The following is a 55,448-nucleotide window of genomic DNA, read 5'->3' as shown; positions in this document are numbered from 1 at the left end:
CCAGCCGACATCCGCGATATCGTGGCCAAGCATCTGAATGCTGCGGGCATGGCTGAGCGCGCGGATGTGCTGAAACTCAACCAGGAGCTGCAGGCGCAGCTGACGCAGCACGGCCTGACCTTCAATACGCCCCAAGCTGGCCCGATCCGTGACGCACTGCGCAACGCCGGCTTCTATAAAGAGTGGAAGGAGAAGTACGGCGAGCAGGCTTGGAAGCTGCTGGAAGACGCTGCCGGAGCGCTTTCGTGAGCGTAATGGCAGCCCACGGAACCAATGCGAGCCCTGCACAATTGCAGGGTGTGCGCAAAGTTGCGCACTGCATAGAACGTGGCCTTGGCAAGCTGGTAGAGGTGGTGGCCGCCATTTTGGTGGTGGCCGAGATCTGCATTCTGTTTGCCGGGGTGCTGGCGCGCTATGTGTTGCACACCCCACTTTTGTGGTCTGACGAGCTCGCCTCCATTCTCTTTTTATGGTTGGCGATGCTGGGTGCTGTTGTGGCACTGTACCGTGGCGAGCATATGCGCATGGCGGCGCTGGTGAACCGGGCTTCGCCTGGAACGCGAGCGGCGCTGGACATGGTAGCCATCTGCGCTGCGCTGGCATTTTTGCTGCTGTTGCTGATGCCTGGCTACGAATACGCCTACGAAGAGCAATACGTCACCACCGCTGCCATGGAGATATCCAACATCTGGCGCGCCAGTGCGCTGCCGGTTTGTTCGGTCTTGATGGTGCTGGTGTTGTTGCTCAAGCTGGTGGTGCAAGCGAGCTGGCGCACCACGGGGACAGCTGTGTTGCTCGTAGGTGTTTGCATTGGGGTGCTGGTTTTGCTGCGCCCCTTGTATGCACAGTTGGGTAACTGGAATCTGCTGATCTTCTTCTTTGGTGTTGTGGCTGCAGCAGTTTTTGCTGGTGTGCCCATTGCCTTTGCGTTTGGATTGGCAACCTTTGGCTACCTCGCACTGACTACCGATGTGCCGACCATGGTGGTGGTGGGGCGCATGGACGAAGGCATGTCGCATCTGATTTTGCTGGCGGTACCGCTGTTTGTCTTCTTGGGCGTATTGATCGAGATGACGGGCATGGCAAAACGCATGGTGGCCTTTTTGGCCAGCTTGCTCGGGCATGTGCGCGGTGGCTTGTCCTATGTGCTAGTGGGCGCCATGTATGTGGTGTCTGGCATCTCGGGTGCCAAAGCGGCTGACATGGCTGCGGTTGCTCCGGTGCTGTTCCCGGAAATGCGCAAACGCGGCGTCAAGGATGGCGAGCTGGTTGCGCTGCTGTCTGCTACTGGTGCTCAAACCGAGACGGTGCCGCCCAGCCTGGTGCTGATCACGATCGGCTCGGTCACTGGTGTATCGATCACGGCTTTGTTCACCGGCGGCATGTTGCCTGCGGTAGTGCTGGGTTTGATGCTGTGTATTGTGGTGTGGTGGCGCTTTCGTGGCGAAGACCTCAGCCAGGTTAAGAAAGCCTCGGGCCGTGATATCGCAACCGCTTTCTGGGTAGCGTTGCCTGCACTGGCTCTGCCTTTCGTGATCCGGGCTGCGGTCGTGGAGGGTATTGCCACGGCTACGGAAGTCTCGACCATCGGCATCGTGTACTCGGTGATAGTCGGTCTGGTGATCTACCGTTGCTTTGACTACAAGCGTCTGCTGCCGATGCTGGTGGAAACCGCGAGCTTGTCGGGCGCCATCCTGCTCATCATTGGTACCGCCACCGGCATGGCTTGGGCGTTGACGCAGTCTGGCTTCTCCGGTCAATTGGCGGCTTTGATGGCTGGCTTGCCCGGTGGTAATGCCACTTTCCTGGCAGTTTCCATTGTGGTTTTCATCATTCTGGGAAGCGTTCTGGAAGGGATTCCTGCCATCGTGCTGTTTGGCCCCTTGCTGTTCCCGATTGCTCGTCAGCTGGGTGTGCACGAGGTGCATTACGCCATGGTGGTGGTGCTGTCGATGGGCTTGGGCCTGTTTGCGCCGCCATTTGGTGTGGGTTACTACGCTGCTTGCGCCATTGGCAAGGTGTCGCCCGACGAAGGTGTCCGCCCCATCATTGGTTACATGATTTCCCTGTTCATCGGCATCGTGATCGTGGCTGCATGGCCATGGTTGTCGATAGGGTTTTTAAAGTAGCCGCGGTGGTTGGGTGGCTTGTCAAGGGCTCTGCTGATATTGGCTTCGATAGCCAGATCGCAGGGCCCTTGCTTTTGAGGCAGTAAAAAAATTGAGGAGTACAAATGGCTTTGTATGGCAAGTTGTTGCAACGCGCAGCAAGCGCTAACCCCATTCGCGTTGGTTTGATTGGTGCGGGGAAATTGGGCTCGATGTACCTTTCGCAAGTGCTGAAAACGCCAGGGGTGCATCTGGTGGCGATTGCGGACCGTTCGGTGCCGGCGGCGCAGGTCAACTTGGCGCGTGTCGGTTGGCCGGCAGAGCGTTTGCAGGCTCGCTCTATCGATGATGCGATCGCCAATGGCACCACCTGGTTGGGCGAAGATTGGCAGGCTGTGGTGGCGCATGCGCGGATTGATGTAGTGGTGGAGTGCACCGGCAACCCGATCGCTGCGGTAGACCATATCTTGGCGGCGTTTGACAACGGCAAGCATGTCGTCAACGTTACCGTGGAAGCGGATGCCATGTGTGGCCCCTACCTGGCCAAGCAGGCAGCCAGCGCTGGCGTGGTGTACTCGCTGGCATTTGGCGACCAGCCTGCCTTGATTTGTGATCTGGTTGACTGGGCGCGGACCTGTGGCTTCGAGGTGGTTGCGGCTGGGCGTGGCCACAAGTGGCTGCCGCATTTCAACCAATCCACGCCTGAAACGGTGTGGGGGCACTATGGCCTGACTCCTGAGCAAGCGGCACGTGGCGGTTTGAATCCCAAGATGTTCAACAGTTTTCTGGATGGTACCAAGCCCTCCATCGAAAGTGCTGCTGTGGCCAACGCCACGGGTTTGCAAGTTCCCTCCGATGGCTTGCTGTATCCGCCCGCCAGCGTGGCGGACATACCCTTCGTCACGCGCCCGCGTGCCGAAGGCGGGGTGTTGGAGCGCAAGGGCATGGTCGAGGTGATCTCCAGCCTGGAGACCGATGGCCGTGTGATTCCGTACGACATTCGAATGGGTGTTTGGGTGACGGTGGAGGGTGATACCGAATACATCCGCAATTGCTTTGAGGAATACAACGCTCATACGGACCCGAGCGGGCGCTATTTCACTTTGTACAAGCGCTGGCATTTGATCGGGCTGGAGGTCGGGGTGTCGGTGGCGAGCGTAGCGCTGCGTGGTGAAGCGACTGGTGTGGCAAGCGGCTGGATCGGAGATGTCGTGTCCGTTGCCAAGCGGAACTTGCAGGCCGGTGAGGTGCTGGACGGCGAGGGTGGTTATACCGTTTGGGGCAAGTTGCTGCCAGCGCAAACCTCCTTGCACAAGAACGCCCTGCCTATTGCTTTGGCGCATGAAGTGGTGCTGAAGAATGCAGTGCCTCAGGGCCAGGTGGTTACCTGGGATGACGTGGTGCGCGTTGATGACAGTCGCGCAGCTCGCGCCCGACAGGAGATGCAGCGCCAGCCGCAGGCCTACGGGTTAAGCGAGGCTTGAGTTTGTTGACTACTGGCGCGGTTGCGGGTGCGCAAGCACGGTTCTGCAGGTTTTTGCGCCAGTAGGCGGCTGAGCTGGCGATAATGCCCGCATGGAAACCAAGTGGCTTGAAGATTTTGTGAGTCTGGCGGAAACGCGCAGTTTCAGCCGGTCGGCGCAGTTGCGCCATGTCACCCAGCCGGCGTTCTCGCGGCGCATTCAGGCGCTGGAGTCCTGGGCCGGGGCGGATCTGGTGGATCGCAGCTCCTACCCGACGCGGCTGACGCCGGCGGGCAAGACGCTCTACAACCAGGCGATCGAGATTTTGCAGGCGGTGCAAAGCACGCGCGCCATGCTGCGGGTGCACTCCACCTCGGGCAAGGACATCATCGATTTTGCAGTGCCCCACACGCTGGCATTCACTTTCTTCCCCACCTGGGTGTCGGGGCTGCGCAATGACTTTGGCCTGTTCAAAAGCCGACTGATCGCCTTGAATGTGCACGATGCGGTGATGCGTCTGGTCGAAGGCGGTTGCGATTTGCTGATCGCCTACCACCATGAGTCGCAGCCGATCCAGCTCGATCCGCAGCGCTATGAAATGGTCAGCCTGGGCCGCGAGGTGATGGCACCGTACTGCAAGCCGGGCCTCGATGGCTTGCCGCTGTTCCCCTTGCCAGGCACGGCCGACGTGCCGCTGCCTTTTCTGGGCTACGCGCCGGGCGCGTATCTGAGCCGCGTGACCGATTTGGCGCTCAAGCAGGCGCCCGAGCCGGCCTACCTGGATCGGGTCTACGAAACCGATATGGCCGAAGGCCTGAAAGCCATGGCGATCGAAGGCCATGGCATTGCCTTTTTGCCGCACAGCGCGGCCAAGAAAGAGCTCAAGGCCAAGAAGCTGATTCGGGCCGATCATCCGGTATTACCGCAGTGGGAGGTGGAGATGGACGTGCGTGCCTACCGCGAAAAACCGGTCTCCAAAGAAACGGTCAAGAGCGGCGCTGCCGCCCTGTGGGACTACCTGGTGGCCCGCCGGCCAGAGCCTGCTGCTGCGCGTAATTCGTAATTTTTATAGCGCCATTACTTTTGCTAATTTGCAGGGTAATTTCTAATACCAAGCAGTCAAAATTTGTGCAATGCTCGCCGATTGTCTGCTGTGCAACCACCGAGCCCTGCCATAGCGTTTGTGCGCATGCAAGGGTAAGACATCAGCCAATTTTCATTTTTTGAAGAATTTTTTGGCTGATTTCCGTGCATTATCTGGACTGGTTGCACAATGGGGTGCACAGGTTGTCGCCTAGGCGTCATGAGCGGCGTGGTGCGGCAGCAGTTTGATTTTTTTGGAGGTCTGAAGATGAAGAAACATTTGCTGGCAATGGCAGTGACCCTGATGGCGGCTGGTAGCGCGTTTGCGCAAGCTGGTGACACGCTGGCGAAGATCAAATCGTCCGGCAGCATCACCCTGGGTGTGCGTGAGTCGTCGGGCCTGGGCTACACGCTGGGCAATGGCAAGTACGTGGGCTTCCATACCGAAATGGCCGAGCGCATTGTGGACGACCTGCAAAAGAACCTGGGTCTGGCCAAGCTGAACATCAACTACCAGCCCGTGACCTCGCAAAACCGCGTGCCTCTGGTGCAAAACGGTACCGTGGATCTGGAGTGCGGCTCTACCACCAACAACCAGTCTCGCGCCAAGGATGCGGCTTTCGCCTTTACCACCTATGTGGAAGAAGTGCGCATTGCGGTGAAGGCCAACTCCGGCATCACCGGCATCAAGGACCTGAACGGCAAGACCCTGGTGACCACCACCGGCACCACCTCGGTGCAGACCCTGCGCAAGAACAAGCGCGCTGACGGCCTGACCTTCAAGGAAGTCATGGGCAAGGACCACGCTGACAGCTTCCTGATGCTGGAATCGGGCCGCGCTGACGCCTTCATCATGGACGGCTCCATCCTGGCCGCCAACATCTCCAAGTCCAAGGCACCGGCCGATTACAAGATCGTCGGCGAAGTGCTGTCGGTGGAGCCTATCGCTTGCATGCTGCGCAAGGACGACCCTGCTTTCAAGAAGGCCGTGGACGACTCCATCGTTCGCCAGATCAAGGACGGCTCGCTGGAGAAGCTGTACGACAAGTGGTTCATGCAACCCATTCCTCCCAACAACGTGAAGGTGGGTCTGCCGCTGTCTGCTGCTACCAAGGATGCGTGGGCGCACCCCAACGACAAGCCCATGGAAGCCTACGAAGTCAAGTAAGCAACACTGCATAGGTACCGCCCCTTCTAGCTAGCGGTTGGAAGGGGCTTTTTTGTTGGTGCTGGTTTTACACAGTTGCCAGCAGGTGCCGAGATTGCTACAACGACAAAAACAAGAGGTGGCCCTATGAATTGGGATTGGCAAGTATTTTGTGAAGACACGATTGAGCGTCAGGCGGTGCAAGGCTGTTTCGGCAAGAACGGCGATATCACCTACCTGGACTGGTTGATGTCTGCTTGGGGATGGACGATCTCCGTGTCTCTGTGCTCGCTGGTGATCGCACTGATCGTCGGCTCGCTCGTAGGTACCATGCGTACCCTGCCCGACAAGCCTTGGGCGGTGCGTTTGGGCAACGCCTGGGTGGAGTTGTTCCGCAACATTCCGCTGCTGGTGCAAATTTTCCTGTGGTACCACGTGGTGCCGCAGATCTTCCCTGTCTTCAAGCAGGTATCGCCATTTTTGCTGGTGGTGCTGGCGCTGGGCTTTTTCACCTCGGCGCGTATCGCTGAGCAGCTGCGCGCCGGTATCCAGGCTTTGCCACGCGGCCAGCGTTATGCGGGCATGGCGTTGGGCTTTACCACGTTCCAGTACTACCGCTATGTGCTGCTGCCCATGGCGTACCGCATCATCATTCCGCCGCTCACCAGCGAGGCGATGAACATCTTCAAGAACTCGTCGGTGGCGTTTGCCGTGTCGATCGCGGAACTCACCATGTTCGCCATGCAAGCGCAGGAAGAAACCTCGCGCGGCATCGAGGTGTACCTGGCGGTGACGGGTCTGTACATGATCTCGGCCTTCGTGATCAACCGCATCATGGCCTTCATTGAGAAGAAGAGCCGTATCCCTGGCTTCATTGCCGCAGGCGGCGCAGGAGGCCACTAAGATGAATCTGAATCTCGACTTCTCCTTCTACAACTGGGACCTGATCCAGAACTTCATCCTCAAGGGCCTGGGCTTCAGCATCATGCTGACAGTCATTGCCACCTTGGGCGGTATCTTCTTTGGCACGCTGCTGGCGCTGATGCGCCTGTCGGGCAAGAAGTTCCTCACGGTGCCTGCCACCATCTACGTCAACGGCATGCGCTCGATCCCGCTGGTGATGGTGATTCTGTGGTTCTTCCTGCTGGTGCCCTTGCTGATCGGCAAGCCCATCGGCGCTGAAATGTCGGCCATCATCACCTTCGTGGCTTTTGAGGCGGCGTACTTTTCCGAGATCATGCGTGCCGGTATCCAGTCGATCCCGCGCGGTCAGGTCTTTGCCGGCCAGGCGCTGGGCATGACCTACGGCCAGAACATGCGTCTGGTGGTGCTGCCCCAGGCCTTTCGCAACATGCTGCCGGTGCTGCTGACGCAGACCATCATTCTGTTCCAGGACACATCGCTGGTGTACGCGATCGGTGCTTACGACATGCTCAAGGGCTTTGAAGTGGCGGGCAAGAACTTTGGCCGTCCGGTCGAGGCTTACCTGGCAGCAGCCGTGCTGTACTTCATCATCTGCTTTGCGCTGTCGACGCTGGTCAAGCGCCTGCACAAAAAGATCGCCATCATCCGCTGATGCTGCAATAGACAAAGGGAATTCCTATGATTGAAATGAAGAACGTCTCCAAGTGGTACGGCAGCTTCCAGGTGCTCAACGACTGCTCCACCAACATCAAAAAAGGTGAAGTGGTGGTGGTGTGCGGCCCCTCGGGATCGGGCAAGTCCACCTTGATCAAAACCATCAACGCGCTCGAGCCTGTGCAAAAGGGCGAGATCTGGGTCAACGGCACGGCGGTGCACGACCCCAAGACCGATCTGCCCAAGCTGCGCAGCACCGTGGGCATGGTGTTCCAGCACTTTGAGCTGTTTCCCCACCTGTCGGTGACCGAGAACCTGACCATCGCCCAGATGAAGGTGCTCGGCCGCAGCGCCGACGAAGCCAAGCAGCGCGGCCTGAAGATGCTCGACCGCGTGGGCCTGATGGCGCACAAGGACAAGTTCCCCGGCCAGCTCTCGGGCGGTCAGCAGCAGCGTGTGGCCATTGCGCGCGCGCTGTCGATGGACCCGACCGTGATGCTGTTTGACGAACCCACCTCGGCGCTCGACCCGGAAATGGTCGGCGAAGTGCTGGACGTGATGATCGGCCTGGCCCACGAAGGCATGACCATGATGTGCGTGACGCACGAAATGGGCTTTGCCAAGAAGGTTGCCAGCCGCGTGATCTTCATGGACGTGGGCGGTAAGATTTTGGAAGACTGCTCGAAGGAAGAATTCTTCGGCAACCCCGACGCCCGCCAGCCGCGCACCAAGGACTTCCTGAGCAAGATCCTGCAGCACTGAGCAAGCAGCACCCCCCCAAAAAAATGGCCGCATTTGCGGCCATTTTTCATGCGCCATCCCGAGTCAGGACTGGCGAGGCTGCATCAATTGTCAAACTGGTCGCTCGGGTAGCGCAGCATGTCGGTGAGCAGGTAGGACATGGGCGTGTTCAGATTGAAGCCCTTGCCTGGCAGCGGTGATTCGAACCACTTCTTGTACAGCCTGGCAATCTCGTAGCTTTGCGCCATGGCGCGCATCTCGGTGTCGAACAGCTTCTTCATGCGCACATCGTTGGCGCGCATCATCAGCGACAGCGGCTCTATCGATTGCAGTTTGCCCACAATCTTGAACTGCTCGGGCTTGGGCGCCTGGGCGCGGTAAGCGGCCAGCAGCACGTCATCCATCAGCCAGGCGTCGGCGCTGCCGTTTTGCACGGCGGCAAAACAGGCTTCGTGGGTGGTGCATTCGGCGTGCTGCACTTTGAGGCCCGAGGCCATATGGCTGTTGAGCACTTTCAGCGAGGTAGTGCCCTTGGTGGTGATCACGCGCTTGCCGTGCAGGCTGTCAACGTCGCTGATGGGGCTGCTCGCCAGCGCCAGAATGCGCACGCCCGCCACGTAATAAGGCATGCTGAAGGCCACATGCTGGGTCTGACGCCGCTCCTTGGTGTTGGTGGTGTTGCTGCAATCGACGTCGATCTGGCCGTTGGCCAGATCGCTGAAACGGGTTTGGCCGTTGATGGCGCGGTAGCGAATATCGAGCTGCGCCAGGCCCATGCTCTGCTGCAGCTTGCCGATCAGGGCCTGGCAGATGTCTATGGCGTAGCCCACCGGTTTTTTGCTCTCGTCCGCCTCATAAGCGAAGGGCAGGCCATCGGGCCGGTAGCCGACGGTGATGACCCGGGCCGCCCGGATCTGCTCCCAGCTGTCGCCAGCGGGCGGCTGGGCCGCGTGGGAGGTTCCCAGCACTGCCAGCACGGCAGCACCTACAACAAGGTTCAAACGCATTCCACTCACACTTTCACAACAAAAAACAGCTTCTGCAGCGCGCCCCGGGCACGGGCTGCAGGGCGGCGGGCGGCGCTGGCCCCAAGCCATGCTTGCCCACTGGCATGACGGCCTCGTGACCAATGCGACAATGGCGGCCATGAGCACCGCACACCCCACCACTCTCAGCATCACCCGCCCGGACGACTGGCATATTCACCTGCGCGATGGCGCCGCTTTGGCCACCACCGTGCCGCACGCAGCACAACAATTTGCGCGCGCCATTGTCATGCCAAATTTGAAGCCGCCAGTCACCACCACTGAACTGGCGCAGGCATACCGGGAGCGCATTCTGGCGGCAGTGCCGCAAGGTCTGCAGTTCGAGCCGTTGATGACCCTGTACCTGACCGACAACCTGGCGCCCGAAGAGATCGTGCGCGCCAAGGCGGCCGGCGTGGTGGCTTGCAAGCTGTACCCGGCGGGCGCTACCACCAACAGCGACCACGGGGTGACCGATATTCGCAAGATCTATCCCACGCTCGAAGCCATGCAGCGCGAAGGCATGCTGCTGCTGGTGCACGGCGAAGTCACCAGCAGCGACATCGACCTGTTCGACCGCGAAGCCGCCTTTATCGAGGCCCACATGGTGCCGCTGCGCCGCGATTTTCCCGAGCTGAAAATCGTCTTCGAGCACATCACCACCAAGGAAGCGGCGCAGTACGTGACCGAGAGCGACCGTTTCACCGGCGCTACCATCACCGCGCAGCACCTGCTCTACAACCGCAACGCCATCTTCACCGGTGGCATTCGCCCGCACTACTACTGCCTGCCCGTGCTCAAGCGCGAAGAGCATCGCCTGGCGCTCGTCAAAGCGGCTACCAGCGGCAACAGCAAGTTCTTCCTGGGCACCGACAGCGCGCCGCACGCCGCGCAGCTCAAGGAGCACGCTACCGGTTGCGCGGGCTGCTACACCGCGCATGCGGCCATCGAGATGTATGCCGAGGTGTTTGACAACGCTGGCGCGCTCGACAAGTTGGAAGGCTTTGCCAGCTTCCATGGTCCTGATTTCTACAGTCTGCCGCGCAATACCGACCGCATCACCCTGGTGCGCGAAAGCTGGACGCCGGCCGAGAGCTTTGCCTTTGGCGAAGCCCAGCTCAAGCCGCTGCGCGCTGGCGAGGCACTGCCTTGGAAGCTGCAAGCTGCGCGCTGATTTTTGCTCGTGGTAGACGATAGAGCTGCTGGCGTTGGAGAAAATGCCAGCAGCTTTTTTATGCACAACACTGAACTGAACGCGGCCGCCGCAACGCCCTCGGTCTGGCAGGCCATCGAATGGCAAGCGCCATGGCTCCAGCCTTACCAGGCGCTGGGCGAGCAGCTGCGCCGCTTGCAAGCTGCGCAGCCGCAGCTCAGCGTGGCCGGCCTGCTCAACCAGCTGGCGCAGCACAGCGGGCTGGCCGCCAGTGCGCAGGCGCGCCGCTTTGTCCCGCAGACGGATTTGCCCGAGGGCGAGGCCTACGAAGCCTTTATCGCCCGCACCGCCTGCGTGCCCACGCGGGACAATCTGCACGACGCCTTGAACGGCCTGGTCTGGCACCGCCTGCCGCAAACCAAGGCGCGCTTCAACGCCTTGCAGGCCCAAGCCATTGCGCAATTGGGTGTTGGCGCTAAACGAGGCGCGCTGCGCGACGCGCTGACTTTGTTCGACGAAAACGGCGCGGTGCTGTTTGCGCCCGAGCCGCTGTGGCAAGCGCTGCAGGCGCGCCAGTGGCAGCGCTTGTTTGTGGAGCTGCGGCCGCTGTGGGGCGATGCGCAGTTGCTGCTGATAGGCCATGCGCTATTGGAGAAGCTGACCCAGCCGAGAAAACCAATCACGGCGCATGTTTTTTGCCACCCATTGTCCGGACGCTTGGAGCAAAATAGCGACACCGCCATCGCACAATCCCTGGACGCTGCGCGCCTTGCAAGCAAACCATTTACACCTCTGCCAGTGCTGGGTGTTCCAGGGTGGAGCCAGGAAAACGAGAACTTTTCCTTCTACGACGATGTCAGCGTATTTCGCGCGGCCCGATTGCCAGAACCACGATAAGCAATGCAATCGGATCTGTAGGTCTGCTTCCATTTTTTGCAGCTGAAGCCTTGAATTGGCAGCACTTTGCCCACAATTGGCGATCTATGCGCGTTCCCCTGTTTGGAGAAACCTCTTAAATGAAACGAATTTTTCTGTTTTTGCTCACCAACGTTGCCGTGGTGGTGGTGCTGGGCATTGTCGCCAGCCTGCTGGGCGTCAACCGCTTTCTCACCGCCAACGGCCTGAACCTGGGCGCCTTGCTCGGGTTCGCCTTCATCATGGGCTTTGGTGGCGCCATCATCTCGCTCTTGATGAGCAAGCCCATCGCCAAGATGAGCATGGGCGTGCGCATCATCAACCAGCCCCAGAGCGCTGACGAAGCCTGGATTGTCGAGACCGTGCGCCGCTTTGCCGACGCCGCTGGCATCAACATGCCCGAGGTCGGCATCTACGAGGGCGAGCCCAATGCCTTCGCGACCGGCGCGTTCAAAAACTCGTCGCTGGTGGCCGTGTCCACCGGCTTGCTGCAAGGCATGACACGCGAAGAAGTGGAAGCCGTGATCGGCCACGAAGTGGCCCACGTCGCCAATGGCGACATGGTCACCATGGCGCTGATCCAGGGCGTGATGAACACCTTTGTGGTTTTCCTCTCGCGGGTGATCGGCTACGCGGTCGACTCCTTCTTGCGCCGTAATGACGAGAACAGCTCCGGCCCCGGCATCGGCTACATGATCACCACGATCGTGCTCGACATCGTGTTCGGCTTCCTGGCCGCCATCATCGTGGCCTGGTTCTCGCGTCAGCGCGAATTCCGCGCTGACGCTGGTGCCGCGCAACTGATGGGCCGCAAGCAGCCGATGATCAACGCTCTGCACCGCCTGGGCGGCATGCAACCCGGCGCGCTGCCACAAAGCATGCAGGCCATGGGCATTACCGGCAGCCTGGGCAAGCTGTTCAGCTCGCACCCACCCATCGAAGAGCGCGTAGCCGCACTGCAAAACAGCCAGGCGCAATAAGCCCGGACAGGAATGACAAAGGCGCTGCCATTGCGGGCAGCGCCTTTTTTAATTCCCAAAAGCTATGCGGTAGCTTTTAGCGCATGCTGTAGTTCAGCTGGAACATCAGGGCTGAGGTGCCTCGCAGGTTGAGCTGGCCGCCCCAGTTCTCGTTCAGGTTCCAGCCTACGGCGGGAATGGCGGTGATGCCCCAGCCGTTCTTGTTGTTGAGCGGAATCTTCTTGTGGTAGGGGAACTTGTAGCCGTGGATCACGCCGCCGGTGAGCTTGAAAAACAGCTGCGGTGTGCTGGCAAACGGGCGCACCTGCCAGCCGTAATAAGCGTACTGGCTGGGCTGGCCGAAGGAGTTGCTGAAGTAGGCAAAGCCGGCAACCTGGTGTTCGTCGAACTGCTTTTCCGCATTGATCAGCCAGACGTAGCTGTGCTTTTCGTCGTCGGGCTCGTAGTCGTGCTTTTTCTTGGCTTCGGAGAAATGGTAGGTATACGGCGCGTAGCCGAATGTCCAGCCGGCCAGTGCCGAACCTGTATCCGCAGCGGCGGCCATGCCTGGCAGACAGCCCATGGCTGCGCCCAGGCTGGAAGCCGCCAACACGCGCACTATGGTTGCAAACATCGTTCTCCCTCGTGGCTATCAACAGAGCAACGGTGATTGTAGGTCGGGCCTGACATGGAGCAGGTTCGCAAGGCGGCACTCAGACCGCATGCGAGGTTTTTTTGCCATGTTAAGCAATGCTTAAGCCATTGCCATGTAGTGCGGCGGGCAAAAGCGGTGGCGTGTCTCGGCCACACAACGCTGGCCGGGCGGTGGCAAAGGCTGGGCTCAGCCTTGGTGCAGGTTTTGGCTCTGGCGCCACAGCAGCAGCCGAAATGGCAGCAGCATGCAAACGCCCATCAACAGCTTGACGCCCAGATCGCCTAGCGCCCAGCTGACCCAGGGCAGCGGCTCGCCAGCAAAAGCAATGCTCCAGAACACGGCGGTGTCCAGGCAGGCAGCCAGCACCGTGGCCACCAGCGGCGCACGCCACCAATTGCCGTGGCGCAGGCGGTTGAATACGGTGATGTCGAGCAACTGCGAAACGATGAACGCCGTGCCCGATGCGGCCGCAATGCGCGCCGGTGCCAGCAGCGCCGACACGGCCACCGCCACGGCGAAACCGGCCCAGGCAATGCGCCGAGCCATGGCCGGGCCATGCTGGCGGTTGGTCCATTCGCTCACCAGGAACGCAAACGGGTAGGTGAAAGCGCCCCAGGTCAGCCAGTCGTTGATGGCGTACTGCACCAGGATGTTGGATGACAGCACTACCACCACCATCGCGGCGGTGGCCGCCACTAGCTGACTACGCGAAGGAGGGAGTGCGGCATGGTTCATGTCCATGTTCGGTTTCCTTAAATACTGGCACGGCCTGTCTAAGTGACACCAAGGAAGGGCCGCCCCGCACCGTAGGTGTCGTCCTCCTGGGGGGAAGGCGCAACGCGCCTCAGGGGGTTATAAGGCTCCGCCGGAGCCGCGTGAACCCGAAGAGGGCACGGGCAGATCCAAAATGGCGCAAGCCACGGCCTCGCCTACCTTGATGCCGTCCACACCGGCCGAGAGAATGCCGCCGGCGTAGCTGGCGCCTTCGCCAGCCGGGTAAAGGCCGCGGGTGTTGTCGCTTTGGAAATCGGCGCCACGGCCAATTTTGACGGGCGACGAGGTGCGCGTTTCCACACCGGTCAGCACGGCGTCTTGCATGTCGTAGCCACGGATCTTCTTGCCAAAGGCGGGCAACGCCTCGCGCATGGCTTCAATGGCGTAAGCCGGCAAAGCCTGGTGCAAATCGCCCAGCTGGATTCCGGGCTTGTACGAGGGCTGCACGTTGCCGAACTCGGCCGATGGCTTGCCGGCGACAAAATCGCCCACCAATTGGCCGGGCGCGCTGTAGTTCTTGCCGCCGAGCACGTAGGCGCGCGACTCCAGCTGGCGCTGCAACACCACGCCAGAGAGCGGATGGAACGTGCCTGGGGCCTGCTTTTCCACTCCCAGCGTCTTGCCGTCAAACGCCCAGGCAAAGCTCTCGGCATCTTGCGGATAGTCCTCGGGGCTGATGGCGCAGACCATGCCGGCATTGGCATTGCGCTCGGCACGCGAATACTGGCTCATGCCATTGGTGACCACGCGCTCTGGCTCGCTCGTCGCGGCCACCACCGTGCCGCCAGGGCACATGCAAAAGCTGTAGACGGCGCGGCCATTTTTGGCATGGTGCACCAGCTTGTAATCGGCCGCGCCCAGCAGTGGGTGGCCGGCATCTTTGCCCCAGCGGGCGCGGTCGATCACGCTTTGCGGGTGCTCAATGCGGAAGCCCACCGAGAAAGGCTTGGCCTCCATGGCCACGCCACGCTCATAAAACATGGTGAAAGTGTCGCGTGCGCTGTGGCCCAGCGCCATTACTGCGTGCTGCGTGGGCAAGGCATAGCTCTCGCCCGTGGCCTGGTTCAGCACCTGCAGGCCCACCAGTTGGCGTTGGCCGTTGCTCTCTTCAACCTGCACATCGGTCACGCGCTGCTCAAAGCGGATCTCGCCGCCCAGGCGCACGATCTCTTCGCGAATGCCTTCGACCAGCTTCACCAGCTTGAAGGTGCCGATGTGCGGGTGGGCGGCAAACAGAATCTCGGGCGGCGCGCCGTGCTGCACAAACTCGTCCAGCACCTTGCGGCCCAGATGGCGCGGGTCTTTGATCTGGCTGTAGAGCTTGCCGTCGGAGAAAGTGCCGGCGCCGCCTTCGCCAAACTGCACGTTCGACTCGGGCGTCAGCTCGCGCTTGCGCCACAGGCGCCAGGTGTCCTTGGTGCGCTCGCGCACGGTCTTGCCGCGCTCCAGCACGATGGGCTTGAAACCCATTTGCGCCAGCACCAGGCCGGCGAACATGCCGCAAGGCCCAAAGCCCACGACGACCGGGCGCTCTGCCAGGCCGGCAGGTGCCTGGCCCACGGGCTTCCACGCCATGTCGGGCGTGGGCTGTACGTGGGAGTCGTTGGCAAAATGTGCCAGCAGCGCGGCTTCCTGGCTGGCATCGGCGAGCGTGATGTCGACGATATAGACCGCCAGCAGCGCTGCCTTGCGCGCATCAAAACTGCGCTTGTGCACATGCAAGTGCGCAATGGCCGTGCTGGCAATGCCCAGGCGCTCGGCCGCCAGTGCGGTCAGCTTCTCCAGTGGCTGGAATTCGGTGTGGTTCTCGGGGTGGTAGGGCACCGCCGCGAGGGGGAGTTTCAGTTCTGCGATCCGGATCATGGCTTGTACCTATCAAGCAAGGGCGTGATGGTAGCCTGAGTCCAGCGCATTGGCTTAATCCTGGGCCAGCGCCCATGCGAGGCAATAAGGTATGTGCGCGTTTGACGGCAGCGCCTGCGGGCGAGTTGCTCAGCGACAATGGCAGCCATGACACGCTCTTCGACTCTTCAAGTCCTTGCGGGTACGGCTCAGGCACTGAGCCCGCAACAGAAAAAATTCAACTCCCTGATGCAGCGAATTGCCAAAAAACGCGATTTATTGCGTGATTGGGAGGCTGCGATCTTGCTGTTCCATCAGCGCTATAGCGCTGAAGTGCTGCCATTGGAGCAGCAAGAGCAGCAGGTGAAGCTGGACTTGCTGCGCCTGTTTGATCGCCTGTCCGAGCAAAAACTGGCCAAGACCGACCGCGCTTACCTGCAAGAGAAGATTTGCCACTATGTGGACGTGGTCCTGCCCGCTGTGGAAGACGAGGCGGAGCGGGACGAAATCAAGGCCATCTTCAACCGCCATTCCCCGATGGACTACGACACCGAGCAGGCCGAGCTGGAGCGTGAGCGCGATGCTGTTGCGCGTCTCATGATGGAAGACCTGTTTGGCGTGGAACCGGACGAAGGCGAGCCAGTGACACCGGATGTGATGGCGCGTAAACTGCAAGAGCACCTGGAGCAGCAAGCGCAGCAAAGGCAGCAAGCACGAGAGGATGCAGCAAGCAAAAAGCGCAACAAAAAACCTTCAGCGCGTGAATTGCGCCAGCAGGAGGCGCAGCAGCAGATCAGCCAGTCCTTGCGCGAAATCTACCGCAAGCTGGTCAGCGGCCTGCACCCGGACCGCGAAACCGACCCGGCCGAGCGCGAGCGCAAAACAGCATTGATGCAGCGCGTCAACCAGGCTTATGACGCGGGCCAACTCTTGCAGCTGCTGGAGCTGCAGCTGGAGATTGAGCAAATCGACGCCGAACATATCGCAGGCTTGGGTGAGGAACGACTCAAACACTACAACCAGGTCTTGGCGGAGCAAGAGGCAGATCTGACGCACCAGGTGGAAGTGCTCAAACACTCGTTCCTGGAGCAGTACCAGATGTCCCCTTTTGAGAACTACACGCCCAAGAAAATCGGCGCCATGATGAGCGAGGATTTGGCGGGCTTGCAGAAAATGATTGTGGCCCAGCGTGATCTGCTGGAGCTGCTGACGGCGTACCCGGACATGTTCAAGCGCTGGCTCAAGGACGACCGTGCCATGCTGAGCCAGTACGAAAGAGAAATGCGAGAGAGAGACCCCTTCGACTTCTGAGTCGGCAGCCATAGCACGGCGCGAACATCGATCCGGTTTGGCTGCAGCCCAAGAGCGTGTTGACGATCTCTGCTCGGCACGAGGAGATCGTCAACAGGTTCAAGACAAGACCCGCAGCCGCGAAAAGCCCACGCCTGCGCCTTTCTCTACCCGGATTTGCGCGGGGATGCGCTCTTTGAGTGCTTCAACGTGGCTGATGATGCCGATCATCTTGCCGCTGGCGTTGAGCGCGTCGAGGGCGGCGAGCGCCACTTCGAGCGTGTCGCCGTCCAGCGTGCCAAAGCCCTCGTCGAGGAAGAGCGAGTCGATCGAGGTTTTGCTGCTGACCAGATCGGACAGCGCCAGCGCCAGTGCCAGGCTCACCAAAAAGGCCTCGCCGCCCGAAAGCGTGCGCGTGTCGCGTGCCACATCGCCTTGCCAGCTGTCCACAATGTCCAGCTCCAACTCGCCCGTGGTTTTGCGCTGCAGCAGGTAGCGGCCGTGCAGGCGCGTGAGGTGCTGGTTGGCCAGTTGCAGCAAATGGTCCAGCGTCAACCCTTGGGCGAATTTGCGGAATTTGTCGCCCTTGGCGGAGCCGATCAGGCTGTCGAGGTGCTGCCACAAATCGCTGTCGCGGGCCTGTTCGGCGATCTGTTGCAGCAAGGCTTGCTGGCTGCTGCGGCGCTGAGCGTCATCGTCCAGGCGGGCGCGTTGCGCGCCCAGGCTTTCGGCCAGGGTGCTGCGCTCGCTGTCCAGCGTTTGCAGTTGCTCGGCGATGGCGGTAGGCGGCTCTTCGGTCAGCGCTTGTTCTGCGAGTTGCTGGTGGCGCTGTTGGGCTTCGCTGAGCAGCGTGTTGCTGCGCTGTACGGCTTGTTCGAGCTGGGTTTGCAGTTGTGCGATGCGCTGCTGCTCGGCCGCTGGCAACAAGGCTTGCTCATAGGCGGCCACGCTGGCAAACGGGCTGGCTTGCAGGGCGGCTTCCCAGGCGGTTTGCGCTTGGTGGCTCGCATGTTGCAAAGCGGCCAGGCTGCTTTGCGTTTGTTCGAGCTGGCCTTGCAAATGGGCCAGTTGCTGGCTGCTGTGCTCGATTTCTTTGGCGCATTCGGCCAAGCTGACAGCTGCAGTCGCTGCCTTGCTTGGCGCGTCTGCCAAATGCTCCAGCTGTGCAGCCCGTTGTTGCCATAGTTTGCTGTCTTGCGCGGCCTGTTCCACTTGGAGCGCTTGCAAGGCTGCTTGCTGCGAAAGGCTTTGCTGCCGGGTGCTGTGCTGCTGCCATTGCTGCCAGTCTTGCTGGCGCGCTTGCAGCCAAGCTGGCGCAGCGGCCAGCTCGGGCAGGGCAAAGCCGGCTGCGACTACCGCGGTGTGCAGCGCGTGGCTGATGCTGGCGGTGTTGGCTTGTTCTTCTGCCAAGCTGGCGGCCAGGCGCTGTGCTTGCGCTTGCAGGTTGAGCTGGTCTTGCTGCAGACGCTCTTGCTGGTGCTGGGCATTTTTCAGCGCCTGCTGCGCGGCCTGGGCCTGGTCTTTGGCGCTTTGTGCGGAGCGCTCGCCGGCTTCGGCCGTTTGCAGTGCCTGGCCCAGCATTTGGGCTTGTTGTGCGGCGGTTTGCTGGGCTTGTTCCAGCGTTTCTGGGTGCTGCCAAGCGTCGTCGGCGAGCGCGGCATCTGCGGCCTGGCGCAAGCTGCTCCAGCGCGTTTGCCATTGCGAGAGTTGGGCTTGGACGCTTTGCAGCTGGCTTTGCTGGCTGCTGTGTTCACTCTGCCGGGCCGCGTGCTCGGCGCCCAGTTGTTCGCCTTGGCGTTGCAGCTCTTCCAGTTGCATTTGCGCGGTTTGCACGGCGGCTTCGGTGGTCGATACATCGAGCGCCGCGTAAGCCGCAATGGCCGGGTGTTCGTGCGATCCGCACAGCGGGCAGGCTTCACCCGGCTGCAAGGCGTGGCGCTGTTTTTCCAGGCTTTGGATGCGCTGCTCCTGCGCGAGCAACTGGCGCTTGTCGGCCAGCTTTTCTTTCTGCGCCTTGAATTGGCTGCGCAGCGTTACCAGATCGGCTTCTTGCTGCTGCAGGCGTGTGGCGAGGGTTTGCAAACTGGTTTGCAACTGCTGGGCTTGTTGCGCCATAGGCTGGCGCTGCTGCACATGGTCTTGCAGCTGTTGCCAGCTGTGCAGGTGTTGCTGAGCAGCTTGCCAGTGTGAGCGCAATTGCGCCAAGCTGCCGCCGTGCGTGGCTAACAAACTTTGCTGGGCTTGCGCTGCTTGCTGCGCAGCGCTGTCGGCCTGTTGCCAGGTGGTGTTGGCGCTTTGCAGCTTGCTTGCTTGCTCCGCCATTTGTGTCTGCAATTGCTCGCAGTGCCGCTTTGTATTTTGCAACTCGGTTTGCACGCGCTGCAGTTGCTGCTCAGCATGCTGGCGCTGCTCCAGTTGCTCGCGCCAGCCGCTCAATTGCTCGCCCAGCAAGGCGTGGCTGGCATGCGTTTGCAACCACTGCGCCACGTCAGCCAATTGCTGTTGCTGGGCTTGCAGCAGTTGTTCAGCATCTTCTTGTGCGTGCCGTGCCAATTGCACGGCTTGCTGGTGGCTGTGCCAGTGCGCGGCGCGGTTTGCTTGCAACGCTGTTTGCAGTTGCAGCAGTTGCTCTTGGCCCTTGTTATATGCGGCCACGGCTTGGAGCCAGCGCTCGTGCAGCGGTTGCAGCGCTTGGGCCGGGCCATGTGCTTGCAGGCGCTGCAACTCGGGCTCGGCGGCTTGCAGCGCTTGCTGCGCCTGCATTTGTGCTGTGGCCGCGTGCGCTTGCTGTTGGGCGGCTTGCGCGGTGTTGTCTTGCCAGCGTTGCAGGGTTTGCAGTTGGCCTTGGCGTTGCTGCAGTTCGCTGAGCGTGGTTTGCAGTTGTGCGGCTTCGGCTTGCAGTTGTTCGCGCGCTTCTTCTGTGAGCAATTGCATGCCGGCGGCGCGGGCCTGGTTTTGCTCCAACGCCTGGCGGGCATCGCGGGCGCGCTCAAACACGGTTTGCGAAATCTGGCCGTAGATGTCGGTGCCGGTCAGCTCTTCGAGCAGTTCGGCGCGGCTGTTGGCACTGGCTTCCAGAAAAGCCGCAAAGCCGCCTTGGGCGAGCAGCATGGATTTGGTGAAGCGCTCAAAGTCCAGGCCAGTGATCTGCGCCATTTGCTTGAGCTTGTCGCTGCTGTGGTTGCTCAGAATCTGGCCATCGGCCACGCGCGCCAGCTCCACCTTGGGCGCTTGCAGCGCGCCGTCGGCCTTGTTGCGGGCGCGGCGCTGGCTCCAGAAGGCGCGGTAGGCGGTGCCTTTGACCTCGAACTCCACCTCGGCCATGCAGTCGGCGCTGTGGCGCGTCATCAGGTCGTTGGTGCTGGTGCTGATGCTGGCCAGGCGCGGCGTGCGGTGGTAGAGCGCCAGGCAGATGGCGTCGAGCAGGGTGGATTTGCCCGCGCCGGTAGGCCCGGTGATGGCGAACAGGCTGTTGTCGGCGAAGGGCGCGGCCGTGAAGTCCAGCTCCCAATCGCCTTGCAGCGAGTTGAGGTTGCGCAGGCGCAGCTTGAGGATTTTCATGTGGCGTCTCCGTTGGGGGCGGTCAGCGCATCGACCACGCTGCGGTAGCGCTCGGTCAGCGCTTGTTGCAGTGGCGGCTCCAGCGCTTCTTGCGCCAAGCGGCGCGCAAAGACCTCGTGCGGCGTCAGCGTGTCGAGCGATTCCAGGGTTTCGCTGAACAGCTGCGGCGCCGCATTGCCGCGCTGGCGCTTGATGCGCAGCACTTGTACGGGCAAGCCCTCGGCCAGCGCTTGTACGCGCGCAGGCAGATCGGCCAGGTAGTCGTCTTCTTCGATGGTGATGTCGAGCCAGACGGGCAGCGCTGCGGAGCCTTTGGCGGCGCTGGTTTTGAGCGCTTCCGGCAAGCTGGCCAGTGTGCTGCGAATGGCTTCCATCGGCTGGAACACGGGCACGGGCAGCGCGGTGAGCTTTTGCAAGCCGCTGGCATCCAGGTCCACCAGCAGCACTTGTTTGGACTGGCGCGCTTCGTCAAAGCCCAGCGCAATCGGTGAGCCGCTGTAGCGGATGTGCTCGAATCCGCCCACCGTCTGCGGCTGGTGGATGTGGCCGAGCGCGATGTAATCGACCGGTGGGAAAGCGTTGGTGGGAAAGGCTTCGAGCGAGCCCACATAGATTTCGCGGACCGATTCGTTGCTGCTGGCGCCCACCGTGGTGAGGTGGCCGGTGGCGATGATGGGCAAGCGGCGACCCAGCGTTTGCTGCAGGGCAGATTGCTGGGCCAGCGCGGCTTCGTAGACCTGCTGGTAGGTGGACTGGATGGCGGTTTGCAGCGCCAGCTGTTTGTCTTGCGCAGTTTGCCCGGCCTGGCTTTGCTGTACATCGCGGGCACGGATAAAGGGCAACGCACAGACGATGCAGCCGGGCTCGCCATTGGCGCGCAGCGGCAAGCTGATGGCGTGCTGTGGCGCTGCGCCGGTAGAGGCGATCACCTGCGTGCCCAGGTGGCGCAGCAGCTCGCGGCTTTCGTCGAGCACGCTGACCGAATCGTGGTTGCCGCCCAGAATGAGCAATGCCACGCCGGCCTGGTGCAGTTGGGCGATCAGCTGGTTGTAGAGCTCGCGGGCGTAGCTGGGCGGCGCGCCGGTGTCAAAGATGTCGCCGGCAATCAGCACGGCATCTACCTCGTGGTGGCGCACCTGGTCCAGCAGCCAGGCGATCAGCGCCCGGTGTTCGGCCTGGCGGCTTTGGCCCATGAAATGCTGGCCCAGGTGCCAGTCCGAGGTGTGAAGAATGCGCATGCGGTGGGGCGGTGGAGAAGATCGACAAACCCCTCGATGGTAGTGGCTGGCGCAGGGCTGGCAGGGCCAGATGGCGCAAGGGGCTGAGAAATGTTACTTGTGTAATCGATGCATTGTTTTCAATTGCGTTTGCCTATAATTCGCCGCAACCGGATTGTTGCTCGTGGGGAGTGGCAGCGTGGTCAATGCAGCAGGCCTGTGCGAGTGCCCGCTGCCTAATGGAGGGATAACATGGCAAAGTTTGCAAGCTGGGTGGCAATGGCTGCCGTGGTGGCGGGGGCCGGTCTGGTCGGTTGTGGCAAGAAGGACGAGGCGCCCAAGCCTGCCGCCGGTGCGCCTGCGGCGGCTCCGGCAGCCGCTCCTGCAGCGCCCGCCGCCAAGGTGCAGGCCGGCAAGTGGAGCGCCACGACCGAAATGGGTGGCCCCATGGGCGCCCAGGCTCTGGCCGGCATGGAGCAGGCGATCAAGTCCATGACGCCCGAGCAGAAAAAGGCCGCCAACCTGGAGAACGCCCGCTTTGAAGGTGGCAAGCTGATCCAGGAGATGTGCATCACCCCCGAGATGGCCAGCAAGACTTTGCAGGCCGTGGCTGATTCGCAGCTCAAGAACGTGCCGGGCTGCAAGGCGCCCGAGCTCAAGACCGACGGCAACAAGGAAACCATGAGCTTCAGCTGCAGCGAAGGCAAGATGAGCATGGTGCTGGAAGCCGTTTACACCTCGCCCACCGAGAACACGGTGACCAGCAAGCTCGACATGGGCGGCCAGGGCATGCAGACGACGGTGACGAGCAAGCGCATCGGCGACTGCTGATCGACTGTCACAGGCATTGCGAGCCGGAGCGCAGCCACCCTTGGCGGGGGCTGCGCTTTTTTATCGCCGCTTGTTGCCCGTCGAGCCTTGTTTTTGCCAGTAAGTGAACTCGTCCTCGTGCACCTCGTAGTCCAGCTCCAGCAAGCGGGCCTGCATGCGCTCCTGGGCGTCGGCCACGCCCTGGTTGTAGATGCTGGGGCCGATCTCTTGCAGGAAGAAGCCGAGCAAGGCTCCGGCGGTGATGTTGCCGATGGGCTCGTCCATGTTTTCGGCAAAGTATTTTTCGATGGACGCAATGGCTTGTTGGCGGGTGGCGGCGGAGAGTTCGATGGGCATGGTGCTGTAGCAGCAGGTGTTGACCCTGCAGCATAGCGAGCACGGAAGGTGCTTAAGCTTTATCTGGGAATCGCAGGTTTGTTGCGTGCAGCTTCTCGCAGGCAATTTTTCTAACTGGCGTTGCTTGGCTTTTGTGTGCCACAGTTGGCCGGGTCTCGCCCCGGCGGGCGACTGACTTTCTTGCTGCACGGCAAGAAAGTCAGCAAAGAAACGTGCCCTACATCCATCGACCCTGAAAGCTTCGCGAGGCGAATCTTTCAGGGCAACCTGCGCTCGAAGCAAACGACGGCGTGCGGCATAACTTACTGCGCGCCAAGGCGCTCCGTTCGAACAGATGCCGCAAGTCAGTTCACGAATTTTGGCTGTCCTGCGGCAGCCAAACCGCCGCCGTTTACTCCGATCGCAGGCGCTGGCTGAAGGGGTGAAGAAACAGCCAACAGCCTGCAAGAGCTGCGCTCATTATTGCCAGCTTGTGCAGACTTATAGCCGCTGGTGTTACCACTCCCGCAGGAGAAGGAGAAAAACCGCCACTCATCGTCAACGACACTCGTTCATCCACGAAGCTATCCCGCACCCACCCCTTTTGCATGCGCCGAGGAGCGCAGGGCGTGGGCTGGCAGTTGCACCGCAGAGTGCAACTGCTTCGTGCTCTGGCTCACCGTGTCTGTTTGAACGGAGAGCCTTTGGCTCGAAGTGAGTTACACGGTGCAGCACACACCCGAGCACTCGCAGGTTGCCCTCTTGAATTTCGCCAAAGCGAAATTCAAAGGGACGCAGGCAGCAGGGGCCGCCTTGCTTTGGTTACTTTCATTGGCGGCGCAATGAAAGTAACTGCGCCGCCGGGCGCACATCCCGGCATCTGCGCGAAGCGCAGAAGTCCTTATCAATGGACGCAACTGCTCGCCACTCTGCGTCCACCACATCCCCAGCCACAGCAATCATTGCCCGCCACGCCCAAGTGGCAAACGCCCCTCACCTGTCACCCGCGCCACGCGCAATCACTCCCTCCGCTGCTAAGCTGCAACGCAATTAACAGACCCAAGGAGACACTTGTATGAGCGCTGCCAGCCAAGAGATGCTGCACATCCCCGAAGCCGAACTGCACAGCTTGGCGCTGCGTGTGCTGCAGCACCTGGGTTTGTCGCAGCGCCATGCGGCGGCGATTGCGCGCATTGTGGTGGCTGGCCAGCGCGATGCCTGCCAATCGCATGGCATCTACCGCATTTTGAGCGTGGCGCAGACCATTCGTACCGGCCTCGTCGATCTGCAGGCCGAGCCGGTGGTGCAGGCCACGCAAGGCGCGATCACGCGGGTAGATGCACGCCAGGCTTTTTCGCCCTTGGCTTTGGAGGCCGGCTTGCCGCAGCTGGTGGCGGCTACGCGCCAGCTCGGCCTGGGGGCTCTGGTGATCAACCACTGTTTTCACTTCAGCGCGCTCTGGCCCGAAGTGGAGATGCTCACCGAGCAAGGCCTGGCGGCTTTGGTGATGACGCCCAGCCACGCCTGGGTGGCACCGGCTGGCGGCAAGCAAGGCGTGTTCGGCACCAACCCGATTGCGTTTGGCTGGCCGCGGCCCGGCCCTTATCCGTATGTTTTTGACTTTGCCACCAGCGCCATTGCGCGCGGCGATCTGGAGCTGCACCGCCGCGCCGGCCTGCCGCTGCCAGCCGGCGCAGGCGTGGATGCTGATGGCCAGCCGTCAACCGATCCGGTCGCGGTGGCCAAGGGCGCGATGCTGACTTTTGGTGGCCACAAGGGATCGGCTTTGTCGACCATGGTGGAGCTGATGGCTGGTGCCCTGGTGGGCGATTTGACGAGCCAGGGCTCAATGGCTTTTGACGCAGGCAAAGGCGGCATGCCCTACCACGGCCATTTGCTGCTGGCGTTTGACCCGGTGCGTTTTTCGGGCGGCGATGCGCAAGCCGGCGAGCAACGCGCCGAGGCCCTATTCGCCGCCATTACCGAGCAAGGCGCGCGCCTGCCTTCGGAGCGCCGTTTTGCCGCCCGCGCCGAAAGTGCCAAGCACGGCATCAGCGTTCCGCGTGCCTTGCTGCAAGATGTGGAAGCGCTGCTGCGCACTTGAGCACCGCGCCTGCCGCTGTCAGAGCGTGTTTACGATCTCAGACCCCCAGCGGCAAATCCGCGTGCTTGAGCGTGCGCAGCACAAAGCTCGACTGGCTGTGGCGTATGCCTTTGATCTTGTAGAGTTTTTCACGCAGCAGGCGCTCGTAATCGCGCGTGTCCTTGACGACGATGCGCAGCAGATAGTCGTACTCGCCTGATACCAGGTGCGCCTCTACCACCTCGGGGATGGTGGCCAGCACCTCGCCAAATTTTTCCAGCGTGTTGTCACTGTGGCTGTCCAGCGTCACCATCACCAGCACGGTATCGGCCAAGCCCAGCGCTTGCGGTGACAGGCGCACCGAGTAACCCTGGATCACGCCCGCTTCTTCGAGCTTTTTGATACGGCCCCAGCATGGCGAAGCACTCAGCCCGACAGCCTGCCCTATCTCTTGCAGGCTGGCGCGGCTGTTGCGCTGCAGCTGGGCGAGGATTTTGCGGTCTAGCGCATCCAAAAGCATATTTTTCTTTCAATCGAACTTGTGCAGAATATTTTTCCATTATCAAGCGCATTAAGCGGTAAATCAAAATAATTTTTGGCGCATCTATCCGCATAATTTCTGCATCGAAACACTTTTACCGAAGCCGATTTCCAGCAGAGCCTGTTTACCGACAGCCCCTCTCGCCACCAGCCCCCAGGCGGTTACCGCTGCCATGGGGGCTGGTTGTTGTTGCTTGTGCTCCACGCCCACTGCGGGCGACAGGCGCCTGCCACGGCTGCGGCAAGCAGTCTGTTGCAATCACGCGCCGCGGCTCTCTGTCCTACAGCGTGCGCTCGTGGCATAGTGGCGCCAAACCACTGCACAACAAGCGAGCTATGTTCAAGCGACTCAATGATTTGTCCGAAAGCCACGGCGCCTTGCAGCCGGGCAAAGGCATGGTGGCCGGCGTGATTGCGCTGATTTTGGCGGCCCTGTGTTTTCTGGGCGTCATGGCCTTCCACTTTCCACAATACCTGACCACGCCCGAGCTGCGCCGCAGCTACAACGTGGACATGCTGCGCCAGCTGCTTTTCTGGTGCATGGTGATCGCTGGTGGCCTGTCGGTGGCGCTGATCGTGCTGGGCCGCGTGCGCTGGCTCGCTGCCTCGGCATTCGGGCTGGTGGCGCTGGCGGCACTGCTGGGCGGGCACAAGGTGCCGGTGGGCGAGTTCAGCACAGACACGCCTTATATCGGGCTGGATTGGTTCATTCTCGATCTGCTGGGCAGCTCGCTGATCTTCATCTTTGTCGAAAAGCTGTTTGCGCTGCGCAAGGACCAGCCAGTTTTTCGCCCCGAGTGGCAAACCGATTTTCACCACTTTCTGGTCAACCACATGGTGGTCGGCTTTATCTTGCTGGCCACCAATTTGCTGGTGCACAAGCTGTTTGGCTGGGCCGCGAACGACGGCATCCGCGGCTGGATTGCGCACCTGAACTTCTGGGTGGCGTTGTTCCTGATCATCCTGGTGGCCGACATGGTGCAGTACTGGACGCACCGCGCCTACCACGAAGTGCCGCTGCTGTGGCGCATTCACGCGGTGCACCACAGCGTCAAAAGCATGGACTGGCTGGCCGGCTCGCGCCAGCACATTCTGGAGCTGCTAATCACCCGCACCCTGGTGCTGGCCCCGATTTATGTGCTGGGCTTCAGCAAGGAAGTGATCGACGCCTACATCATCATCGTCGGCTTCCAGGCCGTGTTCAACCACGCCAACGTCAGCGTGCGCCTGGGGCCGCTGCGCTACCTGATCGTCACGCCCAATTTCCACCACTGGCACCACAGCCAGGACGACGAAGCCATCGACAAAAACTACGCCGCGCACTTTGCATTTTTGGACTACCTGTTTGGCACCGCCGTCAAAAGCGACAAGCTCTGGCCCAAGGACTACGGCGTGGTGGGCGACTATGTGCCCAACGGCTTTTTCAAACAGCTGAAGTTTCCGTTTACCTGGAAAGGTTGAAAGCTGACCGATCACCAGCAACCAAGAGCCTCCATAGCGGAGGCTCTATAATTTTTATAGCTACCAGCGCCAATTAAGCGGTCATTCCCGCGCGCTTTTCTGCCCCAGACCATGACATCCACCACCGAATCCCCCGCTGATTTTTGCGCCACTGCCATGGTGCTGGCCGCTGGCCGCGGCGAGCGCATGCGCCCACTGACCGACCACACGCCCAAGCCGCTGCTGCCCGTACACGGCCAGCCGCTGATGCAGTACAGCATGGAGCAATTGGCGGCGGCTGGTGTAGAGCGCCTGGTGATCAACACCGGCTGGCTGGGCCAGCAAGTGGCGGATGCCTGGCCGGCCGCGCCAGCACGGGCGCAAATCGGCGCGCAGCAAGTGCAGATTCGCTACTCGCGCGAAGACCTGGATTTTGGCGGCGGCATCGAGACCACGGGAGGCATCAGCCGTGCGCTGCCGCTGTTGGATGAGGCGTTCTGGCTGGTATCCGGTGATGTTTTCATCCCCGGTTTTCCGTTTGCCGAGGCGCTACGCCAGCAGTTCGCCGCGTCGAAAGACCTGGCCCATCTGTGGCTGGTGCCGAACGCGCCGCACCACCCCAAGGGCGATTTTGTACTGACGGAAACCGGCCGTGCCGAGAACCCGGCTGCGGACGACACGCGCCCGCGCCTCACTTACTGCTCAGTGGCGCTGCTCAAGACCGAGCTGTTCCGCCAGCCTTATTGCGATATTGCGCCGGGCAACCCGCAAGGCACCAAGATGCCGCTGGTGCAGCAACTGCGCGCCGCCATGCAGGCTGGCCGTTGCGGCGCTACGCGCTACGACGGCACTTGGGTGGATGTGGGCACGCCGGAGCGGCTGGCCGCCATCAACGCCTAAGAACGCTCTACAAATCCTTGACCATGGAGATGTGGGCAATGCCTGCTTCTTCGTAAGGCTCGCCCACCACGGTAAAGCCAGCGCGGCGGTAGAAATTTTCAGCCGTGCGCTGCGCATGCAGCTCTACCTGGCGTTTGCCGTGGCGTTGCGCGGCATCGACCAAAGCATCCAACACCTGGCGCCCCAGTTGCGTACCGCGCAAGGGCCGCGCCACGGCCATGCGGCCAATGCGCATCACGTCGGAGCGCGTGGCTTCGTTGGCGCTGGGCAGCATGCGGCCGGTGGCCACGCACATGCCCAGCCCGTTGATGGCCACGGCGTGCAGCGAGGTCACATCGAACTCGTCAGCCTCTATCTCCACCGGAATGCCCTGCTCGCGCACAAACACCTGCATGCGTAAACGCATGGCATCTTGGCCCAGCACGTTCCAGCTGCCAGTCTTGACTTCGACCATGGGCTCGCCCGCTTCGTAGCGCTGCGCCATCTGGCGGTAAGCATCGGGCAGGCGCTGTGGCTTTTGCGCGCTGTCGGCAAACACATAGACCATGGTGGCGCTGACCAGCAGCTTGTCGGCACAGAAAATGCCCGCCTCGAACTGCACCGAGGTGTTGCCGAGCTTGGCGCAGCGGATACCTATGTCGAGCACATCATCCAGCCGCGCCGAGGCATGGTATTCCAGCTGCGTGGCTTTCAGGAACAGCTCGCCGCCCAGGCGCTGCACGCCCTCTTCATACGGCACGGCCAGTTGGCGCCAGTATTCGGACATGCCGATATCGACATAGTTCAAATAGTGGGCGTTGAAGACCACCTTCTGCAGATCGACCTCGGACCAGCGCACACGCTGGCGGCTGCGGCAGCGGAAATCGGCGAGCGAGGTGGCGGGTTGCGGGTGGAGAGTGAGGGGTTCAAGCGACATGGGCAAGAGAAAATCAGTTTCGCGGGAGATGGCGCGTCCACTAAAAGCATATATTTTTCAGCGTCACGCTCTGAGAACAACGCTGCAGGGGCGACGCCTCAGCAATGCAATAAAAGCCGAGGCGAGTTTAGCGCATGGGCGCTTGCTGCTACAGCCTTGGCTGGGCCGACAGCGCACACAATGCGCCGGGCCCCGCAAGCAGCAGCGGCATCAAACCCAGTTTTCCAACCTCAAGCCGCCGACACGTTCAAACTCTTTGAGATTGTTGGTTACCAGGACGGAGGCAAGACTGCGTGCATGACCGGCAATTTGGACATCAAAGGGGCCGATGGGTTTTCCCGCTTGCTCCAGCTCAGCGCGAATTTGTGCTGCATGATCCGCCGCTGTTGTGTTGAAAGGCAGCACCTCGAGCATGGCGAAAAAGCTCTGCAACGCGATCAGCGTTTTGTGCATGGACTTCGATTTGTAGGCGCCATACAGCAGCTCAAAGCGGGTCACTTCGGAGATACACATCAGCGATGCGTGGGCGTTGAACTTGGGCAGAACATGCGCAGGCCGCTCGTTGATAACGTAAATGCACATGTTCGTGTCGAGCATGTAGCGGCTCATTTGAGAGCCACCCGCTTTTGCATGCCGGGTTGCTCGCGTTGCGGCAACTGGGCATCTGCGTCGGTGGTTTGGGCAAACCAAGCGTCCCAGGTTCGCTCGACAGGCGCAATGATCCGGGTATGGCCAATGCTCACGATGGAAACCTCCTGAACATCCTGCCCATACTCAGCCGCTTTGGGCAAGCGAAGTGCCTGGCTTTTGTTGTTGAAAAACAGTCTAGCAGTCAGCATGGAGACCTCCTGACATCAATACATATACACATTGTATATGCAGGCCATATTTTCAGCAAAGCTCGGCAAGTGGCATGACGGGCATACCAACCCGACCATCAAGCACGCTGCTCCCCAAAGGGAAGCCGCTTGGCAGAAATGCTTGGAGATAAAAGCGAACGCGAACGGCCAGCCTAGTCAAACGCAGCCCGCAAAGCCGCAGCCATCTTGGCATGGCAGGCTTTGGCTTCTTTCAGGGCGCGGCCCATTTTGACAAATTCGTGCGCCACGCCAGCGTAGATCTCCAGCTCTACGGCCACGCCAGCAGCGCGCAGTTTCTCTGCGTACAGCACACCTTCATCGACCAGCGAATCGCATTGCGCCAGGTGCAGACTGGCGGGCGCCACGCCGCGCACATCGGGCGCCAGCAAAGGCGCAAAGCGCCAGTCGTCGCGGTCGGCCGGGCTGCGCGTGTAGTTGCCGAACATCCAGCTGATCATGGGCTCAGTCAGGATCGGGCCTTGGCTGTATTTGGCGTGCGAAGGCGTGTCTTGGTGCGCTGCGCAGCCGGGGTAGATCAGCAGTTGCAGCGCCAAATCAATGCCTGCATCGCGCGCCAGAATGGCACTGGCGGCCGCCAAGGTGCCGCCTGCGCTGTCGCCGCCCACGGCAATGCGGCCGGTGTCCAAGCCCAGCGCCATTCCCTCTTGCACGAGCCACTGCAAAGCGTCCCAGGCGTCGTTGCTGGCGGTGGGAAATTTGTGCTCGGGCGCCAGGCGGTAGTCGACCGACACCACGGCGCAACCCGCCTGGTGCGCCAGCTCACGGCACAAGGTGTCGTGCGTGGCAACGCTGCCAATGGTGAAGCCGCCGCCGTGCGTAAACAGCAGCACCGGTTGCAGCGGGTCCCAGGTAGCGGCGTACAGGCGCGCTGGCAGCTGGTAGCCGTCGCGTGCGGGGATCTGCAAGTCTTCTATCCGCTCCAGCTCCGGCTTAGGAATCTCCAACACGCTGGAGCCGATTTCGTAACCCTGCCGTGCCTGTTCTACCGTCATTTCCCACATGGGCGTGTGCTGGGCGCGAGCCATGCGCTCGACCACGCTGCGCATGGTGGGCGTCAGCTCGGCAAGCACTTCGGCGGGCATGGGCAATTCAACGGCAGCAGAGCGGGAGGGAGATTCAGACATGGAACACAGCCTGCGCCAGCAGCAAGGCCAGCGCACCAATAAAGCAATACAAAATCCGTGCCGGTGGCCAATGGCGCCAACCGCAACGGCAAACCGCAGCGATTATCGGCTATCCGCTCGCCTGGCGCAGGCGGCAGCAGTCTCGCAGCAAAAAGCCGTGCGGCTGGGCAGCGGCACGGCTGGGTGGGAAAAGCGCTGTTGAGGTGCGCTTATTCGAACTGCACTTTCACGGGTTGCGCACCCGGCAGGCCTTTGTATTCCACGGTGATTTGCTGACCGGCCTGTGGCGGCATGAGCGCCGAGAAAGAGCCCAGGCTGATCCAGTCGCCCACTTTCAGGCGGCGGTTTTCGTTTTGCAGCGCCTGGATCAGCCAGACCACCGCGTTCATGGGCTGGCCCATCAGATCGCCACCACGACCGCCGCCAATGCGGGCACCGGTCTGGTCGGTGATGTTCACTTCCATGTGCTGCAGCGCATCGAGCAACTGGTAGCGCTCGGAGCGCAGTTGCGGCACGGCGAGCGCCTCGCCCATCACGCCCAGGCGGGCGCCCACGTTGATGGCTTCGACCGAGGCGCCTTTGAGGGTTTTGGGGTCTTCCACCATCAGATCGGGCAGTTCGATAAAGGGCACGATACGGTCGATGTTGTTGAGCACCTGCAGCGGCGTACTGGCCCGGTTGATGGCACTGCTGGAGACGCGCACCAGCATGTCTGCCTCAAACAGCGGGCGCGCGCCAAACGCGGCAGGCACCGTGCTGCGGTTGGGCAGCAAGCCGCCCTCGTACAAGCGGCCCCAGACCGGGTGGTCGGTACCGAAACGCTTTTGCACGGCGGCGTTCGTGAGCCCGGCTTTGTAGCCAATGGGCTTTTTGCCGGCCGCTTCGAACGCGGCGTTGAGCTTGTTTCGCGTGCATTGGCCATCGGCGTCGCTCATCTCTTCTGCATTAGGCGCCGGAGCCTTGGCTTCGTAGGCCTGGGTCCAGGCCGCAATTTGCGCCTCGTCCAGACAGGCGGCCTGCGCCAGGCCGTTAGCGGCCAATGCGCCAAGCGCAACACACCAAGGGGAAATACGGGAAAGCAAAGGCCGGTTCTGCATGCAAAGTCTCCTTGAGCGATACGAGGAAAAATCGGTTCCGTCCAGCGACCATACCACCCGCTCCGCGCCCGCTCACTAGGGAAAGCGCGATGACGCCAGGCCGCAGCCCAGCGCACTGCGGCTACGCAGGTAGGAGCTTGAGCTAAGTCATGTTGGTGCCCGTCCACAAACAGCTCTACGCTATAGTTATTGAAGAATCCCTGCCCCCGGAGAAAAAGATGCGCAGCGTGTACGAGCCGTCCAACGCCATCCAGGCCCATGTGCTGCAAGACGTGCTGCGCCAGCACGGCATTGCCAGCCATGTGCAGGGCGAGCATTTGCAAGGCGCGATCGGCGAGCTGCCCGCCGGCAGCCTGGTGCGCCTGCTGGTAGATGAAGCCGATTACGAAGCCGCCCGCCGCGCCCTGCAAGACTGGGAGCGGGCCGAGCCCATGGACGAAGATGAGCTGGCCAGCCTCGACAGCCAGGCCACGGCAGCGCCGGCCTCGGCCTCGGCCTTGGAGCCTGAAAGCCGCTTCAGCCTTTGGCGCGCCTGGCAAAAGCCGCTGCCCGAAAACAGCGCCAGCTGGCGCATGCTGGCCGTGCTGGCGGCGGCGCTGGTGCTGTTCTGGCTGGCTTGGTGAACGGGACAAAAGTATCACCCAAAGATACCTTAATGGCTTATAAAGCGCCAACCACCGCAAATACCAATGCCTTGTAACGCAGTTTGCCCACAATCGCAGCCATCGCCCCAGCGCTGGCTTTGACCATCGTTCACAGCAGCAACGGGCTCTGACCACTGCCAATCAATGCGATGATGGCGATGAGGAGAAACTAAGTTCATGACGACGCGTGCCATGCCCCAAAAGAATTCCGACCTGAGCCATATCCAGACCCTGCCCGAACTCTTCCAGTACCGCTGCAATGCCACCCCGGCCGCCGAGGCCTATCGCTGGTTTGACGCTCCCGCCAACCAATGGCAATCGTTCAGCTGGGCCGCCATGCAACAAACCGTGGCGCAATGGGGTCAGGCCATTGCGTATTTGCAGCTGGAGCGCGGCGCACGCATTGCCACCTTGCTGACCAACAGCGAGCACGCCATCTGTATTGACCAGGCCGGCATGGCCCAAGGCTGCGCTACCGTGCCACTGCACGCCAACGACAACCCCGGCAATGTCGCCTTCATCATGGCCGATGCCGGCGCCTCGCTGCTGCTCATCAACAAGCTCGACACCTGGCACAAGATTGTGGCCACCGGCACGGCTTTGCCAGCCCTGCGCTGCGTGGTGGTGGACGACCCGGCGCAAGCCGCCATCACCGAGCAAAGCACAGGCGCACCCCGCGTTGTCCGCTTGCAAGACTGGCTGGCCGAAAGCGCCAACGCCGTAGCCGGCAGCGCCCAGGCTCCGCTCGCCGAAGACCTGGCCGCCATCGTCTACACCAGCGGCACCACGGGCAAGCCCAAAGGCGTGATGCTGAGCCACCGCAACGTGCTCAGCGATGTGAAAGCCGTGCTCGGCCGCGTCGCGCCTACCCAAGATGACGTGTTTCTGTCGTTCCTGCCGGTATCGCACACCTTCGAGCGCACTTGCGGCTACTACCTGCCGATGGCCGTGGCCAGCACCGTGGTGTATGCCCGCTCGGTAGCGCAGTTGGGCGAAGACATGCTCAGCGTGCGCCCGACGATTCTGGTGTCCGTACCCCGCATCTATGAGCGCATCTACGCCAAGATCCAGGAGAAGCTCTCGGGCTCGCCCATCAAGCGCTCCCTGTTTGCCGCCACCGTCTCCAAAGGCTGGGCTCGCCACTGCGAAGCCCATGGCCTGAAGAACACCGACGCCGCGCAAGGTGGCCTGGCACGCCTGCTGCCCTGGAGCATTTTGCAAAAACGTGTGGCGCAACCGGTACTCGATCTGTTTGGCGGCCGCCTGCGCATTGCGGTCACGGGCGGCGCAGCCATCCCCTCGGTGGTGTCGCACAGCTTTCTGGGCCTGGGCCTGACGGTGTTGCAAGGCTTTGGCATGACCGAGACCTCGCCCGTGCTCACCGCCAACTCGCTGGAGCACAACGACCCGTCCACCGTGGGCAAGCCGCTGCAGGGCATGGAAGTGCGCATTGGGGAGAACAAAGAGCTGCAGGCACGCGGCCCGAACGTGATGATGGGCTATTGGAACCGCCCCGAAGACACGCAAAAAGCCTTCACCGAAGACGGCTGGCTCAAAACCGGCGACCAGGCCGAGATGGTGGATGGCGGCGAGGTGCGCATTGTCGGCCGTATCAAGGAAATCATCGTTACCGCAACTGGCGAGAAAGTGCCACCCGGCGATATCGAGCAGGCCCTGTGCGCCGACCCGCTGTTTGAGCAAACCCTGGTGGTGGGCGAGCAGCAGCCTTTCATCGCCTGCATTGCCGTGCTGAACCAAGACGAATGGAAAAAGCTGGCCACCGGCATGGGCCTGGATCCGAACAACAGCGTCAGCCTGCAAGCCCCGGCCGTGCGCAAAGCGGTGCTGGCCCGCATCGAAGCGCTGACGCATGGCTTTGCCAAATACGCCGTGCCCCGCGCCGTGCGCCTGACCACCGAGCCCTGGACGGTAGACAACGGCCTGATGACCCCGACGCTGAAGCTGCGCCGCCCGCAGCTGATGCAAAAGTTCGCTGCCGAGCTGGACGAGATTTACGCCAAGTAAGGCACGCTCGGTCACAAAAAACCGCCAGCGCTGATCACCAGGCGCTGGCGGCTTTTTTCGCCCTGCTTGCGGGCGATCACTGGACGGCTGCGCCCGCTTTACTTGGGAAAGTAGTAATTGATCAGCGCGCCTGCGCCCTCCACGCCGGCTTTGGACGACCATTCGCGGGCGAACTTCTCGCCCATCAGATCAAGCTGGCGGCGCAGCTCGAAAGACGGCTGGCCGATCTTGGTGCCGCGCTCGAGCAGCACTTTTTGCGCGGCCTCGTCGGCGTCCTTGGCCAATTGCCAGCCGCGCGCTTCGGCGTTTTTGGCTGCGGTTTGCAACGCAGTCTTGGCGGGCTCGGGCAGTTTGGCCCAGTGCTTTTCGCTCATCAGCACCAGGTTCTTGGGAATCCAGGCCCGCATGTCGATGAACTGGCCCATGGCGTTCCACGATTGGCTGTCGACCCCGGTGGTGCTGGAGGTGACCATGACATCGACCAGCCCTTCCTGAATGCCCTTGGCCAGGTTGTTGGCGGCGATATCTACCGGCTTGGCACCGGCCACCTCGGCCAGGTATTTGGTGGCGTCGTTGTTGACGCGGAATTTCTGGCCCTTGAAGTCGTCGAGCTTGTTCACCATGCCTTTGGAGAACAGGCCCTGGCCCGGCCAGGGTGCGGTGTAGAGCAAGCGGATGCCCTGCTTTTGCAGCATGGCGGCAATCGGCTCGCGCGTGGCTTCCCACAGGCGCTTGGCGTCGTCGAAGCTGCGCACGATAAAGGGCAGCGAATCAATCGCCAGCAGCGGGTACTGCTTGCTGAAGTTGGACATGAAGATTTCGCCCAGCGCCAGATCGCCCTTGCTGAGCGCCGGCATCACCTCGGTCATCGGCATCAGCTTGGCGTTGGTCACCACCTCGATCTCGGCTGCACCCTGGCTCAGGCTGCCCGCTTCGCTGGCGAACTGCTTGAGGTTTTGCGTGTGGAAGAGTACGTCGGTATACGCGCCCGCGCATTGCAGCTTGGTGGGCGCCGCGCTGGCCAGCCGCGGCAGCGACAACGCCAGACCGGCCCCCGCGCCCATGGCCAGCAGCGCCTGGCGCCGAGACGGGTTTGCAATGCTTGAGCGGTTTGCCATCAAATGTCCTCGGTTGCTGCCCCACATGGCCATTGCAGGGCAACTGGCACAGGGCTGGATTGCGCAATCGCCACCGGCCCCTATGGCTGGCGCAATTGTTAAAAAATGTGAAAAGCGCACGCATCTTACGTGCCTGGTTGCGCTGCGCAATCAGCGTTTGCCTCAGGATCGATTCGCCTTGATCTATGTCATTAGTCACGCACCAAGCCAGCGCCGCCAGCGGCGGCCTGGATTGGCAAAAACGCCTTGTGTATCAGGCAGCGAGGGCGGCATTCAGGTCTTGCGCCCGGTAGTACTGGCCAAAGCGGTTGGCCAGAAAATCGCTGAAGCTGATGTTTTCCTGCCCGATAAAACCTGCCTGCGGCAAGGCCTTTCCGGCCACCAGATCGAGCGCACAACAAATGCCGGCAGCCGTGGTCAGCTGGATGGCGGTGAGCGCATGGCCGGCCACCGTGGTGCCAACGATGCGGGCCGAGTAGGACTCTTGCATCAAACGCCCGTTCTTGCGGCCGGTGGCACTGGCAAACACCACGATCACGTCCTGGCGCGTGGCAGGGATGGCGCTGTCAAAAATCTGGTGCAGCAACTCGCGCTGGTCACGCAGCTTCAGCTCGTTGAGCAGCAGTTTGAGGATGGCGCAGTGGCCGGGGTAGCGGATCGATTTGTAATCCACATTGCGCGCCTTGCCGGCCCAGGTTTCGGTCAAGGTGCCCAGGCCGCCCGAGGTGTTGAAGGCCTCGTACTCAATGCCGTCGAGCGCAAAAGTCTCCAAGCCTTCGAGCGCGTGCACGGTGAGCGCCTCGCCGTCCACCAGCGCTTCACAAGGGTTGATGTATTCGTTGATCAGCCCTTCGGTGCTCCAGGTCAGGTTGTAGCGCAGCGTGCCTTGGGGGTAGCGCGGCAGCGCGCCAACACGCATCTTCAGGTCTTCGAGCTGGTCAAAGCGCTGGGCCAGATCGTTGCCGACAATGCCGATAAAACCGGGCGCCAGGCCGCATTGCGGCATGAGCACACTGTTGGCTTTGCTGGCCAGTTTGCGGATGGCGTGCGTGGCTTGCACATCTTCGGTCAGGTCGAAGTAATGCACGCCCAGCTTGGCCGCCAGCCCGGCCACTTCGATGGCCATGTGGAAAGGCAGCGCGTTGAGCACGGCAAACTGGCCTTGCATCGCAGCGCTCAGATCGCCGCCTTTGCCAATGTGCAGCGTTTCCACGCCCAAGGCTGCCACCGCCTTGAGCGCGGCTTTGGACTGGTCAGCCATGCGCAGCTCATAGCCGCCGGCCGCTTGCAAGAGCACAGCCATGGCGAAGCCAATTTTTCCAGCCCCCAAGATGGTGACTTTCCTGGTTCCGGTGGCTGCGGTTTTCGGGGTTTTGGGGGATTTTTTGCTGGCTTTTTCGCTCATGGTTTTCTCCTTGGATGATCACTGCTGATGGAGAAATGTTACAAGCAAGCCCTGTCAAAATGAATAGATTAAACCGTCATATTATTTGTTTTAACTAGTCATTTAGACAATTTTTATAGACAAAAAGACGGTTATTCATAAACCCGCTAAAAACACGGAGCCCAAGCTTGGCGCCGGCACTGCCCACAAGAGCACCAATGCAAAAAGCCCATGGCTCATCAGGCCACGGGCTTTCAAAGATCAACGGAGCAACGCGCTTATTGCGTAGACAAACCCGTGCTGGCCGGCGGCGCAGCTGCCTCAGCGGCAGCACTTTCAGCCGCCTGAGGTGATTGCATGAAAGCCACCACATCGGGAATATCGTGCCAGTCAAACACCAGGCGGGCGCGCACGCCAATGCGGCCATCGCTGCCGGGGTTCACGTCCCAGTCGCCAATGCCGAGCGCGCGGTTGAACAAGCGCACTTTTTGCCCGGTTTGCAGGTTGGTGGCGTAGATGTTGGAGACGCCCTCTTCCTGCGTCAGCGCGATCGGGCCCTGCGCTGTGGGCAGCCATTGCACTTTCCAGAAATAGTGGGAGTTGTTCTTCATGCCCATGGTGTCAAAGAGCGACTCGAAGCTCTGCATCTGCTTGCACTTGCTGACAGCCCAGTTGACGCGGCGGCATTCGGAGTGGATCGCGATGGTTTTTCCTTCCAGTGGAATGTTCAGCGGAATCAGCTGGCCGTTTTGCATGTTGAGCAAGGCATAGTCTTCCTTGCGCGTGGCGCCCAGCGCGGAGCCGACCGCTTGCAGGGCAGACATCATGTCCGTCAACTGGTTGCCCTGACCGGATTTGACTTCGCTTTCTTTCTCCAGCAGCACAAAGCCGGTCGCGCCCACATCACCGCGTTGCATGGGCGTCAAAAAGTAACCTGCTGGCACAGACACGCTCTGCAGGCCGCCACCCGTGCGATAGCGAAACGCTGAGGAGCCACGGCCCACCAAAAAGCCATCGGAGAGCACCGACATGGTTTCGCCAAACACGCTTTGGCCGGTAGCCGTGGTCACCACCCAGCCCTTGCTCTCTTGCACGGCGGTGGCGATGGTCAGGCTCTGGTGTGGCGGCGCCGGGCTGAAGGCCTTGATGACAACGCCATTGCGCCCTTGCAGCGCGTAGGTGCCAGCGCCGCTGACCGGGTTGACGGCATAGCTGAAGATGCGGCCATCCGGGTCCAGCACCGCGCTGCCATTGATGTCGAAACCATCGCGCCGCTGGTTCACGGCAAACGGAGTGGGTTTGGGTGGCCAGGCCCGGATGGCCTGCGCCAACTGCGCTTCGGTGGTGCTGGCCGTGGCTGCTGCGGGCGCGGCAGCAGACGTTGGCGCCTGCATCTGCATCATGGGAGCGGAGCGCTGCATCTGCATCTGGCTGGCCGCCATTTGCACGCCGGCGGCCGCGCCCATCATGCGGGCAATCTGGTCGCGCATGGCTTTGACTGTCATCTCCGCCTGCTCTTGCGACAGCTCCATGCCTTGCGCCTTGTACTGTGCGCGGGTCATCTCCACCATCGTGCGCTCATTGGCGTTCCACTGCTCTTGCGGAACGCCTTGGGCGGCGGCCAGCCCCAGGTGCGCCGCCATCAGGGCGGCCAGAACGGCACGCAGCCCTTGCTTGGTACTCTTCATTTGCTTTATCTCTATAATTTTGATGCCTCCCCCGCGGCGGCATCGCAGTGCGCTGTGTAGTCGCTGCGTCGCATTGTATGTAAACAAATGTATCTAAACTGTCCCGGTTTTGATACCTCGGGCTGCCCGTCTGGTGCGCCGTTTCACATGGGGCCTTGCGCCCACCCTGCACCATGAGCACCACCAACACTTTGATGCGTTACCTGATTGCCCGCGAAATCCGCAAAGGCAAGTCTTATGAAGAGCTGATGAGCAAGCTCGAAGCGGCCGGCTTCAGCCCCGAGCATTCGCGCACTTTTATCGCCCAGGCCGAGCGCAAGGCGCTGGCACGCAACCGCCGCTGCGCGGTGATTTCTTTGCTGGTGGTGCTGGTGCTGCTGGCCCGCGTGATCTGGGGGCCTTATGCCGACCACCCCGATATGCAGATGCTGATGGGCATTTTGGCCGCGCTGTTTGCGGCAGCCGGTTTTTACTTCTGGTTTGTGGCGCGCTGGCAGGCGCCGCTGCCCAAGGCGCCCAATCCGGCAGCCAACTCGGCGCCTTGACGGCCGGAGCCCGCCCGCGCTGAGCGCGCCCCGTTGGGCAAGTGTCAGCCGGTGACCATTTTGCGCATCCAGTCGGGCAAGTCGACGGCTTTTTGCTGGTCAAAATCCACCCAGACCACGGTCGCGCCGCCGTTGGCGTAGACCTTGCCGGGCTCGCCGACCTTTTCGATCTCGTACCAGCTCTCGTAAGCGGTGCGGGCGGCGTCGCTGACATACATTTTCACCACCAGTTTTGCCGGGTATTCCACCTGGCGCAGGTAGTTGCAAAAACAGTTCACCACCACCGGGCCCTGGTTGCCCTCGTGCGGCGTGTCGCGCGTGGAGCGCATCCACTCGACGCGCGCTGTCTCCATGTAGCGAAAGTACATGATGTTGTTGACGTGGCCGAGCGAATCCATATCGCCCCAGCGCACATCCATCGGCGAGTCGTGAACCCAGCGTTTGGTCTCAGGCAGCAAAATTTTCATAAGCGCGCATCTTACGGTTTGCCGGCCCGGCTCGGGCAGTGCGCTGTCGCCGACTTTCGCATCTGCGAACCCAGCGTCTCAAAAAAACAGAGCTGCCACAGGTATTTACCGCAATAATCTAGGGCTAACCCTAGGAACATGGCAGTTACCGCACTGCAACATACACATAAAATCGACGGGTTGTATCAGATCATGCGCGCGAGACATGGCCGGCGGTCTGGTTTGCCTTTTTAAGAATCATACATACGTACACGGAGCCCCGATGACCAAGGAAGAGATACTGGCCCAGTTTGGCCCCCGCGAGTCGATGGAATACGACGTTGTGATCGTCGGTGGCGGCCCCGGCGGCCTGGCCACGGCCATCCGTTTGAAGCAATTGGCCGCGGAAAAAGGCACGGACGTCTCCGTCGTGGTGCTGGAAAAAGGCTCCGAGCCCGGCGCGCACACGCTCTCGGGCGCCATCATGGACCCGCGCGCACTGACCGAGCTGATCCCCGATTGGAAAGAAAAAGGCGCGCCGCTGAACCAGCCGGTGACCGAAGACGCGATGGTTTTTCTGTCAGAAAAATCCGGTCTGCGCACGCCCAACTGGCTGCTGCCACCCTGCTTTCACAACGAAGGCAATTACATCGTGCAGCTGGGCTTTGTCGTCAAGTGGCTGGCCGAGCAGGCCGAAGCCCTGGGCGTGGAAATCTTCCCCGGCTTCGCCGCTGCCGAAGTGGTGTACAACGAAGACGGCTCGGTCAAGGGCGTGGCCACCGGCAACATGGGCGTGGGCAAAGACGGTGAACCCACCGACGAGTTCCAGCTGGGCATGGAGCTGCATGGCAAGTACACGATTTTTGCCGAGGGCGCACGCGGCAACCTGGGCAAGCAGCTGATCGCCAAGTACAAGCTGGACGAGGGCAAAGACCCGCAAACCTACGGTATTGGCGTCAAGGAATTGTGGGAGATCGACCCGCAGCGCCACCAACCCGGTTTTGTCATGCACACCGCCGGCTGGCCGATGAACAATGACACCTACGGTGGCGCTTTCCTCTACCACCTGGACGACAACAAGGTCACGCTGGGCTTTATCACCGGCCTCGATTACTCCAACCCCTACCTCTCGCCGTTTGAAGAGATGCAGCGTTGGAAAACCCACCCCAATATCCGCTACTACCTGGAAGGCGACGAGTCCAAGGGCATCAAGCCGGCCAAGCGCATTGGCTACGGTGCACGCGCCATTACCGCCGGTGGTCTGATGAGCCTGCCCAAGACCGTGTTCCCTGGTGGCGCACTGGTCGGTTGCGATGCGGGCTTTTTGAACGTGAGCCGCATCAAGGGCAGCCACGCCGCCATCAAGACCGGCATGCTGGCCGCTGAAGCGGCGTACGACGCCATCGTGGCCGGCCGCCAGGGCGACGAGCTGAGCGCCTACCCGGCCGCCTTCGAAAAGAGCTGGCTGTACGAAGAGCTCAACAAGAGCCGCAACTTCAAGAGCTGGTTCAAGAAGGGCCTGGTCACCGCCTCCATCATGAACGGCCTCGAGCAGTTCGTGCTGCGCGGCAATATCCCCTGGACGCTGCACCGCGACAAGCCCGACCATGCTTACTTGAAGCCCGCGGCCGAGTGCAAGCCCATCGATTACCCCAAGCCCGATGGCAAGCTGACTTTCGACCGCCTCTCCAGCGTCTTCATCAGCAACACCAACCACGCCGAAAACCAGCCCGCCCACCTCACGCTCAAAGACGCCTCGGTGCCGGTGAACGTGAACCTGGCCAAGTTTGCCGGGCCTGAGAGCCGCTACTGCCCGGCCGGCGTGTACGAGTTTGTCGCCGACGAGGAAAAAGGCGGCAACGCCCAGCGCCTGCAGATCAATGCGCAAAACTGCGTGCATTGCAAAACCTGCGATATCAAGGACCCGACGCAAAACATCGTCTGGGTCACACCCGAAGGCGGTGGCGGCCCGAACTACGCCGGCATGTAAACTCCACAACCCCCATGGCCGGCAACGGCCATTTTTCGTTTTTGGCGTCTCTGAGCCATATCAAAAATACGTTTGAGCGCCAGATTTGCCGGTGTTAGCCGACAAGCCGCGCCCACCCAGCCACCCCACAATCGGCCCCATGTTGCGCCTTTGCCATCGCCTTCTCATCTGCCCGGGCCTGCTGCCTGCAGCTGCTCAGCGGCTGGGCGGGCGCTTGCTGCTGGGCGCCGCCTTGGGCCTGGGCTGGCAGGCAGGCGTGCAAGCCGCGGGCTCGGTCCACGCGCCCACGAGGTCAGCGCCAGCGGTGGAGCTGAAGCTGGCCTCGGCCACCCATCTGGAGCTCGAACGCTACATGGGCCTGTGGTACAAGGTCGCCAAAATCGACAGGCCCAAAGAAGAGATCCACACCCGAGAGCGTTTTGAGCTGATGCAGCGCTACGACGGCACGGTGCGCGCCATCTACACCTCGTACCTGCCCATGAGCAACCGCTGGGACCGGGTGGAAGACTATATGGAGCCGATCGACCGCCAAGGCAACACCTTTGCCAGCCACCAACGCATGCCGCTGCCCGTGACTTTCCGCGTGCCGCGCTTTGGGCCGTTTGCCGTCACCTTTGAGCTGCTGGCCCTGGACCCGCGCTACCAATGGGCCATCGTCAAAGGCCCGACGCCAGGCGCTTTGTTCATACTGTCGCGCAGCAACGACGTGGCGCCAGAAACCCGCCGCGCCTTGGACAAGCTCGCCCAGAAACTGCACAGCAGCAGCGAGCCTTTGCACTGGGCAGCAGCAGAAACCAGCTTCTGAGCCTGCGCGGCCCGCGCTGCACAGTTTTCCTGCCTGGCCTGCACTTTTTGGCCCGCAGGGGTAAATTATTTTGCGCGCAAGCCAATAGCACGCAGTTTAACTGCAAGACATCTGCAAACATCGCAACAGAACTTTCATTTTTTGCCAACTGCTGCAACTAGGGCAATCCCATAGACAAAAAACGCCATCCCGCGCTAACTGGGGTGTAGACTTCTGCTACCTGTTGGCAACGCCCATCTACGCTGGCGCTGCTGCTAGCAACATTCAACAAATTTGGCGGAGATACACGAATGAAGAACTTGGCATGGGCCCCTCTGGGCGCAATGGCACTGGCAATCGCAGCGATCGCACCAGCGCAAGCTGCCGATCAGAAGTCGGTTGCCGTGACGGCCATCGTCGAGCACCCTGCGCTGGATGCGGTGCGCGACGGCGTCAAGGCGGCGCTCAAGACCGAAGGCTTTGAAGAAGGCAAGAACCTGAAGTGGCAGTACCAAAGCGCCCAGGGCAACCCTGGCACCGCTGCGCAAATCGCCCGCAAGTTTGTGGGTGACAAGCCCGACGCCATCGTTGCCATCGCCACGCCATCGGCCCAAGCCGTGGTGGCCGCCACCAAGACCGTGCCCGTGGTGTTCTCCGCCGTGACCGACCCGGTTGCTGCCAAGCTGGTGGCCAGCTGGGAGCCTTCGAAGAACAACGTCACCGGCGTGTCCGACCTGCTGGCCCTGGACAAGCAGATGGAGCTGGTGAAAAAGGTCGTTCCCAACGCCAAGCGCGTGGGCATGGTCTACAACCCCGGTGAAGCCAACTCCGCCGTGGTCGTGAAAGAACTCAAAGAACTGCTGCCCAAGCTGGGCATGACCCTGGTGGAAGCCGCTGCGCCCCGCTCGGTGGACGTCTCGAGCGCCGCCCGTTCGCTGGTCGGCAAGGTCGACGTGATCTACACCAACACCGACAACAACGTGGTGTCTTCGTACGAAGCGCTGGTCAAGGTCGGCCAGGATTCCAAGCTGCCGCTGGTGGCCTCGGACACCGACTCGGTCGCCCGTGGCGCCGTGGCTGCCCTGGGCATCAACTACCGCGATCTGGGCGAGCAAACCGGCCGCATGGTGGCGCGCATCCTCAAGGGTGAGAAGCCCGGCGACATCAAGACCGAAGTCTCCACCAAGATGGAACTGCACGTGAACCCCACGGCTGCCGAGAAGCAAGGCGTCAAGCTGAGCGACGAGCTGGTCAAGTCGGCCGCCAAAGTGGTGCAGTAAGCACCGCCCGTTGCCCGCGGCGGTACCGACCGTGCAGCCCGGCAATGACACCACGCAGCCCCGCCAGAAGCGGGGCTTGTTTGTTATCTAACCACCTCTTAGATAAACCCAAGCCATGACATTATTTTCATTTCTGGGAGCCATCGAGATCGGCCTGATCTTTGCGCTGGTCGCGCTCGGTGTGTTCATCTCCTTTCGCCTGCTGCGTTTCCCCGATCTCACGGTCGACGGCAGCTTTCCCCTGGGTGGTGCGGTCTGCGCGGTGCTCATTACCAGCGGCTACAGCCCGCTGGTAGCCACCATTGGCGCCACCTTGGCGGGTGCCGCAGCGGGCCTGGTCACCGGCTGGCTCAACGTCAAGCTCAAGATCATGGATCTGCTTGCCTCGATCCTGATGATGATTGCGCTGTACTCGGTGAACCTGCGCATCATGGGCGGCCCCAATGTGCCGCTGATCAACGACCCCACGCTCTTCAACCAAATGCAGCCTGCCGGCATGGAAGACTACGTGTTCCGCCCGCTGCTGCTGGCGGTGATCGTCATCGGCGCCAAGCTGGCCATGGATTGGTTTTTCCTGACCGAACGCGGCCTGGCGATTCGTGCCACCGGCACCAACGCCCGCATGGCACGCGCCCAAGGCGTGAACACCGGCGGCATGATCTTGCTGGGCATGGCCGTCTCGAACGCCCTGGTCGGCCTGGCCGGCGCACTGTTTGCCCAAACCCAGGGCGGCGCCGACAGCTCCATGGGCATCGGCACCATCGTCATCGGCCTGGCGGCGGTGATCGTGGGCGAATCCATCCTGCCGTCGCGCAAGCTGATTCTGGCCACGCTGGCCGTGGTGATTGGCGCCATCGTCTACCGCTTCTTCATCGCGCTGGCGCTGAACAGCGACTTCATCGGCCTGAAGGCGCAAGACCTGAACCTGGTCACCGCCCTGCTGGTGACCTTTGCGCTGGTCATTCCGCAGCTCAAACGTCGTTTTGCGAAAAAGCACTGATAAGGAGAGAGAGAAATGCTGAGCGCAAAAGACCTCAAGATCACCTTCAACCCCGGCACCCCGATCGAAACCCGCGCCCTGCGCGGCATGACGCTGGAGATCCCGGCCGGCCAGTTCGTCACCGTCATTGGCTCCAACGGCGCGGGCAAATCCACCTTTCTGAACGCCATCTCGGGCGACTTGATGGTGGATTCGGGCAGCATCGTCATCGACGGTGAAGACATGACGCGCAAACCCGTCTGGGACCGTGCGCGCAAAGTCTCGCGCGTTTTCCAGGACCCGATGGCCGGCACCTGCGAAGACCTGTCGATCGAAGAAAACATGGCCTTGGCGCACGAGCGCGGCAACTTCCGTGGCCTGCGCAACGCCGTGAAAAAAGCCAACCGCGAGCTCTACCGCGAGCGCCTGGCCACCTTGGGCCTGGGTCTGGAAAACCGCCTGACCGACCGCATCGGCCTGCTCTCGGGCGGCCAGCGCCAGGCCGTCAGCCTGCTGATGGCTGCGCTGCAGCCTTCGCGCATTCTGCTGCTCGACGAGCACACCGCCGCGCTCGACCCGCGCACCGCTGATTTCGTGCTCAAGCTCACCGCCCGCATCGTGGAAGAAGGCCAGCTGACCACCATGATGGTGACGCACAGCATGCGCCAGGCGCTCGACGTGGGCAGCCGCACCGTCATGCTGCACCAGGGCCAGGTGGTGCTGGACGTGAGCGGCGAAGAGCGCGCCCAAATGGACGTGCCCGATCTGCTTCAAATGTTCGAAAAAGTGCGTGGCGAAAAGCTCGCCGACGATGCTTTGCTGTTGAGCTGAGCGGCAAACCTCCTTATGCGCCCGTAGCGGTTGGTGCCAGTCGAGCACCAACCGCATTTTTTACCTGTTCCCGGCACGCCCGGATTCAAACAGCGCAACATATGTCGCTATTAATAGCTTCACATCTTCAACAATCATTGCCCTACTTTCGATTCCAGCTTTCTTGAATACCGGCGTATCTGCAGCCTGTGCAAACACTTGTTCAAATTTTTGCAACGGAGCCATCAAAACTTGCGCTCCTGGCTGACACGGCGAGCGGGTACATTTTGGTCTCAGGGCGCCACAGTCACCCGGCCAGCCATTCCGGCCAGCCATGTGGTGACCACGCACTGGCATCCGCCAACCCACCCAGTAAAAGGATATTCACCATGGCTAAAGTTCTGGTTCTCTACCATTCCATGTACGGTCACATCGAAACCCTGGCAGCCAAGATTGCCGAAGGCGCCAAGAGCGTCGCTGGCGTTGAACTGACCATCAAGCGTGTGCCAGAGACCATGCCTGCCGAAGCTTTCAAGGCCGCCGGCGGCAAGGCTGAGCAAGCCGCCGCCGTGGCAACGCCGGCCGAGCTGGCCGAGTACGACGCCATCATCTTTGGCACGCCCACCCGCTTTGGCAATATGACGGGCCAGATGCGCACCTTCCTCGACCAGACCGGCGGCCTGTGGGCCAAGGGCGCGCTGGCCGGCAAGGTGGGCAGCGTTTTCACCTCTACCGGCACGCTGGGCGGCCAGGAAACCACGATCACCTCGTTCTGGAACACCCTGGCCCACCACGGCATGGTGATCGTGCCTGCCGGCTTCCCCGTGGCCTCGCAGTTCGACCTGTCGCAAGTCAAGGGCGGCTCGCCTTACGGCGCTGCCACCGTGGCCGGTGCTGATGGCTCGCGCCAGCCTAGCGCTCCCGAGCTGGAACTGGCCTTCGCCCAAGGCGCCAAGGTCGCCACGCTGACCGCCAAGCTCAAGGCCTGATCCGCCCACACTCCAGACCACCACCGCCCGCCCAGTTGCAAGACTGGCGGGCGGTTTTTTTGCGCGCGCAAGGCAAGAACCCGGGTTATCACCAATACAACACTGCACTTATAGGCAATGCCACTGCACTTATGAGCAATGCATGTTTTGCGCTATTTGATTCAATTCATCAATAGTTTTTACAAAACATAAGCCTCATTGCAGCGAGGCTGGCAATCAGAAGTTGGAGGAACCTGCCATGCCTTACACCAAGCCCTACAACCAAACTGGAGCCCGCCTTGCTGCGCTGGGCCTGTTGCTTGCCCTGGGCAGCGCCCAGGCGGAAGAAGTCTGGACGGAGATCACAACACCTGTTTACGGCGATAGTGCAGCAAAGCTGACAGGCATGGTTGGAACTGTTGGCGTTACCTATACGGCCACCACCGGGCCTGATCTGCTGCACCTTGACCCTGTGCATCCCAGCCTGTACTCCCACATCTGGGACAACAATGCCACCGGCACATCACCGCACGCCCCGCCCAACGCCATAGAGCCTAACAACGCCAAGGTCTACCCTGCCTCCGCCGCTGCTGCACGCAGCCAAGTGGTGATGATCTCTGGCTCCACCGGTAGCCAAACCACAGTGCAATTTCTGGCCCCGGTCAAAGATCCCATCGTGCTGATCTACAGCTTAGAGCCGCATTCTCGCTTGGACTTCGCCAATACCCAAACTGCTTCTGGTTCGAGCGTCGCCATTGCTGCCACCGCCCTCAACCCAGCAGCAGCGTTCTCGGGCACTATCCTGAGCAACAGCAATACCGGGCCGGTCAATGGAACTTGGGGAGCCGTTACCGAAGGCTGCTCGCAGTACATGAACTACCCCAGCATCGACCCGAGCAAGAAGCCGAGCAAGGCTTGCGCCACCTTGCAACTCACCGGAACGTATAACGAAATCAAGCTGACAGGCACTTTCAACGGCAGCGACGGCGTGGGCCTGACGGTTGGCTACAACCTGCCCAAAATCTCGCTGCAATGCCAACCCAGCCCGCTGACCGATGCAGCCAACCAAGTGGCAGAGTGCAAAGTGGTGTCGGATTCACCAGTGGTGAGCGCTCTGGACATACCGCTCAGCGCCCTGCCCGCCTCGGCGCGCTATAGCAGCGATTGCGGCGCTTCGCTGACCATTCCCGCCGGATCGGACACCAGCAACAGTTGCACCATTACCGCAACGCCTAACACCGTGGCGGGCGATGGCAATGCAACAGCAACGCTCAGCATTGACAGCAGCGCGCTGCCAGCGCAGTTCGCTACCATCACCACGGGCACGGCGGCGGTGGAGATTCAGGACAACGATCTGGCCATTACCGGCACGGTACAAGGTGCGCCTACGCCCTTCCCTGCCAGCTTGGCTGGCCAGAGCGTGAACTACAGCCTGAGTTGCTCGCCCGGCGCCGCAACACCAGCCAGCGGCCAATTGCTGATCGACGCCAACGGCCAACTGACAGCTGCCCCGGCCACCGAAGTGCCTGCAGGCACCACTTGCTCGGCCATTACGGTTGACCCGATCAGCCAGCTTCCCGCAGCACCTGCGGGCTACGAATGGCAAAGCGCCAGCGGCGCAGCCAATGGCAGCAACGCCTTTGCCGTGACGCTGGTGATGGCACCGATTGCGCAAAAAACCCTGACCGTCAGCGGCTCGGTCACCGGCGGCCCCAGCACACTCCCCGCCAGCCTGGTGGGCCAAACGGTGACGCTCACGCTCAACTGCACACCGGCCGCAGCGGTGCCAGCCACTGTTGACCTGACGATTACTGCCAACGGCACGCTCAGCAGCTCCACACAACCCACGGTGCCAGCAGGTTCCACCTGCACGCCAACGCTGGCCTCCGCAACGCCGAACCTGCCCTTGCCCACTGGTTATGAATGGTTGCCATCAACGGTGACGCCTGCATCCGGCAATACCAGCTTCAACGTCACGCTGGCGATGGCCGCAACAACCACGCCGCCACCTGTCGTTGGCGCTACGCCTGTGCCAACGCTGAGCGAATGGACGCTGGCCTTGATGGCTACCGTGCTGGCGGGCTTGGCGGCCATGCGGCTGCGCAAGCGCAAGGTCTCGGAATAAGCTGCTAGAGGGAGAGAGAGAAAGCGGGCCCGCCACTGGCCCGCTCTGCGGAGCATAAGGCCGAGCCTTATGCTCCATTTATATGGCTGCGCCGTTTCAGCGCAGGTTGGTGACCTCAGTCCAAACGCTGCGCAATCTCTTGCACCAGTTGCTCGGCCAGCACGGTTTTGCTGGCGTGCGGCAGTTCGCGGTGGCCATGGGCATCGACCAGCAGCAAGGCGTTGTCGTCCTTGCCAAAAGTGGCGGGGCCGATATTTCCCACCAGCAGCGGAATCTGCTTGCGCAAGCGCTTGGCCTGGGCATTAGCCAGCAGATTTTCGCTCTCTGCCGCAAAGCCCACACAGTACAGCGCGCCCGTTTTGGCCTGCGGCAGCTGGGCGACGGTGGCGAGAATATCGGGGTTCTCCACAAAGGCCAGTTGCGGCACCTGGCCGCTGCCGTCCTTTTTGATTTTTTGCTCGGCCGAATGCGCCGGGCGCCAATCGGCCACGGCAGCGGTAGCAATAAAGATATCTGCGCCCTCCACATGCGCCAGCACCGCATCAAGCATGTTCTGCGCCGATTGCACATTGACGCGGCGCACGCCACGCGGCGTGGGCAAATGCACCGGGCCGGCCACCAAGGTGACGCTGGCACCAGCAGCCTGGGCAGCGCGGGCGATAGAGAAACCCATCTTGCCGCTGGACAGATTGGTGATGCCGCGCACCGGATCGATGGCTTCAAACGTAGGGCCGGCGGTGATCAGCAGCTTTTTGCCAGCCAGCGATTTGGCGGCAAAAAAGTTCTCCAGTTCTTCCTCGATCTCGGCCGCTTCGAGCATGCGCCCGTCGCCGGTTTCGCCACAAGCCTGGTCGCCAAAGCCCACGCCCAGCACATGCGCGCCATCGGCCTGCACCTGGCGCAGGTTGCGCTGCGTGGCCGGGTGAGCCCACATCTCGCGGTTCATGGCCGGGGCCAGAATCAAGGGCACTTTGTCCATGGGCCGCGCCAGGCACAACAGGCTGAGCAGTTCATCGGCGCGGCCTTGCACCAGGCGGGCAAGAAAATCGGCGCTGCAAGGGGCTACCACAATCGCATCGGCCTCGCGGCTGAGGTTGATGTGCGGCATGTTGTTGTGCTCGCGCTCGTCCCACTGCGATACATAGACCGGCCGGTTCGACAAGGCCTGCATGGTGACCGGCGTCATGAACTGCGTGGCCGCTTCGGTCATCACCACCTGCACTGTCGCGCCCGCCTTGATGAGGCGCCGGCACAGCTCGGCCGATTTGAAGGCTGCCACCCCGCCCGACAGGCCGAGGACGATATGTTTTCCATGGAGCTGGTTCATGCCCGCCAATGTAGCAGAGCCATCAGGCCGCTCGCTGCTGCGCAGGCGCATGGGCTACACAAAATGGCGCGGTCTGCACACACCAAACCCGTGCGCTTTGTGGCCCATTATTGGCTGCTTGCGCGCCGGGTGGAAACAGGCATTTATAATCAGAATTTCCCACCTCCCTAAAAGACATGACCAAATTTGTCTTCGTCACTGGCGGTGTGGTGTCTTCCCTCGGTAAGGGAATCGCCTCAGCCTCCCTTGCAGCGATTTTGGAATCGCGCGGACTCAAAGTCACCCTGATCAAGCTGGATCCCTACATCAACGTCGATCCAGGCACCATGTCCCCGTTCCAGCACGGCGAAGTGTTTGTCACCGACGATGGTGCCGAAACCGATCTGGACCTGGGCCACTACGAGCGTTTCATCGAAACGCGCATGCGCCAGACCAACAACTTCACCACCGGCCGCATCTACCAAAGCGTGCTCGAAAAAGAGCGTCGCGGTGATTACCTGGGCAAGACCGTGCAGGTCATCCCCCACATCACCAACGAGATCCAAGAGTACGTGAAGCGCGGCGCCGGCATTGGCACCGACCACGCAGTCGATGTCGCCATCTGCGAAATCGGCGGCACCGTCGGCGACATCGAATCGCTGCCCTTCCTCGAAGCCGTGCGCCAGCTCTCGCTCAAGCTTGGCCCCAACAACTCGGCCTTTGTGCACCTCACCTACCTGCCCTACATCGCGGCAGCCGGCGAGCTCAAGACCAAGCCTACCCAGCACACGGTGCAAAAGCTGCGCGAAATCGGTATCCAGCCCGATGCGCTGCTGTGCCGCGCGCAACACGCCGTCCCTGAGGAAGAGCGCGACAAGATCTCGCTGTTCACCAACGTGCAATCCTGGGGCGTGATCAGCATGTGGGATGTGGACACCATCTACAAGGTGCCCCGCATGCTGCACGAGCAAGGTCTGGACGGCCTGATCTGCGACAAGCTGCGCCTGAACACGCCGCCCGCCAACCTCAAGCGCTGGGACGATCTGGTGTACGAAACCGAGCACCCCAAGGGTGAGGTGTCGATCGCCATGGTGGGCAAGTATGTGGAACTGTCCGACGCCTACAAGTCGGTCAACGAAGCACTCAAGCACGCCGGCATGCAAAACCATGTGCGCGTCAAGATCACGCACCTGGATTCGGAAACCGTCGATGACAAGGATGCGGCCGAGCTCTTGAAGAGCTACGACGGTATTCTGGTTCCCGGCGGCTTTGGCTCGCGCGGTGTCGAAGGCAAAATTTCCACCGCCAAGTACGCCCGCGAAAGCAAGGTGCCTTATCTGGGCATCTGCCTGGGCATGCAGGTGGCCACCATTGAATACGCTCGCCACGTGGCCGGCCTGGACAACGCCAACTCCACCGAGTTCGACCGCCAGACGCCCAACCCCGTGATCGCGCTGATCACCGAGTGGAAAGATGCCGACGGCACCATCAAGACGCGCGACGAAAACTCCGATCTGGGCGGCACCATGCGCCTGGGCGCGCAGTCGTCCGACGTGCAAAAGGGCACGCTGGCGCACAGCATCTACGGTGATGTGGTGACCGAGCGCCACCGCCACCGCTACGAAGCCAACACCCAGTACCTGGACCAGCTGCGCAAGGCCGGCCTGGTGATCTCGGCGCTGACCCAGCGCGAGCACCTGACCGAAATCGTCGAACTGCCCGCCAAGGTGCACCCCTGGTTCATCGGCGTGCAGTTCCACCCCGAGTTCAAGTCCACCCCTTGGGCCGGCCATCCGCTGTTCAACGCCTTCATCAAGGCGGCCATGGAACGCAAGGCGCTCACATCCAAGTAAAATCAACGCAACGCTATCAACAGCAAGCGTCAGGCGCTATGAAAAACACAGCACTCAGCGGCACAGCAGTTTTTCATGGCGCCACTTTTTCCCCCTGCAAAGGAAGCATCCATGCAATTGTGCGGATTTGACATCGGGCTCGATCAGCCCTTCTTCTTGATTGCCGGCCCCTGCGTGGTCGAGTCCGAGCAATTGCAAATGGATGTGGCTGGCCAGCTCAAAGAGATGACGGCCGCGCTGGGCATCCCCTTCATCTTCAAAAGCAGCTACGACAAGGCCAACCGCTCGTCGGGCGCCAGCTTTCGCGGCCCCGGCATGGAAAAAGGCCTGGAGATTCTGGCCAAGGTGAAAAAAGATCTGAATGTGCCCATCCTCACCGATGTGCACACCACCGAAGAAATTCCCACGGTGGCCAGCGTGGTCGACGTGCTGCAAACCCCGGCCTTTCTCTGCCGCCAAACCGATTTCATCCGCGCTGTCGCCCAAAGCGGCAAGCCGGTCAACATCAAAAAAGGCCAGTTCCTGGCGCCGCATGACATGAAGAATGTCATCGACAAGGCACGCGCTGCCGCCAAGGAAGTGGGCCTGCCCGAAGACAGCTTCATGGCCTGTGAACGCGGTGCCAGCTTTGGCTACAACAACCTGGTGAGCGACATGCGCTCGCTCGCCATCATGCGCGAAACCAATGCCCCCGTGGTGTTTGACGCCACGCATAGCGTGCAACTGCCCGGCGGCAATGGCACCAGCAGCGGCGGCATGCGCGAGATGGTGCCTGTGCTCGCCCGCGCTGCCGTGGCCGTGGGCGTGGCCGGCGTATTCATGGAAACGCACCCGAACCCGCCTTGCGCGCTGTCGGACGGCCCTAACGCCGTGCCGCTCAAGCACATGAAGGCGCTGCTCGAAACCCTGCAGGCACTCGATACCGTTACCAAGAAAAACGGCTACCTGGAAAACAACTTCGGAGCATAAAACCCATGGCATCCGCCTACATCATCGCCTCGGTCACCGTCACCAACCCCGAGCAGTACGAGGAATACCGCAAGTACAGCACCATCGCCATGCAAGCCTACGACGCCGAAGTCTGCGTGCGCGGCGGCAAGGTCGAAGTGATCGAGGGTGACTGGAACCCCGGCCGCACCGTGGTCCTCAAGTTCAAGGACAGCGAGGCCGCTCACCGCTTCTACAATTCGCCCGAATACGGCAAGGCCCGCGAGGCCCGCGCCGGCGCCGCTATCATGCGCATGGTGCTGGTCGAAGGCATGTAAAGATATCTATAACTGAATTTCATTACAAGGGGACGAACGTTATGCCTGCACTCAATAAACCCACACTGGCGAAGATTTCTCTGGCTACTATCTGCAGCATTGCATTGACTGCTTGTGGCGGCGGAGGGAGTGACGACGGCAACGAGCCCACGGTCCCCAGCTTGGACAAAGCATTGTGTTTTGACAATAGCATCTACCAAGCAAACGCCAAATACCAACTACAGTTTCTTGAAGGCTCTAGAGGCATCACAGTCTCTGGAACGGTTGAGTCCACCAATGCAAGCTATGAAAATAACAGTAACTTGGTGAAATTCATCGAGGTGCATAACAACGTTGTAAACACAGTCGTAGTACGTTACATCAAGCCGCTTGCCAGTGGCATCGTTGCCCAATATGGCACTGAGGCTGCACAGGGTGCCATAGCCTATACCGTGACCAAGTACTCACCACCCTATGAAGATCGACGGGCCGAATTAGCCATAGGAGCTACTGGCACCTACGTAGGCCAAGGAACTCGTGAAGTTGTTATTCCAGGGTCCGGAAATGGGCCACAACCGTATACGCGTACCGACTCAATTAAATTTGTTGGTGTTGAAAGTATCACGATGCCAGCCGGCACTTTTACCGCTTGCCGATACGAAGTCAATGGAACCACTGAGTGGTGGCACCGCGGAATGGTGATTCGTCAAGATTTTGCCAATGGCCAATCTCAAATCCTGCAATCGGGTGAACTCAATGGCACCCCGCTGAAAAGTCAATAAACCTTGGAGAGTTAGTAAATGAGTGCAATTGTTGATATCGTCGGCCGCGAAATTCTCGACTCGCGTGGCAACCCCACCGTGGAATGCGATGTGCTGCTGGAATCGGGTGTGATGGGCCGTGCGGCTGTGCCTAGCGGCGCATCCACGGGCTCGCGCGAAGCCATCGAACTGCGCGACGGCGACAAGAGCCGTTACCTGGGCAAGGGCGTGTTGAAGGCCGTCGAGCACATCAACACCGAAATCTCCGAAGCCATTCTGGGCCTGGACGCCGCTGAGCAAGCCTTCCTGGACAAGACCCTGATCGACCTGGACAACACCGACAACAAGAGCCGCCTGGGCGCCAACGCCATGCTGGCCGTGTCGATGGCCGTGGCCCGCGCCGCTGCTGAAGAAGCCGGCCTGCCGCTGTACCGCTACTTCGGCGGCATGGCTGGCGTGCAACTGCCCGTGCCGATGATGAACGTCATCAACGGCGGCGCACACGCCAACAACTCGCTCGATCTGCAAGAGTTCATGATCGTGCCCGTGGGCGCACCGAGCTTCCGCGAAGCGCTGCGCTGGGGCGCTGAAGTGTTCCACGCGCTCAAGAAAATCCTGCACGACAAGGGCATCAGCACCGCCGTGGGCGACGAAGGCGGTTTTGCCCCTTCCGTAGAAAACCACGAAGCGGCCATCCAGCTGATCCTGGAAGCCATCGACAAGGCCGGCTACACCGCTGGTGAGCAAATCGCCCTGGCCCTGGACTGCGCAGCTTCGGAGTTCTACAAGGACGGCCAATACGTGCTGGCAGGCGAAGGCGGCATCAGCCTGAACGCCCAGCAGTGGACCGACATGCTGGCCGCCTGGTGCGACAAGTACCCCATCATCTCGATCGAAGACGGCATGCACGAAGGCGACTGGGACGGCTGGAAGATCCTGACCGAGCGCCTGGGCAAGAAGGTGCAGTTGGTGGGTGACGACCTGTTCGTGACCAACACCAAGATCCTCAAGGAAGGCATCGAAAAAGGCATTGCCAACTCGATCCTGATCAAGATCAACCAGATCGGTACGCTGAGCGAAACCTTCGCCGCCATCGAAATGGCCAAGCGCGCCGGCTACACCGCCGTCATCTCGCACCGCTCGGGCGAAACCGAAGACAGCACCATCGCCGACATCGCCGTGGGCCTGAACGCTGGCCAGATCAAGACCGGCTCGCTCAGCCGCTCGGACCGCATGGCCAAGTACAACCAGCTGCTGCGCATCGAAGAAGACCTGGGCGAAGTGGCGGTCTACCCCGGCCGCTCGGCTTTCTACAATTTGCGTTAAGCTTGCGGCTTTAGCCAACACCTATTGACAGGTTTGCTTCCATGATTTCGCGCATTGTCCCCTTTGTGTTGCTGGCCGTGCTGGTCAGCATCCACGCCCAGCTGTGGAGCGGACGCGGAAGCATTCCCTACGTCAAAGACCTCAAAGCCCAGATCGCCCAGCAAAAGGTGGAAAACCAAGCCTCCGAGCGCGAGAACCTGCGCTTGGAGACCGAGGTGAACGACCTCAAGCAAGGCATGGACATGGTGGAAGCCAAAGCCCGCCACGAACTGGGCATGGTCAAACCCAACGAGGTGTTTGTGCAATACACGCGCAAGTGATGCACTCCGCGTAAAGCCGACACCACCAAAAGCGCCTGCGAGTCAGGCGCTTTTTTATGCTCGCTGCGCGATTGCAACCGCCCCACACCCCATCCCGCTTTCAGCAACAGACAGAATAAATCAGCGCTATTCCCGCAGGCTGTTGGCTGTTGGCTGTTGGCTGTTGGCTGTTGGCTGTTGGCTGTTGGCTGTTGGCTGTTGGCTGTTGGCTGTT

52 protein-coding genes (1 of these 52 running past the window's edge) are annotated in these 55,448 nt (G+C 61.2%); 33 read left to right on the top strand and 19 right to left on the bottom strand.

Annotated features, from left to right (window positions below):
* From ACFIQF_RS16810 to ACFIQF_RS16775, 8 genes are all read left to right on the top strand, one after another.
* Positions 1-249: the end of a TRAP transporter substrate-binding protein gene (locus tag ACFIQF_RS16810; protein ID WP_393944632.1), read on the top strand. It extends 765 nt beyond the left edge of the window; 249 of the gene's 1,014 nt are visible here — the last part of the coding sequence; the start codon falls outside the window, past its left edge; it ends in the stop codon at positions 247-249.
* A 5-nt stretch (positions 250-254) separates the two neighbouring features.
* Entirely contained in the window at positions 255-2,129 is a 1,875-nt protein-coding gene (locus ACFIQF_RS16805) for a TRAP transporter large permease (RefSeq protein WP_393944862.1), read from the top strand.
* 104 nt (positions 2,130-2,233) lie between these two features.
* Positions 2,234-3,592: an NAD(P)H-dependent oxidoreductase gene (locus tag ACFIQF_RS16800; RefSeq protein ID WP_393944630.1), complete on the top strand. Its 1,359-nt coding sequence runs from the start codon at positions 2,234-2,236 to the stop codon at positions 3,590-3,592.
* 91 nt (positions 3,593-3,683) lie between these two features.
* A complete protein-coding gene (locus ACFIQF_RS16795; protein WP_393944628.1) occupies positions 3,684-4,634 on the top strand; it encodes a LysR substrate-binding domain-containing protein in 951 nt (316 codons plus the stop codon).
* A gap of 288 nt (positions 4,635-4,922) precedes the next feature.
* A complete protein-coding gene (locus ACFIQF_RS16790) occupies positions 4,923-5,822 on the top strand; it encodes a transporter substrate-binding domain-containing protein (protein WP_393944626.1) in 900 nt (299 codons plus the stop codon).
* 126 nt (positions 5,823-5,948) lie between these two features.
* A complete protein-coding gene (locus ACFIQF_RS16785; protein ID WP_393944625.1) occupies positions 5,949-6,704 on the top strand; it encodes an amino acid ABC transporter permease in 756 nt (251 codons plus the stop codon).
* Between the two features lies 1 nt (position 6,705).
* Complete coding sequence (locus ACFIQF_RS16780) at positions 6,706-7,377, top strand: amino acid ABC transporter permease (protein WP_393944623.1); 672 nt, start codon at positions 6,706-6,708, stop codon at positions 7,375-7,377.
* Positions 7,378-7,403: 26 nt separating this feature from the next.
* Positions 7,404-8,141: an amino acid ABC transporter ATP-binding protein gene (locus ACFIQF_RS16775; RefSeq protein ID WP_393944621.1), complete on the top strand. Its 738-nt coding sequence runs from the start codon at positions 7,404-7,406 to the stop codon at positions 8,139-8,141.
* An 83-nt stretch (positions 8,142-8,224) separates the two neighbouring features.
* Here ACFIQF_RS16775 and ACFIQF_RS16770 read toward each other — a convergent pair whose 3' ends face one another.
* Positions 8,225-9,121, bottom strand: a complete 897-nt coding sequence (locus tag ACFIQF_RS16770; protein ID WP_393944619.1) for an amino acid ABC transporter substrate-binding protein — start codon at positions 9,119-9,121, stop codon at positions 8,225-8,227.
* A 145-nt stretch (positions 9,122-9,266) separates the two neighbouring features.
* On the opposite strand from ACFIQF_RS16770, the gene pyrC reads away from it, so the two are divergent.
* From pyrC to htpX, 3 genes are all read left to right on the top strand, one after another.
* Positions 9,267-10,319 (top strand): dihydroorotase, encoded by a 1,053-nt coding sequence (pyrC, locus tag ACFIQF_RS16765; RefSeq protein ID WP_393944617.1) that lies wholly within the window; start codon positions 9,267-9,269, stop codon positions 10,317-10,319.
* Between the two features lie 60 nt (positions 10,320-10,379).
* Complete coding sequence (locus ACFIQF_RS16760) at positions 10,380-11,195, top strand: DUF3025 domain-containing protein (RefSeq protein WP_393944616.1); 816 nt, start codon at positions 10,380-10,382, stop codon at positions 11,193-11,195.
* 119 nt (positions 11,196-11,314) lie between these two features.
* Complete coding sequence (htpX, locus tag ACFIQF_RS16755; protein WP_393944614.1) at positions 11,315-12,193, top strand: protease HtpX; 879 nt, start codon at positions 11,315-11,317, stop codon at positions 12,191-12,193.
* A 76-nt stretch (positions 12,194-12,269) separates the two neighbouring features.
* On the opposite strand, the gene ACFIQF_RS16750 is transcribed toward htpX, so the two are convergent.
* From ACFIQF_RS16750 to ACFIQF_RS16740, 3 genes are all read right to left on the bottom strand, one after another.
* On the bottom strand, positions 12,270-12,806 hold the full coding sequence (locus tag ACFIQF_RS16750; protein ID WP_393944612.1) for a hypothetical protein: 537 nt from the start codon (positions 12,804-12,806) through the stop codon (positions 12,270-12,272).
* Between the two features lie 207 nt (positions 12,807-13,013).
* Positions 13,014-13,562: a VUT family protein gene (locus ACFIQF_RS16745; RefSeq protein WP_393944860.1), complete on the bottom strand. Its 549-nt coding sequence runs from the start codon at positions 13,560-13,562 to the stop codon at positions 13,014-13,016.
* A 117-nt stretch (positions 13,563-13,679) separates the two neighbouring features.
* A complete protein-coding gene (locus tag ACFIQF_RS16740; RefSeq protein WP_393944610.1) occupies positions 13,680-15,464 on the bottom strand; it encodes an NAD(P)/FAD-dependent oxidoreductase in 1,785 nt (594 codons plus the stop codon).
* A gap of 228 nt (positions 15,465-15,692) precedes the next feature.
* Here ACFIQF_RS16740 and ACFIQF_RS16735 point away from each other — a divergent pair, with 228 nt between their 5' ends.
* Positions 15,693-16,754 (top strand): molecular chaperone DnaJ, encoded by a 1,062-nt coding sequence (locus ACFIQF_RS16735; RefSeq protein WP_393944608.1) that lies wholly within the window; start codon positions 15,693-15,695, stop codon positions 16,752-16,754.
* A 99-nt stretch (positions 16,755-16,853) separates the two neighbouring features.
* On the opposite strand, the gene ACFIQF_RS16730 is transcribed toward ACFIQF_RS16735, so the two are convergent.
* The gene (locus ACFIQF_RS16730) at positions 16,854-20,294 is read right to left on the bottom strand and encodes an AAA family ATPase (RefSeq protein ID WP_393944607.1); all 3,441 of its coding nucleotides are present in this window, start codon (positions 20,292-20,294) and stop codon (positions 16,854-16,856) included.
* Complete coding sequence (gene sbcD, locus ACFIQF_RS16725) at positions 20,291-21,532, bottom strand: exonuclease subunit SbcD (RefSeq protein WP_393944606.1); 1,242 nt, start codon at positions 21,530-21,532, stop codon at positions 20,291-20,293. Before sbcD ends, ACFIQF_RS16730 begins: the two co-directional genes overlap by 4 nt.
* Positions 21,533-21,763: 231 nt before the next feature.
* Between sbcD and ACFIQF_RS16720 the strand changes: the two genes are divergently transcribed.
* A complete protein-coding gene (locus ACFIQF_RS16720; protein ID WP_393944604.1) occupies positions 21,764-22,342 on the top strand; it encodes a DUF3617 domain-containing protein in 579 nt (192 codons plus the stop codon).
* 60 nt (positions 22,343-22,402) lie between these two features.
* On the opposite strand, the gene ACFIQF_RS16715 is transcribed toward ACFIQF_RS16720, so the two are convergent.
* Entirely contained in the window at positions 22,403-22,678 is a 276-nt protein-coding gene (locus tag ACFIQF_RS16715) for a DUF2164 domain-containing protein (protein WP_393944602.1), read from the bottom strand.
* A gap of 1,054 nt (positions 22,679-23,732) precedes the next feature.
* On the opposite strand from ACFIQF_RS16715, the gene ACFIQF_RS16710 reads away from it, so the two are divergent.
* A complete protein-coding gene (locus ACFIQF_RS16710; RefSeq protein ID WP_393944600.1) occupies positions 23,733-24,761 on the top strand; it encodes an Ldh family oxidoreductase in 1,029 nt (342 codons plus the stop codon).
* A 37-nt stretch (positions 24,762-24,798) separates the two neighbouring features.
* Here the strand turns inward: ACFIQF_RS16710 and ACFIQF_RS16705 are convergent, their stop codons facing one another.
* Positions 24,799-25,254 carry an Lrp/AsnC family transcriptional regulator gene (locus ACFIQF_RS16705; protein WP_393944858.1) on the bottom strand — a complete coding sequence of 152 codons (456 nt, stop codon included), beginning with the start codon at positions 25,252-25,254 and terminating at the stop codon, positions 24,799-24,801.
* Between the two features lie 362 nt (positions 25,255-25,616).
* Between ACFIQF_RS16705 and ACFIQF_RS16700 the strand changes: the two genes are divergently transcribed.
* Positions 25,617-26,741 (top strand): sterol desaturase family protein, encoded by a 1,125-nt coding sequence (locus ACFIQF_RS16700; protein WP_393944598.1) that lies wholly within the window; start codon positions 25,617-25,619, stop codon positions 26,739-26,741.
* A 111-nt stretch (positions 26,742-26,852) separates the two neighbouring features.
* Positions 26,853-27,620, top strand: a complete 768-nt coding sequence (locus ACFIQF_RS16695; RefSeq protein WP_393944596.1) for a nucleotidyltransferase family protein — start codon at positions 26,853-26,855, stop codon at positions 27,618-27,620.
* A gap of 7 nt (positions 27,621-27,627) precedes the next feature.
* Here the strand turns inward: ACFIQF_RS16695 and ACFIQF_RS16690 are convergent, their stop codons facing one another.
* The 4 genes from ACFIQF_RS16690 to ACFIQF_RS16675 form a co-directional block, all read right to left on the bottom strand.
* Positions 27,628-28,536 (bottom strand): YbgC/FadM family acyl-CoA thioesterase, encoded by a 909-nt coding sequence (locus ACFIQF_RS16690; protein WP_393944594.1) that lies wholly within the window; start codon positions 28,534-28,536, stop codon positions 27,628-27,630.
* Between the two features lie 210 nt (positions 28,537-28,746).
* On the bottom strand, positions 28,747-29,133 hold the full coding sequence (gene vapC / locus ACFIQF_RS16685) for a type II toxin-antitoxin system tRNA(fMet)-specific endonuclease VapC (protein WP_393944593.1): 387 nt from the start codon (positions 29,131-29,133) through the stop codon (positions 28,747-28,749).
* 8 nt (positions 29,134-29,141) lie between these two features.
* On the bottom strand, positions 29,142-29,375 hold the full coding sequence (vapB, locus tag ACFIQF_RS16680; RefSeq protein ID WP_393944591.1) for a type II toxin-antitoxin system VapB family antitoxin: 234 nt from the start codon (positions 29,373-29,375) through the stop codon (positions 29,142-29,144).
* Positions 29,376-29,548: 173 nt separating this feature from the next.
* Positions 29,549-30,541, bottom strand: a complete 993-nt coding sequence (locus ACFIQF_RS16675) for an alpha/beta hydrolase (RefSeq protein ID WP_393944590.1) — start codon at positions 30,539-30,541, stop codon at positions 29,549-29,551.
* Between ACFIQF_RS16675 and ACFIQF_RS16670 the strand changes: the two genes are divergently transcribed.
* Positions 30,540-30,743: a hypothetical protein gene (locus tag ACFIQF_RS16670; protein WP_393944589.1), complete on the top strand. Its 204-nt coding sequence runs from the start codon at positions 30,540-30,542 to the stop codon at positions 30,741-30,743. The two genes, ACFIQF_RS16675 and ACFIQF_RS16670, sit on opposite strands and share 2 nt — an antisense overlap.
* Positions 30,744-30,750: 7 nt before the next feature.
* On the opposite strand, the gene ACFIQF_RS16665 is transcribed toward ACFIQF_RS16670, so the two are convergent.
* On the bottom strand, positions 30,751-31,638 hold the full coding sequence (locus tag ACFIQF_RS16665) for a 2-keto-4-pentenoate hydratase (protein WP_393944587.1): 888 nt from the start codon (positions 31,636-31,638) through the stop codon (positions 30,751-30,753).
* Between the two features lie 149 nt (positions 31,639-31,787).
* On the opposite strand from ACFIQF_RS16665, the gene ACFIQF_RS16660 reads away from it, so the two are divergent.
* Together ACFIQF_RS16660 and ACFIQF_RS16655 are read left to right on the top strand one after the other, a co-directional pair.
* Positions 31,788-32,261: a putative signal transducing protein gene (locus ACFIQF_RS16660; protein WP_393944586.1), complete on the top strand. Its 474-nt coding sequence runs from the start codon at positions 31,788-31,790 to the stop codon at positions 32,259-32,261.
* A gap of 198 nt (positions 32,262-32,459) precedes the next feature.
* The gene (locus ACFIQF_RS16655; RefSeq protein WP_393944584.1) at positions 32,460-34,307 is read left to right on the top strand and encodes an AMP-dependent synthetase/ligase; all 1,848 of its coding nucleotides are present in this window, start codon (positions 32,460-32,462) and stop codon (positions 34,305-34,307) included.
* A 98-nt stretch (positions 34,308-34,405) separates the two neighbouring features.
* Here the strand turns inward: ACFIQF_RS16655 and ACFIQF_RS16650 are convergent, their stop codons facing one another.
* The 3 genes from ACFIQF_RS16650 to ACFIQF_RS16640 all read right to left on the bottom strand — a co-directional run bounded on the left by ACFIQF_RS16650 (position 34,406) and on the right by ACFIQF_RS16640 (position 38,497).
* On the bottom strand, positions 34,406-35,425 hold the full coding sequence (locus tag ACFIQF_RS16650) for a TRAP transporter substrate-binding protein (protein ID WP_393944583.1): 1,020 nt from the start codon (positions 35,423-35,425) through the stop codon (positions 34,406-34,408).
* 253 nt (positions 35,426-35,678) lie between these two features.
* A complete protein-coding gene (locus tag ACFIQF_RS16645) occupies positions 35,679-36,830 on the bottom strand; it encodes a saccharopine dehydrogenase family protein (RefSeq protein ID WP_393944581.1) in 1,152 nt (383 codons plus the stop codon).
* Between the two features lie 257 nt (positions 36,831-37,087).
* Entirely contained in the window at positions 37,088-38,497 is a 1,410-nt protein-coding gene (locus ACFIQF_RS16640; protein ID WP_393944580.1) for a hypothetical protein, read from the bottom strand.
* A gap of 173 nt (positions 38,498-38,670) precedes the next feature.
* Here ACFIQF_RS16640 and ACFIQF_RS16635 point away from each other — a divergent pair, with 173 nt between their 5' ends.
* A complete protein-coding gene (locus tag ACFIQF_RS16635) occupies positions 38,671-39,042 on the top strand; it encodes a hypothetical protein (RefSeq protein ID WP_393944578.1) in 372 nt (123 codons plus the stop codon).
* Positions 39,043-39,086: 44 nt separating this feature from the next.
* Here ACFIQF_RS16635 and ACFIQF_RS16630 read toward each other — a convergent pair whose 3' ends face one another.
* Complete coding sequence (locus ACFIQF_RS16630) at positions 39,087-39,509, bottom strand: acyl-CoA thioesterase (protein WP_393944576.1); 423 nt, start codon at positions 39,507-39,509, stop codon at positions 39,087-39,089.
* Positions 39,510-39,771: 262 nt separating this feature from the next.
* On the opposite strand from ACFIQF_RS16630, the gene ACFIQF_RS16625 reads away from it, so the two are divergent.
* The 5 genes from ACFIQF_RS16625 (at position 39,772) to ACFIQF_RS16605 (ending at position 45,352) form a co-directional block, all read left to right on the top strand.
* A complete protein-coding gene (locus ACFIQF_RS16625; protein WP_393944575.1) occupies positions 39,772-41,478 on the top strand; it encodes an electron transfer flavoprotein-ubiquinone oxidoreductase in 1,707 nt (568 codons plus the stop codon).
* Positions 41,479-41,617: 139 nt separating this feature from the next.
* Positions 41,618-42,283, top strand: a complete 666-nt coding sequence (locus tag ACFIQF_RS16620) for a lipocalin family protein (RefSeq protein WP_393944573.1) — start codon at positions 41,618-41,620, stop codon at positions 42,281-42,283.
* Between the two features lie 290 nt (positions 42,284-42,573).
* Complete coding sequence (locus ACFIQF_RS16615) at positions 42,574-43,542, top strand: ABC transporter substrate-binding protein (protein ID WP_393944572.1); 969 nt, start codon at positions 42,574-42,576, stop codon at positions 43,540-43,542.
* Between the two features lie 115 nt (positions 43,543-43,657).
* Entirely contained in the window at positions 43,658-44,542 is an 885-nt protein-coding gene (locus ACFIQF_RS16610) for an ABC transporter permease (protein WP_393944570.1), read from the top strand.
* 15 nt (positions 44,543-44,557) lie between these two features.
* The gene (locus tag ACFIQF_RS16605) at positions 44,558-45,352 is read left to right on the top strand and encodes an ABC transporter ATP-binding protein (protein WP_393944568.1); all 795 of its coding nucleotides are present in this window, start codon (positions 44,558-44,560) and stop codon (positions 45,350-45,352) included.
* A gap of 60 nt (positions 45,353-45,412) precedes the next feature.
* Here the strand turns inward: ACFIQF_RS16605 and ACFIQF_RS16600 are convergent, their stop codons facing one another.
* On the bottom strand, positions 45,413-45,577 hold the full coding sequence (locus ACFIQF_RS16600) for a hypothetical protein (protein WP_393944567.1): 165 nt from the start codon (positions 45,575-45,577) through the stop codon (positions 45,413-45,415).
* A gap of 143 nt (positions 45,578-45,720) precedes the next feature.
* Here ACFIQF_RS16600 and wrbA point away from each other — a divergent pair, with 143 nt between their 5' ends.
* The gene (gene wrbA / locus ACFIQF_RS16595; RefSeq protein WP_393944565.1) at positions 45,721-46,320 is read left to right on the top strand and encodes an NAD(P)H:quinone oxidoreductase; all 600 of its coding nucleotides are present in this window, start codon (positions 45,721-45,723) and stop codon (positions 46,318-46,320) included.
* Positions 46,321-46,558: 238 nt separating this feature from the next.
* Positions 46,559-48,424: an IPTL-CTERM sorting domain-containing protein gene (locus ACFIQF_RS16590; protein ID WP_393944563.1), complete on the top strand. Its 1,866-nt coding sequence runs from the start codon at positions 46,559-46,561 to the stop codon at positions 48,422-48,424.
* A 115-nt stretch (positions 48,425-48,539) separates the two neighbouring features.
* On the opposite strand, the gene coaBC is transcribed toward ACFIQF_RS16590, so the two are convergent.
* A complete protein-coding gene (gene coaBC / locus ACFIQF_RS16585) occupies positions 48,540-49,751 on the bottom strand; it encodes a bifunctional phosphopantothenoylcysteine decarboxylase/phosphopantothenate--cysteine ligase CoaBC (RefSeq protein WP_393944561.1) in 1,212 nt (403 codons plus the stop codon).
* A 176-nt stretch (positions 49,752-49,927) separates the two neighbouring features.
* On the opposite strand from coaBC, the gene pyrG reads away from it, so the two are divergent.
* The 6 genes from pyrG (at position 49,928) to ACFIQF_RS16555 (ending at position 55,234) form a co-directional block, all read left to right on the top strand.
* Positions 49,928-51,583 (top strand): CTP synthase, encoded by a 1,656-nt coding sequence (gene pyrG, locus ACFIQF_RS16580; RefSeq protein WP_393944560.1) that lies wholly within the window; start codon positions 49,928-49,930, stop codon positions 51,581-51,583.
* 111 nt (positions 51,584-51,694) lie between these two features.
* Complete coding sequence (kdsA, locus tag ACFIQF_RS16575) at positions 51,695-52,552, top strand: 3-deoxy-8-phosphooctulonate synthase (RefSeq protein WP_393944558.1); 858 nt, start codon at positions 51,695-51,697, stop codon at positions 52,550-52,552.
* 5 nt (positions 52,553-52,557) lie between these two features.
* Positions 52,558-52,848: a DUF1330 domain-containing protein gene (locus tag ACFIQF_RS16570; RefSeq protein ID WP_393944556.1), complete on the top strand. Its 291-nt coding sequence runs from the start codon at positions 52,558-52,560 to the stop codon at positions 52,846-52,848.
* Between the two features lie 41 nt (positions 52,849-52,889).
* Positions 52,890-53,609: a hypothetical protein gene (locus ACFIQF_RS16565; protein ID WP_393944554.1), complete on the top strand. Its 720-nt coding sequence runs from the start codon at positions 52,890-52,892 to the stop codon at positions 53,607-53,609.
* A gap of 18 nt (positions 53,610-53,627) precedes the next feature.
* Positions 53,628-54,914, top strand: coding sequence for a phosphopyruvate hydratase (gene eno, locus ACFIQF_RS16560; protein WP_393944552.1), 1,287 nt, complete (start codon positions 53,628-53,630; stop codon positions 54,912-54,914).
* Between the two features lie 41 nt (positions 54,915-54,955).
* On the top strand, positions 54,956-55,234 hold the full coding sequence (locus ACFIQF_RS16555; RefSeq protein ID WP_393944551.1) for an FtsB family cell division protein: 279 nt from the start codon (positions 54,956-54,958) through the stop codon (positions 55,232-55,234).
* The last annotated feature ends 214 nt before the right edge of the window (positions 55,235-55,448 follow it).

Origin of the sequence: Comamonas trifloxystrobinivorans (assembly GCF_043359985.1) — a bacterium.
GTDB classification, from domain to species: Bacteria; Pseudomonadota; Gammaproteobacteria; order Burkholderiales; family Burkholderiaceae_C; genus Comamonas; species Comamonas trifloxystrobinivorans.
The sequence above is the reverse complement of the archived record's forward strand: the minus strand, read 5'-3'. Positions and strand labels throughout refer to the sequence as shown.

What these genes read in the sequence shown, in the direction of transcription:
- ACFIQF_RS16805 (WP_393944862.1), top strand. Translation starts at nt 255, where the DNA reads ATGGCAGCCCACGGAACCAATGCGAGCCCTGCACAATTGCAGGGTGTG.
- ACFIQF_RS16800 (WP_393944630.1), top strand. Translation starts at nt 2,234, where the DNA reads ATGGCTTTGTATGGCAAGTTGTTGCAACGCGCAGCAAGCGCTAACCCC.
- ACFIQF_RS16795 (WP_393944628.1), top strand. Translation starts at nt 3,684, where the DNA reads ATGGAAACCAAGTGGCTTGAAGATTTTGTGAGTCTGGCGGAAACGCGC.
- ACFIQF_RS16790 (WP_393944626.1), top strand. Translation starts at nt 4,923, where the DNA reads ATGAAGAAACATTTGCTGGCAATGGCAGTGACCCTGATGGCGGCTGGT.
- ACFIQF_RS16785 (WP_393944625.1), top strand. Translation starts at nt 5,949, where the DNA reads ATGAATTGGGATTGGCAAGTATTTTGTGAAGACACGATTGAGCGTCAG.
- ACFIQF_RS16780 (WP_393944623.1), top strand. Translation starts at nt 6,706, where the DNA reads ATGAATCTGAATCTCGACTTCTCCTTCTACAACTGGGACCTGATCCAG.
- ACFIQF_RS16775 (WP_393944621.1), top strand. Translation starts at nt 7,404, where the DNA reads ATGATTGAAATGAAGAACGTCTCCAAGTGGTACGGCAGCTTCCAGGTG.
- pyrC (WP_393944617.1), top strand. Translation starts at nt 9,267, where the DNA reads ATGAGCACCGCACACCCCACCACTCTCAGCATCACCCGCCCGGACGAC.
- ACFIQF_RS16760 (WP_393944616.1), top strand. Translation starts at nt 10,380, where the DNA reads ATGCACAACACTGAACTGAACGCGGCCGCCGCAACGCCCTCGGTCTGG.
- htpX (WP_393944614.1), top strand. Translation starts at nt 11,315, where the DNA reads ATGAAACGAATTTTTCTGTTTTTGCTCACCAACGTTGCCGTGGTGGTG.
- ACFIQF_RS16750 (WP_393944612.1), bottom strand. Translation starts at nt 12,806, where the DNA reads ATGTTTGCAACCATAGTGCGCGTGTTGGCGGCTTCCAGCCTGGGCGCA.
- ACFIQF_RS16745 (WP_393944860.1), bottom strand. Translation starts at nt 13,562, where the DNA reads ATGAACCATGCCGCACTCCCTCCTTCGCGTAGTCAGCTAGTGGCGGCC.
- ACFIQF_RS16740 (WP_393944610.1), bottom strand. Translation starts at nt 15,464, where the DNA reads ATGATCCGGATCGCAGAACTGAAACTCCCCCTCGCGGCGGTGCCCTAC.
- ACFIQF_RS16735 (WP_393944608.1), top strand. Translation starts at nt 15,693, where the DNA reads ATGCAGCGAATTGCCAAAAAACGCGATTTATTGCGTGATTGGGAGGCT.
- ACFIQF_RS16730 (WP_393944607.1), bottom strand. Translation starts at nt 20,294, where the DNA reads ATGAAAATCCTCAAGCTGCGCCTGCGCAACCTCAACTCGCTGCAAGGC.
- sbcD (WP_393944606.1), bottom strand. Translation starts at nt 21,532, where the DNA reads ATGCGCATTCTTCACACCTCGGACTGGCACCTGGGCCAGCATTTCATG.
- ACFIQF_RS16720 (WP_393944604.1), top strand. Translation starts at nt 21,764, where the DNA reads ATGGCAAAGTTTGCAAGCTGGGTGGCAATGGCTGCCGTGGTGGCGGGG.
- ACFIQF_RS16715 (WP_393944602.1), bottom strand. Translation starts at nt 22,678, where the DNA reads ATGCCCATCGAACTCTCCGCCGCCACCCGCCAACAAGCCATTGCGTCC.
- ACFIQF_RS16710 (WP_393944600.1), top strand. Translation starts at nt 23,733, where the DNA reads ATGAGCGCTGCCAGCCAAGAGATGCTGCACATCCCCGAAGCCGAACTG.
- ACFIQF_RS16700 (WP_393944598.1), top strand. Translation starts at nt 25,617, where the DNA reads ATGTTCAAGCGACTCAATGATTTGTCCGAAAGCCACGGCGCCTTGCAG.
- ACFIQF_RS16695 (WP_393944596.1), top strand. Translation starts at nt 26,853, where the DNA reads ATGACATCCACCACCGAATCCCCCGCTGATTTTTGCGCCACTGCCATG.
- ACFIQF_RS16690 (WP_393944594.1), bottom strand. Translation starts at nt 28,536, where the DNA reads ATGTCGCTTGAACCCCTCACTCTCCACCCGCAACCCGCCACCTCGCTC.
- vapC (WP_393944593.1), bottom strand. Translation starts at nt 29,133, where the DNA reads ATGCTCGACACGAACATGTGCATTTACGTTATCAACGAGCGGCCTGCG.
- vapB (WP_393944591.1), bottom strand. Translation starts at nt 29,375, where the DNA reads ATGCTGACTGCTAGACTGTTTTTCAACAACAAAAGCCAGGCACTTCGC.
- ACFIQF_RS16670 (WP_393944589.1), top strand. Translation starts at nt 30,540, where the DNA reads ATGGAACACAGCCTGCGCCAGCAGCAAGGCCAGCGCACCAATAAAGCA.
- ACFIQF_RS16675 (WP_393944590.1), bottom strand. Translation starts at nt 30,541, where the DNA reads ATGTCTGAATCTCCCTCCCGCTCTGCTGCCGTTGAATTGCCCATGCCC.
- ACFIQF_RS16665 (WP_393944587.1), bottom strand. Translation starts at nt 31,638, where the DNA reads ATGCAGAACCGGCCTTTGCTTTCCCGTATTTCCCCTTGGTGTGTTGCG.
- ACFIQF_RS16660 (WP_393944586.1), top strand. Translation starts at nt 31,788, where the DNA reads ATGTTGGTGCCCGTCCACAAACAGCTCTACGCTATAGTTATTGAAGAA.
- ACFIQF_RS16655 (WP_393944584.1), top strand. Translation starts at nt 32,460, where the DNA reads ATGACGACGCGTGCCATGCCCCAAAAGAATTCCGACCTGAGCCATATC.
- ACFIQF_RS16650 (WP_393944583.1), bottom strand. Translation starts at nt 35,425, where the DNA reads ATGGCAAACCGCTCAAGCATTGCAAACCCGTCTCGGCGCCAGGCGCTG.
- ACFIQF_RS16645 (WP_393944581.1), bottom strand. Translation starts at nt 36,830, where the DNA reads ATGAGCGAAAAAGCCAGCAAAAAATCCCCCAAAACCCCGAAAACCGCA.
- ACFIQF_RS16640 (WP_393944580.1), bottom strand. Translation starts at nt 38,497, where the DNA reads ATGAAGAGTACCAAGCAAGGGCTGCGTGCCGTTCTGGCCGCCCTGATG.
- ACFIQF_RS16635 (WP_393944578.1), top strand. Translation starts at nt 38,671, where the DNA reads ATGAGCACCACCAACACTTTGATGCGTTACCTGATTGCCCGCGAAATC.
- ACFIQF_RS16630 (WP_393944576.1), bottom strand. Translation starts at nt 39,509, where the DNA reads ATGAAAATTTTGCTGCCTGAGACCAAACGCTGGGTTCACGACTCGCCG.
- ACFIQF_RS16625 (WP_393944575.1), top strand. Translation starts at nt 39,772, where the DNA reads ATGACCAAGGAAGAGATACTGGCCCAGTTTGGCCCCCGCGAGTCGATG.
- ACFIQF_RS16620 (WP_393944573.1), top strand. Translation starts at nt 41,618, where the DNA reads ATGTTGCGCCTTTGCCATCGCCTTCTCATCTGCCCGGGCCTGCTGCCT.
- ACFIQF_RS16615 (WP_393944572.1), top strand. Translation starts at nt 42,574, where the DNA reads ATGAAGAACTTGGCATGGGCCCCTCTGGGCGCAATGGCACTGGCAATC.
- ACFIQF_RS16610 (WP_393944570.1), top strand. Translation starts at nt 43,658, where the DNA reads ATGACATTATTTTCATTTCTGGGAGCCATCGAGATCGGCCTGATCTTT.
- ACFIQF_RS16605 (WP_393944568.1), top strand. Translation starts at nt 44,558, where the DNA reads ATGCTGAGCGCAAAAGACCTCAAGATCACCTTCAACCCCGGCACCCCG.
- ACFIQF_RS16600 (WP_393944567.1), bottom strand. Translation starts at nt 45,577, where the DNA reads ATGGCTCCGTTGCAAAAATTTGAACAAGTGTTTGCACAGGCTGCAGAT.
- wrbA (WP_393944565.1), top strand. Translation starts at nt 45,721, where the DNA reads ATGGCTAAAGTTCTGGTTCTCTACCATTCCATGTACGGTCACATCGAA.
- ACFIQF_RS16590 (WP_393944563.1), top strand. Translation starts at nt 46,559, where the DNA reads ATGCCTTACACCAAGCCCTACAACCAAACTGGAGCCCGCCTTGCTGCG.
- coaBC (WP_393944561.1), bottom strand. Translation starts at nt 49,751, where the DNA reads ATGAACCAGCTCCATGGAAAACATATCGTCCTCGGCCTGTCGGGCGGG.
- pyrG (WP_393944560.1), top strand. Translation starts at nt 49,928, where the DNA reads ATGACCAAATTTGTCTTCGTCACTGGCGGTGTGGTGTCTTCCCTCGGT.
- kdsA (WP_393944558.1), top strand. Translation starts at nt 51,695, where the DNA reads ATGCAATTGTGCGGATTTGACATCGGGCTCGATCAGCCCTTCTTCTTG.
- ACFIQF_RS16570 (WP_393944556.1), top strand. Translation starts at nt 52,558, where the DNA reads ATGGCATCCGCCTACATCATCGCCTCGGTCACCGTCACCAACCCCGAG.
- ACFIQF_RS16565 (WP_393944554.1), top strand. Translation starts at nt 52,890, where the DNA reads ATGCCTGCACTCAATAAACCCACACTGGCGAAGATTTCTCTGGCTACT.
- eno (WP_393944552.1), top strand. Translation starts at nt 53,628, where the DNA reads ATGAGTGCAATTGTTGATATCGTCGGCCGCGAAATTCTCGACTCGCGT.
- ACFIQF_RS16555 (WP_393944551.1), top strand. Translation starts at nt 54,956, where the DNA reads ATGATTTCGCGCATTGTCCCCTTTGTGTTGCTGGCCGTGCTGGTCAGC.